We start from the raw sequence: 56,480 nt of genomic DNA, 5'->3' as shown, positions 1-56,480 counted from the left end.
CGGGCACTCCAGTATCACGTCGTACTCGGCGGGGCCGCCCGCGCGCACGGTGCGGCCGAAGAACACCTCGCGGCCGATCAGCCCGGACAGCTCCAGCGTGACGTGCTCGGTGACGTGGCCGAAGTAGGTGCCGCGCGCCATCGCCTCCAGCAGCCCGCCCGGGCGGCCCGCCGAGCAGTGGTGCCCGGCCAGGCTGGGCAGCGCGTCGACGAGCCGCCCGGCGAAGCCGGGGTGGTCGGTGGTCTCGTGGCCGGTCAGGCCCTGCAGGTCCAGCCGCGCGATCGCGACCGGCCGGGACAGGTAGACGTTCGGGCCGCCGAGGCGGCGCACATGGTCGAGCCGCACCGCTACCCCTCCTCCGGGCCGCGCATGTCGCCGATCGCCGGGAGCCTGTCGTTCATCTGGAACGCGCATCCGGCCGGCAACAGGTGCAGCGACACGTCGAGCATGGCCATCGGCTCGTCGTCGGAGGCGGCGTAGGCGACCGTCGCCTGCCCGGCGTCCACGACCGTGACGACGCCCGTCCCGACGACCTCGAACCGCCCGTCGCCCACCACGATCGCCGTGTCCTCGTCGATCCCCACGCCGAGCAGCCGGGTGTCCAGCGCTATCCCGCTCATCAGCCGCGGCAGCCGCCCCCGCTCGTTGAAGTGCATGTCGATCAGCACGTTGTCGAGCAGGCCGAGCCCCGGGCCGACCTTCACGCTGGACGCGGCGACCTCGTGGCCGCGGCCGCCGAGGATCATCCAGGGGCCCATGGCGGTGGCGCCGGCGCTCGTCCCGGCGATCACCAGGCCCTCCTGGCCGAGCCGGCGTTTGAGCAGCTCGTTGGTCTTCGAGCCGACCAGGGTGCGGATCCGCGACTGGTCGCCGCCGCTGAACAGCACCCCGGTCGCGGTCTCCAGCGCCCGCAGCGTGGCCGCGTCGTCGGCCGCCGCGCGGCCGAGCAGCCGCAGCTCGCGCACCGAGGAGACGCCGAGCCGCCCGAACACGGCGGTGTACTCGTCGGCGACCTCCTCGGGCACCTCCGTCGCCGTGGTGATGACGACGATCCGCGCGTCCTCGTCGCCCGCCAGCTCGACGAACGTCTCCAGCGGGCCGGAGCCGCAGACCCGGTTCTCCGCCCCACCGATGATCAGCAGCCGGCCCTTGCGTCCGGCGCCCCCGTGTTTGTGGTTCACACCTGCTAGCTACCCCCGATAACCGCCTGTAGTCGCGCGAACGCGACAAGTCATGGGATGGGCAGCGCGGCGGCTGTGCCATGCTGGGTCGATGAGCGGCCCCGTTCCCGCCGGCGACGCCTTCCGCCCGGCGTCCGGCGCGACCCGCTCGCCCTCGCACCAGGGCGGCCGCGCCGCCGCGCTGGCCGCCGCGTCCGCCCACTACCTGCGGGGCGAGCCGATCGACATGTCGGCGCTCGCCGCCGAGCTGGGCGTCGGGCGCGCCACCCTCTACCGGTGGGTCGGCAGCCGGGAGCAGCTCCTCGGCGCCCTGCTCGGGGAGATGACCGAGCGCACCTACCGTGTCGCCGCGCGCGGCGTCGGCGGCGCCGGCGCCGCGCGGATCCTCACCCTGCTCGACCGGTTCATGCGCGCGGTGGTGGACGCCGGGCCGCTGAAGGCGTTCACCGAGCGCGAGCCCCGGCTGTTCGTCAGGCTGGCCACCATGCCCGGCACCATCGAGGACCGCGCCACCGAGCTGCTGACCGCGGAGCTGCAGGCGGAGATCGACCGCGGCGCGCTGCGCACCCGGCTGCCGACCCGCACGCTCGCCCAGGCGATCGTCAGGGTCGCCGACTCCTTCATGTACGCGCACTACCTGGGCGGGAACCGGCCGGAGATCGAGCAGGCCCTGGAGGTCGTGGAGCTGCTGCTGCGCCCCTGCCCGGGCGGCGGGGAATCACCGGGCGCGGCGGGACGCTGAAGAGTAGTCGGGGTGTGGCCGTTTCGCGGCCTTGCTCCCCATGAGAGGCTGAAGTCATTGGACGCATCGTCGAAAGAGGGGCCGTGAGCGACATCCCCCGCCGCGCGGTGACGCGGACCGCGAAGCTGGCGACCCTCCCGCTCGGGTTCGCCGGGCGCACCGCCCTCGGCTTCGGCAAGCGGACCATCGGCCGCCCCGCCGAGGCCGTGGCGCTGGAGGTCCAGCGCCGCACCGCCGAGCAGCTGTTCGCCGTGCTCGGCGAGCTGAAGGGCGGCGCCATGAAGGTCGGGCAGCTGCTGTCGATCTTCGAGGCCGGGCTGCCCGAGGAGGTCGCCGGCCCGTTCCGCGCCAGCCTGACCCGCCTGCAGGAGGCGGCGCCGCCCATGCCCGCCGCCACGACGCACCGCGTCCTCGCCGAGGGCCTCGGGCCGGACTGGCGGGAGATGTTCGCCGAGTTCGACGACCGCCCGGCCGCCGCCGCGTCCATCGGCCAGGTCCACAAGGCCGTCTGGCGCGACGGCCGCACCGTCGCGGTCAAGGTCCAGTACCCCGGCGCCGCCCAGGCCCTGATGAGCGACTTCAACCAGATCTCCCGGCTCAGCCGCCTGGTCACGCCGCTGTTCCCCGGCGTGGAGGTCAAGCCGATCGTCGCCGACCTCAAGCGCCGCCTGGAGAAGGAGCTCGACTACGTCGACGAGGCCCGTGCCCAGACCGCCTTCCACGAGGCCTATGCCGACGACCCCGACTTCGTCGTCCCCGCCGTCGTCGCCCAGTCGGGCCACGTGCTGGTCACCGAGTGGCTGGGCGGCACCCCGCTCGCCAAGGTGATCGCCGAGGGCGACCAGGAGAGCCGCGACCGCGCCGGGCTGCTGCTGTTCCGGTTCCTGCTGTCCGGCCCGGTCCGCTGCGAGATGATCCACATCGACCCGCACCCGGGCAACTTCCGGCTGCTGGACGACGGCCGCCTCGGCGTCATGGACTTCGGCGGCGCCGCCCGCGTCCCGGCCGAGCTCCAGTGGTCGATCGGGCGCCTCACGCGCATCGGCACCCTCGGGGACCCCGACGACATCGTGGACGCGCTGTTCGAGGAGGGCTTCCTCGTCGGGGACGCCGAGGTCGACCCCGAGGAGGTCGCCGCCCTCGTCGCCCCGCACGCCGCCCCGTTCGCCGTGGAGCGCTTCCGCTACTCGCGCGGATGGCTGCGCGAGCAGACCGCCCGCGGGCTCGGCCTAGCGTCCGACCTGCGGCCCGGCGCGCTCGCCCGCGCGCTCCGCCTCCCGCCGCAGTACCTCGCCGTCAGCCGCGCCCTGTCCGGCTGCGGCGGCGTCCTCTGCCAGCTGGAGGCCGAGGGCGCCTTCCGCGCCGAGGCCGAACGCTGGCTGCCCGGGTTCGCCACCGACGCCGACACCGACACCGACCCCGATCTGGACGACCAGGCCCAGGTCACCGCCTGAGCCCGGGCGGCGGTCAGCCGAGCGCCTCGGCCTCCTCCTGCTCCACCTGCCGGTTCCAGTCGCGCTTGCCGGACTGCCAGCCGTCCTCGTCGCGGCCGCGCCGCCAGTAGCCGGAGATCGACAGCCGGTCGAGGGGGATGCCGCGCTCGACGCGCAGGTGGCGGCGGAGGGCCTTGACGAGGTCGGCCTCGCCGTGGACGAAGGCGTGCACCTCGCCGTCCGGGAAGTCGAGCTTCTGGACGGCCTCGACCAGCAGGTCGCCGACCTGGCCGCCGCCCCGGTGCAGCCAGACGATCTCCGCGTCGCCGGGCGTGCGCAGGTCCTGCCCCTCCTCAGGTCCGGCGACCTCGACGAACGCGCGGACGGGGGCGCCCTCCGGGACGCGCTCCAGCGAGGCGGCGATCGCGGGCAGGGCGCTCTCGTCGCCGGCGAGCAGGTGCCAGCCGGCGTCCGCGCGGGGCGCGTAGGCGCCGCCCGGCCCGGTGAAGTAGATCTCCTCGCCCGGCCGGGCGCTCGCCGCCCACGGGCCGGCGAGGCCCTTGTCGCCGTGGTGGACGAAGTCGATCGTCAGCTCGCGCGCCCCCGCGTCCCACGCGCGGACGGTGTAGGTGCGGGTGCTCGGCCACTGCTCGCGCGGCATCTCGGCGCGGACCCGCTCCATGTCGAAGGGCTCGGGGTAGGCGACGCCCGGCCGGGGGAACAGCAGCTTCACGTAGTGGTCGGTGAACTCGCCCGCGCCGAACTCCGAGAGCCCGTCACCGCCGAGGACCACGCGGATCATGTGCGGTGTGAGGTGCTCGGTGCGCAGCACCGTCCCCCGGTGGAGCCTGCGTCCCCTGCGTGCCGGTTCCGTCGCCATACGGTCCCCTTCGATGATCCGGATCACCCTTGGGGAACGCTAACCTCTGGCGCATCTGGAATGTTCCCCGGCGCGGGACGGCGGTCAGCCCGCCAGGGCCGGGCGGGTCCGCGCGACCTCGGCGGCGACCGCCTCGAAGGCGGCGTCGGTCTCCTCCCCGGCGAGGACGGTCCCCAGCGTCGACTTCACGATGACGACGCCGTACCGGGGCGAGACCCAGATGAGCTGGCCGCCGAGGCCGTTGGCGGAGAAGTCGCCGTCCTCGCCGAGCCACCACTGCAGGCCGTACCCCTGGTTGAACGGGGCGGACGGCCGCGTCGACTCCGTCACCCAGGAGGCGGGGACGACCTGGCGCCCGTTCGCCCTGCCGCCGTTCAGGTACAGCAGGCCGAACCTCGCGAAATCGCGGTCGGTGGCGTAGTAGCAGCAGTACCCCATGCTGTTGCCGTTGGAGTCGTTGCCCAGGTACGCCTTGGAGGCCATTCCGGCCGGGCCCCAGATCTTCCGCTGGACGTAGGAGTGGTACGGGACGCCGGTCGCCTTGGCCACCACCCAGGAGAGGACGAACGAGTTCATGCTCGTGTACTCGAACCTCGTCCCGGGCTGCCATCCGCGCTTGCGCTGCTTGGCCAGCTCGGTCAGCGGGTACCCGAGGCTCGCGGCGACGTGCACGAACGGCACGTCGTAGGTCTCCGTCCACTGGATGCCCGACGACATCCGCAGCAGGTCCCGCAGCGAGACGCCGTCGTACCCCGACCCCTTGAGCTCCGGGACGTACCGGGTGACCGGGTCGTCGATCGAGTCGATGAGGCCCTCGCCGAGCGCGATTCCGACCGCCGCCGAGGTGAACGACTTCGCCATCGACCACGACTGGAACAGGGTGCCGCGGTCGGCGGCGACGTAGCGCTCGAAGACGACGTCGTCGCGGTCCAGGACGACGAATCCCTGCGTCCCGGTGCGGGCGAGGTAGTCGTCGAGGGTGTGCTCGCGGCCTTCGTAGGTGTAGGCGACCTTGAGCGGTCGGTGGGCCTCGTGCAGGCCGACGGGGTCGGACGAGGGGAGCAGGGGGTCGAAGCCGCGCGCCGCCTCGGTGACGCGGGCGGACGGCGCGGGCGGCGGCGCGGGCGCCGGGGGAGCGGCGTGCGCCGGGGGAGCGGCGAGGGCGGCGGTGGCGGCGGCTGCGGCGAGTGCGAGCGTCCAGGGCCTGCGGCGCATCGGACCTCCGTGGGGGGCGGGTTCGGCCGGGGTTCCGCCCCGATGGTGGGCGCCCCGCGCCGCCGCGTCCATGGTGCGGTGCGACGAAATCCGGCGGCGGACATGGCGTCGCGGCACAAAGGCCCGCGGCCTGCGTCCGGTGACCCTCCGAACACGGCCGTCTGCGGTACGTTCGACGGATTCGCGCGTCCACCCAGCCCCCGCGCCGCCGGAGGAACGATGTCCGTGCTCGCCCAGCTGCTCGCCGCCGTCGCCGACGGCTCCGTCGAGATCGTCGACCTGACCGCCCCGCTGTCGGAGCGGACCCCGATCCTGCGGCTGCCGGAGCCGTTCGCCAACACCGTCCCGTTCCGGCTGAGGGAGATCAGCCGGTACGACGACCGCGGCCCCGCCTGGTACTGGAACGACATCGAGACCGGCGAGCACGTCGGCACCCATTTCGACGCCCCGGTGCACTGGGCCACCGGCCGCGACGGGGAGGACGTCTCGGAGGTCCCGCCCGCCCGGCTCGTCGCCCCCGCCGTGGTGCTGGACGCGTCCGAGCGCGCCGCCGCCGACCCCGACTTCCTGCTGGAGATCGACCACGTCCGCGACTGGGAGGGCGAGCACGGCCCGCTCCCGGACGGCGGCTGGCTCCTCTACCGGACGGGCTGGGACGCCCGCGCCGGCGACCAGGACGCCTTCCTCAACGCCGACGAGAGCGGCCCGCACACGCCGGGGATCTCGGCCGAGTGCGCCCGGTGGCTCGCCGAGGAGACGCCCCTGCTCGGGCTCGGCGTGGAGACCGTGGGCACCGACGCGGGCGCCGCCCACGGCTTCGACCCGCCGTTCCCGTGCCACTCCTACTTCCTCGGCGCGGGCAAGTACGGGCTCACCCAGCTGCGCGGCCTCGACCGGCTGCCGGCCCGCGGCGCCGTGCTGCTCGCCTCCCCGCTGCCGATCGTCGGCGGCTCGGGCAGCCCCGCCCGCGTGCTCGCGCTGATCGAGCGATGAACGTCGCCGAGGCCGTCGGGCAGGCCCTCGCGCGGTTCGGCGCCGGCACCGTCTTCGGGGTCGTCGGCAGCGGCAACTTCCACGTGACGAACGCCCTCGTGGCCAACGGCGCCCGGTTCGTCGCGGCCCGCCACGAGGCCGGCGCCGTGACGATGGCCGACGCGTACGCGCGGGTGGGCCGCGGCCTCGGGATCGCGACCGTCCACCAGGGGCCCGGCCTCACCAACGCGGTCACCGGCATGGCGGAGGCCGCCAAGAGCCGCACGCCGCTGGTGGTGGTCGCGGGCGAGGTGGCCGCCGCGGCGGTCCGCTCCAACTTCCGTGTCGACCAGGCGGCGATCGCCGCCGCGGTGGGCGCCGTCCCCGAGCGGATCCACTCGCCGCAGACCGCCCTGGCCGATGTGGCGCGCGCCTGCCGGACGGCGGTCGCCGAGCGCCGCACCGTGCTGCTCGGGCTGCCGCTGGACGTGCAGGCCGCCGACCTGCCGGAGGCGGCGGCGCGGACGCCCGCGCGGGGCCGGCCGGGCCGGGTGCCGGCGCTGCCGGTGCCGCCGCCCGCAGCGGTCGGCGGCCTCGCCGACGCGCTCCAGGCGGCGGAGCGGCCGGTGTTCGTCGCGGGCCGCGGCGCGCGCCTGTCGGGCGCCCGCGACGCCCTCGCCGGACTCGCCGAACGCTGCGGGGCGCTGCCCGCCACGTCGGCGGTGGCGCGCGGCCTGTTCGCCGGCGACCCCTTCGCCCTGGACGTCAGCGGCGGGTTCGCCACGCCCGCCGCGGCCGAGCTGATCCGCGGCGCGGACCTGGTCGTCGCCTGGGGCTGCTCGCTCACCGGGTGGACGACGCGGCACGGCGCCCTCATCGGCCGGGACGCCGTGGTCGTGCAGGTCGACGTGGAGGCGCACGCGCTCGGCGCGCACCGACCGGTCGACCTCGGCCTGATCGGCGACGCCGCGGAGACCGCGCGGGCCGTCTCCGCCGAGCTCGACGCGCGCGGGCACCGGGCCGCCGGGTACCGCACGCCCGAGGTCGCGGAGCGGCTCGCCCGCGAGGGCCGCTGGCAGGACGTCCCCTACGACGAGCAGCCCGACGACGGCGAGGGCGGCCCCCGGATCGACCCGCGCACGCTGACGATCGCCCTGGACGGGATGCTGCCCCGCGAGCGCACGGTCGCCGTCGACTCCGGCAACTTCATGGGCTACCCGGCGATGTTCCTGGACGTCCCCGATGACGACGGCCTCGTGTTCACGCAGGCCTTCCAGTCGGTGGGGCTCGGTCTGGCCACCGCCATCGGCGCCGCCGCGGCCCGTCCGGACCGGCTCGCCGTCGCCGCGCTCGGCGACGGCGGCGCGCTGATGTCGGTCGCGGAGCTGGAGACCGCCGTCCGGCTCGGGCTCGGGCTGCTCGTGCTCGTCTACGACGACGAGGCCTACGGGGCCGAGGTGCACCACTTCGGCCCGGGCGGGCATCCGCTCGGCACCGTCACGTTCCCGCCGGCCGACCTGGCCGCGATCGGGCGCGGGTTCGGCTGCGCGGCGGCGACGGTCCGGACCCGCGCCGACCTCGCGGCGGTGGCCGACTGGCTGGCGGGGCCGCGCGACCGGCCGATGGTGGTGGACGCCAAGACCACCCGCCGGTGCCCCTCGTGGTGGCTGGAGGACGCGTTCCGCGGTCATTAGATCACTCTGTGTAGGGACGCCCTCCTTGGGAACGATCACGATCACGGCCCGCTGCGGCCCGCCCACACGCCCGAGGAGGAGAAATGACGCGAGGGCCGAGACTCCCCGAGATCGTCAGGGAGATGTCGGCGGAGTTCGCCGGCACGCTGATCCTGATCCTGTTCGGCGTGGGCGTCGTCGCCCAGGTCGTCGCGGCGAGCGGGCTCGGCGAGCCGCAGAGCCTCGGCGACCACAACAGCATCGCCTGGGCCTGGGGCTTCGGCGTCACGCTCGGCGTGTACGTCGCGGCCCGGATCAGCGGTGGCCACCTCAACCCCGCCGTCACCGTCGCGCTCGCGGTGTTCCAGGGGTTCCCCTGGCGCAAGGTCCTGCCGTTCTGCTTCGCGCAGACGCTCGGCGCCTTCGTGGCCGCGCTGATCGTCCGGTGGGACTACAGCGAGATCCTCGCGAAGTTCGACCCCGGACACACCTTCAAGACCCAGTTCGTGTTCTCCACCCTGCCGGGCAACGGCTCGCTCCCGGTCGGCACCTGGGGCGCGTTCCGCGACCAGGTGATCGGCACGGCCATCCTGCTGTTCCTCGTCCTCGCCCTCACCGACCCGCGCAACGCGCCGCCGCTGTCCAACCTGGCACCGCTGATCATCGGCCTCGTGGTGGTGGCGATCGGGATGGCGTTCGGCTCCGACGCCGGCTACGCGATCAACCCGGCCCGCGACTTCGGGCCCCGGCTCGCCCAGTACCTGACCGGCTACGACACCGCCTGGCGGGACCAGTACGGCGGGCTGTACTTCTGGGTTCCCATCGCCGCGCCGCTGATCGGCGGCGTGCTCGGCGCCGGCCTGTTCCTCCTGCTCGTCGGGCGCAACCTCCCGGAGGAGGAGGGCGGCCTGCCCACCGAGCCGAAGCCGGAGTACGACGTCACCTGAGGTGCCCGTTCGCGCGGGCGGAAAGGAAGAGTCCATGGCCGACTTCGTCGGAGCGCTCGACCAGGGCACGACCAGCACCCGATTCATGATCTTCGACCACGGCGGCAACGAGATCGCCCGCCACCAGCTCGAGCACGAGCAGATCCTGCCCCAGGCCGGCTGGGTCGAGCACAACCCGACCGAGATCTGGGAGCGGACCCGCTCGGTGATCGAGAGCACGCTGAACAAGGCGAACCTCTCCCATGGCGACCTGGCGGCGTTCGGGATCACCAACCAGCGCGAGACGACCGTGGTGTGGAACCGGCGCACCGGGCGCCCCTACTACAACGCGATCGTCTGGCAGGACACCCGCACCGACCGCATCGCGTCCGCGCTCGACCGCGACGGCAGGGGAGGGATCATCCGGCACCGCGCCGGGCTGCCGCCCGCGACGTACTTCTCCGGCGGCAAGATCCAGTGGATCCTGGAGAACGTCGACGGGGTCCGCGAGGCCGCCGAGAACGGCGACGCCGTCTTCGGCAACATCGACACCTGGGTGCTGTGGAACCTCACCGGCGGGACCGACGGCGGCGTGCACGTCACCGACCCCACCAACGCCAGCCGCACCATGCTGATGGACCTGGAGACCCTCTCCTGGGACGACCAGCTCCTGTCGTTCTTCGGGATCCCGCGCTCCATGCTCCCGGAGATCAAGCCCTCCTCGGCCCCCGAGGCCTACGGCATGACCCGCGCGGGGGGCCCGCTCGGCGGCGAGGTCCCGCTCACCGGCATCCTCGGCGACCAGCAGGCGGCGACGGTGGGGCAGGTGTGCTTCTCGCCCGGCGAGGCCAAGAACACCTACGGCACCGGCAACTTCCTCCTGCTCAACACCGGCGAGGAACTCGTCCGCTCCAAGGCCGGGATGCTCACCACCGTCTGCTACCAGTTCGGCGACCACGCGCCCGTCTACGCGCTGGAGGGGTCGATCGCGGTGACGGGGTCGGCGGTGCAGTGGCTGCGCGACCAGCTCGGCATCATCTCCGGCGCCGCCCAGAGCGAGGCCCTGGCCCGGCAGGTCGACGACAACGGCGGCGTCTACTTCGTCCCGGCCTTCTCCGGCCTGTTCGCCCCCTACTGGCGATCGGACGCCCGCGGCGCCATCGTCGGCCTCTCCCGCTACAACACCAACGCCCACCTGGCCCGCGCCACCCTGGAATCCATCTGCTACCAGTCCCGCGACGTCGTCGAGGCCATGCGCGAGGACTCCGGCGTCTCCCTGGACGTCCTCAAGGTCGACGGCGGCGTCACCGCCAACGAACTGTGCATGCAACTCCAGGCCGACATCCTCGGCGTCCCGGTCTCCCGACCCGTCGTCGCCGAGACCACCGCCCTCGGCGCCGCCTACGCCGCCGGCCTCGCCGTCGGATTCTGGAACACCACCGACGAACTCCGCCAGAACTGGAACGAGGACAAACGCTGGCTGCCCACCTGGGACGAGCACCAGCGACAGGAGGGGTACGCGGGCTGGAAGAAGGCCGTGGAGCGTACATATGGCTGGGTGGAAGTTGACTAAGCACTGGCCGTCGGGAACGGTGGGGCCGCTGCGCCGGGGGTAGATGATCTAGCATCCGCCGCGCCGGCGCCGTCCCGCCCGGGGCGGCTCGCGCCGGCCCGCCCGAGAGGATCCGCATGCCCAGCCGCCTCGCCGCAGCCGCCCTCACCGCCGCCGGGACGCTCGCCCTCGCGCTCGCCGGCGCGCTCGCCTCAGGCCCCGCGCAGGCCGCGCCCGCCCTGCCGCAGGGAGCACCCGCACCGCCCCAGGCCGCACTGCCGCAGGCGCCGCGCCTCGAGCGGGCGCAGGTCGACTTCACCGGGATCGTCGCGTTGAGCAACTGCTCGGGCTCCCTCGTGCGCGGGCCCCGGTCGCGGGACACCGACCCGGCGCTGGTGCTGACCAACGGCCACTGCCTGGAGTCGGGCATGCCGGAGGCCGGCGAGGTGATCGTGAACCGGAATTCGTCCCGGACGTTCACGCTCCTCGACCGGACGGGCGGCGAGGACCTCGGCACCCTCCAGGCCACCAGGGTCGAGTACGCCACGATGACCGACACCGACGTGACGGTGTACCGGCTGAACACGACCTATGCCGCGATCCGGAAGCGCTACGGGATCCCCGCGCTGCGCCTGTCGACGGCGAAGCCGCACGCGGGCACGGGGATCCGCGTCGTGTCCGGGTACTGGCGGAAGATCTACGGCTGCAGGATCGACGCGACCGTCTACCGGCTGCGCGAGGCCGACTGGACCTGGAAGGACTCCATCCGCTACGCGCCGCAGTGCCGGACCGTTCACGGGACGTCCGGGTCGCCGGTCGTCGACGCCCGGACGCGCCAGGTCGTCGGCATCAACAACACCGGCAACGACGACGGCGAGCGCTGCACGCTCAACAACCCGTGCGAGATCGACCGCGCCGGGCACGTCACCGTCCGGCAGGGCAGCCACTACGGGCAGCAGACCTACCTGCTCGCCCGCTGCCTCGGCAGGGGCAACGCCGTCGTGCTGAGCGGGTCCTGCGCGCTGCCCAAGCCCTGACGCCGGCCCGTCCCACCACCCGGGGACGCCTCGGTCACACGGTGCCGGTAGTCTCGGGAAGGACCCGGAGACGGGGAACGGCGGTGGGGCCCGCCGTGCCTGGACGGCGAACCGCGGAACGTTCCGCCAACGGTCCCTACCGGTGAGTGCGTCGTACTGGTAGGAGTGTGCCCCGTGACCGGCCGCCCCGTTGACTCCGATGTCGACCTTCATGTTCCGAGGCAGCGCTACGAGCTGCGCGACGCGCCTTGGGCGGTGCTCGGGGCCATAGCGGCCGGCGGGGCCCTCGGGGCGCTCGCGCGGTACGGGCTCGGCAGCGCGTTCCTCCACCGCGCGGGGGAGTTCCCGTGGGCCGTCTTCTGGGTGAACGTCTCGGGGTGCCTTCTGATCGGGGTGCTGATGGTCCTCGTCACCGAGACATGGCAGGCGCACCGGCTCGTGCGGCCGTTCCTCGGCGTGGGGGTGCTGGGCGGCTTCACCACGTTCTCGACTTACATCGTCGACGTCCAGGAGATGGTGGGCCGCGGTGCGCCGCTGGTGGGGCTGGCCTACCTGGCCGGGACGCTCGCGGCAGCGCTCGCGGCGGTCTACGCGGGCGTCCGCGTGACCCGCCTCCTGGCCCGGCCGCGCCGCCGGGAGGCGGTCGCGAGGGTGCGGTACGCGGAGCGGAGCGAGGCGGGCGGGCAGTGACCATCGTGCTGATCGCGCTGGGCGCCGCGCTCGGCGCCCCGCTGCGCTACCTCGCCGACCGGGCCGTCCAGGCCCGGCACGACTCGGTGTTCCCGTGGGGGACGTTCACCGTCAACGTCGCGGGGTCCTTCGTCCTCGGCCTGCTCGCGGCGACGCCCGCGCACGGCGGCGTCGCGGCCTTCGCCGGGACGGGGTTCTGCGGCGCGCTGACCACGTACTCCACCTTCGGCTACGAGACCCTGCGCCTCGCCGAGGACGGCGTGCGCTTCTACGCCGTGGCCAATGCGGGGGCGAGCATCGTCGCGGGGCTCGGCGCGGCCTACTGCGGGATGGCGATCGCGCAGGCCCTCACCGGGTGAGAAACCTGGCGCGGCCCAGGCTCGCAGTTCGGGGCACTTGGCTCCGAGCTCGCGAGTGGGCCGCGAGGTGACTCTGCCCAAGGCGCCCTCTCCGTAAACCGGTAGGTGTCTGGACTGTCACCGCGCGGGAACCGCCACGTTCCGTCCCGGTCACAGCCGCTCCGGACATGGGAGGGACGGTGCCGGGTAGCAGGGCCGCAGGGGCGCCTCCTCCGCGTCCGGAGGGCGCCCGGCGAGGCCCGAGGCGGCGGAAGGCGGCTGGCTGATGCGCGTGCTGGTGACGGGATGGCCGAGCTTCCTGCACGGTGAGGCGACGGCGGGCGACGTCCTGGCGATGGAGGCCGTGCGGGCGGCGCTGGCCGGGGCCGGGGTCGAATGCCACCTGGCGTGGAGCCCGGTCTTCCGGCCGGGGGGCCTGGACCTCGACCGGGCCGACCCCGCCTTCTACACCCACGTGGTGTTCGCCTGCGGGCCGCTCCACGGCCCGCAGATCGAGGAGCTCCACCGCAGGTACGCGCGCTGCACGCGGGTCGCCGTGGGCGTGTCGGTCATCGATCCGGCGGACCCGGCGGTCACCGGGTTCGACGCCGTCCTCGCCCGGGACGCGCCGGTCGAGGCGCCGCGGCGGGACCTGGCGGCGCTGCCCGCGGCGCCGTCGGTGCCCGTGGCGGGGGTCGTGCTCGCGCCGGGCCAGGCCGAGTACGGCGACCGGCGGCGCCACGACCGGGTCGAGCGGGAGCTGGTGGAGTGGCTCGCCGGCCGCGAGTGCGCGCGGCTGCCGCTGGACACGCGGCTCGACCCGCGCGACTGGCGCCTGTTCACGACGGCGGCCGAGCTGGAGTCGGTGCTGCGCCGGCTCGACGTGGTGGTCACGACGCGGCTGCACGGCCTCGTCCTGGCGCTGAAGAACGGGATCCCCGCCTTGGCGGTGGACCCGGTCGGCGGCGGCGCGAAGGTCGCCGCGCAGGCGCGCGCCTGGTCCTGGCCCGCCGTCGTGACCGTGCCGGCGGCGCGGACCGGCGAGCGGATCCTCGACGCGGCCGAGCTCGACCGCTGGTGGGCGTGGTGCCTGTCGCCCGAGGGAGCCGGGCGGGCCCCCGCGCATCCGGCGGACGGCGCGCTGCTCGGCGAGCTGATGGACGTCCTCGGCGTGCGTTAGGGGCCCGCCGATACCGGGAAGTTCCTCCATTTCAGGCAGAGGAAGGAGCGTCCGCCATGCGACACGAGGAGTTCATCGGACAGGTCCAGGACCGGGCCCGCCTTCCGGGGTGGGGGGAGGCCGAGCGGGCGTCCCGCGCGACCCTGGAGACCCTCGGCGAGCGGGTTCCAGAAGGGCTCGCCGACAACCTCGCGGCACAACTGCCGCACGAGATCGGCGAGCACCTGCGGCGCACCGAGGTCTACGGCGGCGCCGGCAGCGGGGAGCGCTTCGACAAGCACGGCTTCGTCGAGCGCGTCGCGATCCGGGCCGGAACGGACGAGGCCCGGGCCGCGTTCCTCGCGCGGAGCGTCCTCGGGGTGGTGGACGACGCCACCCAGGGGTCGATCACCACGAAGGTGCGCGAGTCGCTGCCCCCCGACATCCGGGAGCTGATGCCCGCCGGGCACTCCGGCTGACCGCCGCACGGTCGGAAGAGGCGCGGGGCCGGAACACGTGCACGTGTTCCGGCCCCGCGCCTGTGCCGGGCGGTCAGGCGGGCCGCGCGACGACCAGTTCCCTGGCGAACCATTCGATCGTGGTGCGCAGGCCTTCCTCGATGGAGATCCGCGGTGCCCACCCGAGCACCTCCTCGGCCAGCGCGGTGTCGGGGCGCCGGACGCGCGGGTCGTCCTGCGGGCGGTCGACGAACCGGATGCGGGACGTCGATCCCGTCAGGTCGATGACCAGCCGCGCCAGGTCGGCCATCGAGATCTCGTAGGGGCTGCCGATGTTGACCGGCCCGGGATGGTCGGAGAGGGCGAGCGCGACGATGCCCCGGACGGTGTCGTCCACGTGGCAGATCGAGCGCGTCTGCGAGCCGTCGCCGGTGACCGTGAGGTCCTCCCCGGTCAGCGCCTGGCGCAGGAACGTCGGGATCGCGCGGCCGTCGTCGGGCCGCATCCGGGGGCCGTAGCTGTTGAAGATCCGCACGATCGCCGCGTCGAGGCCGCGGGAGTGCCGGAACGCCGACGTCAGCGCCTCGCCGAACCGCTTCGCCTCGTCGTACACGCTGCGCGGGCCGACCGGGTTGACGTTGCCCCAGTACGACTCGGGCTGCGGGTGCACCAGCGGGTCCCCGTACACCTCGGACGTGGAGGCGAGGACGAAGCGCGCGCCCTTGGCCTCGGCGAGGTCCAGCGCGTTGCGGGTGCCCTGGCTGCCGACCTCCAGGGTCTGGATCGGGTACTTCAGGTAGTCGGCGGGGGACGCCGCGGACGCCAGGTGGAAGACGTAGCCGACGTCGCCGGGGACGTTCACCGGCTCGGTCAGGTCGCGTTTCAGGAAGCGGAAGTCCCGCCGCTCGGCGAGGTGCGCGGTGTTGCGGGAGGTGCCGGTCAGCAGGTTGTCCAGGCACACCACCGAGATGCCCTCGGCGAGCAGCGCCTCGCACAGGTGGGAGCCGAGGAAGCCGGAGCCCCCGGTGACGACGGCGCGTGGATGTCTCATCTTGTCCCCCTCATCGGTTCGGGCGGGCGAGTGCCCTCCCGGCGGCCTCGACGGCCTGGTCGGCTGTGATCTCCAGCAGCCCGGGGCAGGGCTCGCGTCCGTGCGGGTCGCCGCGGCGCCCAGCCCACAGGACGCGGTGCTCGGCGCGGTCGGGAGGCCCCCACCGGTCGGGCGGCGTTGGCCCGAACAGCAGCACCGACGGTGTGCGGTAGGCGGTCGCGAGGTGCGCGACCCCGGTGTCGCCGCAGACGACGAGCCGGGCCTGCGCGACGAGCGCGGCCAGCTCGGGCAGCGGGGTGCGGCCGGACAGGTCGGCGGCGCGGCCGAGCCCGGCGAGCTCCGCGACGCGGTGCGCGAGGCCGGCCTCGCCGGGCCCGCCGGTCACGACGACGTGCTCCCCGCCGTCCCGCAGGGCCGCCGCGACGGCCGCGAACCGCTCGGGCGGCCACCGGCGCGCCGGGAACGCCGCACCGGGATGGACGACGACGGCGCCCGGCGCGGGGGAGGCCGCCGCCGGCGCCGGCAGGCCGAGGTCCGCGGGGTCGGCGTCGAACCCGTAGGCCGCGACCAGCCGGCACCAGCGGGCCACCTCGTGCTCGCCGGGGTCCCAAGCCGGGCCGCCGGAGTGCGGCGCGCCGGGGCAGGCGAACGCCAGCAGCCGCCCCGGTTCCAGGGCCGCGAGGAGCCGGTGGCTCTGCGGACCCCGTCCGTGCAGGTTGACCGCGACGTCCACGGGCCCCGCGGGCGGCAGCGGGGCCTCCAGTCCGTCCGCCGGAAGGACGTCGTCGACCGCGCCGGTCGCGCGGGCGAGCGGCGCGAGCACCGGCGGCGCGGCGAGCGTGATCCGCGCCTCGGGCATCCCGCGCCGCAGCGCCCGTAACGCCGGGACGGCGGTCAGCAGGTCGCCGAGGCCGAGCGCCCGCAGCACCAGGGCCCTGCGCGCCGCTCCGCCCGCCGGCGAGGCGGCCGTCACGGCCACGAGGGCTCTTCCGAGGGGCACACGACCAGCTCTCGGACCTCGCAGCCGGGCGGCTGGGCGAGCGCGAACGCGATGGCCGCGGCCACGTTCTCCGGCCGGTTCAGCTTCGCGTCCGGGCCGGGCTTGTACTGGTCGGCGCGGTCGTCGAAGAACGCGGTGTCCATGCCGCCCGGCACCACCATGGTGACGGCGACCTTCCCGGCCGTCTCGGCGGCGAGCGCCCGGGTGAAGCCGACGACGCCGAACTTCGACGCGCAGTACGCGGTCGCGTCGCTCACGGCGCGGAACCCCAGGGTGGAGGCGACGGTGACGACCCGCCCGTGGGGCTCGTTCTCCAGGTACGGCAGCGCGGCGCGCACGACGGCGGCGGTGCCGAGCAGGTTCACCTGGACGACCCGCTCCCAGTCCTCGGCGGGGACCTCGCACAGCGCGCCGCAGGCGTCGATGCCGGCGGCGGTGACGACGGCGTTGAGCCCGCCGGCGGCGCGCGCGAGGCCGTGCACGGCGCGCTCGGCGCAGCGGCGGTCGGCGAGGTCGGCCTGCATGTGCTCGAAGTCCTGCTTCGGAGGGTGCCGGTCCAGGATGAGGGGGCGACCGCCGTCGTCGGCGACCTTCCGCGCGACGGCCGCGCCGAGTCCGGAGGCGCCGCCGGTGATGAGGACGTTCATGACGCGTTTCCCTTCGTGGTCGACAGCAGGCGGGTGGTGGAGCGCCCTTCCAGGAGGGGCAGCAGGACCACCTCGCCGTCGTGGGCCCGGACCGTCTCGGCCTCGGGCAGGGCGGTCCCGGCGTAGTCGGCGCCCTTGACCCAGACGTCGGGGCGCAGCCGCTCCAGGAGCGGCGCCGGGGTGTCGTCGTCGAACACCAGCGCGGCGTCGACGTCGCTGAGCGCCTCCAGGACCCGGACGCGGTCGGCGGCGGGCGTCACCGGGCGGGAGGGACCCTTGCGGCGCCGGACCGACGCGTCGGAGTTGACGCAGACGATCAGGCAGTCGCCGAGTCGCCGCGCCTGCTGCAGCAGGCTGACGTGGCCGGCGTGCAGCAGGTCGAAGCAGCCGCCGGTCGCCACGACCGTGCCGCCCGCCCGCCGGGTCCGCTCGACGACGTCCCAGGCGTCCTCGCCGCGCTCGGGGACGAGCCGGGCCGAGCCGGTCTCGGCGAGCTGCGCCGCGACGGCCGCCGCGGCGCCCGCGCGGACGAACTCCGAGGCCCGGTCGACGCCCTGGGTGACGGCCGCGGGCAGGTCCGCGCCGTCGGCGAGCGCGCCGACGACCCCGGCGGCGAAGCTGTCGCCCGCGCCGCACGAGTCGCCGCGGGCGGGCCGGGCGGGGGCGAGGAACGGCGCCTCGGACCCGTCGCACAGCAGCGCGCCCTCCGCGCCGAGCGTGACCGCGACGCCCTCGATGCCCCAGGACCGGCCGAGGTGCCGGCCGCGCCGCCCGGCGGCCGACAGGCCGAACCCGGTGATGTCGGCGCCGTCGGCCGCGGCGAGCCGGGCGGCCTCCTCCTCGTTCGGGGTGAGCAGCCGGACGCCGGGCACCGGCGGCTCGCCGCGCGGGTGCGGATCCCACACGACGGGCACGCTCGGGGGCAGCCCGCCGAGCAGGGAGCGGACCGCGCTGTGCCGGGAGACGCCGCGGCCGTAGTCGGAGACGAGCACGGCGCCCGCCCCGGCGATCGCCTCGGTGACGCGGGGGCCGACGGGCCCGTCGAGGGCCTGCCCGTCCCCGGCGTCCAGGCGCGCCACCGACTGGCCGCCGGACCGGATGCGCAGCTTGCAGGGGGTCCCGCCGTGCAGGTGGAGCGCCGCAACCTCCACGTGCCGCTCCAGCATCGCGCGCAGCCGCCGGCCCGGGTCGTCGTCGGCGAGCGCGGTGACGAGCACCACCTCGCGGCCGCCCGCCGCGGCGAGCAGCGCCGCGAGGCCCGCGCCGCCGGGGCGGGGCCGCTCCTCGGCCTGCTCGACGACGGGGACGGGCGCGTCCGGGCAGAGCCGGCTGCTGCTGCCGACGACGTCGATGTCGAGCAGGACGTCGCCCACCACGACCAGTGGCGCCGTCATGGCACCTCCTTCCGGGGGGTCGGCCGCCCGCGCCGGCCGGCGCGGGCGGCGCTCCTTGCGCCGCCGCGCGGGCTCCGCTCAGGCATGCCGCACCCCCAGCGCGTCGTCGACCGCCCCGCACAGCAGGTGGATCGCGGCGAGGTGGATCTCCTGGACGGTCGAGGTCGAGGCGGCCCGCACGGTGATCGCGTCGTCGCACGCGGCGGCCAGCGGGTTCGGGCCGGGCCCGGTGACCGCCCAGGCCGCGAGCCCGAGCGTCCGGGCCCGGCGCGCGGCGGCGACCACGTTGGGGCTGCGCCCGCTGGTCGACAGGCACACCAGCACGTCCCCGGGGCGGCCGTGCGCCTGCACCTGCCGCTCGAACACGGTGGCCGGGCCGTAGTCGTTGCCGATCGCGGTGAACGAGGAGGTGTCGCCGTGCAGCGGGATCGCCGACAGCGGCCGCCGCTCGTCCTCGAACCGGCCGACGAGCTCGGCCGTCAGATGCTGCGCCTCCGCCGCGCTGCCGCCGTTGCCGCAGGCGAGCAGGCGGCCGCCGGCGCGCAGGACGCCGGCCAGGCGGCGGCCCCACGCCTCGACGGTGGGGACCTGCTCGCGGAACCGCAGCGCGGCCTCGGCGAGCTCCTCGAGCCGCTGGTCGTGGACGGTGGACGTGCGGGTCCCGAGGCCGGGTTGCGCGGTCATCAGGCGGCCACCTCGCTCAGCGCGGCGGCGTGCCGGTAGACCCCGGCGGTGTCGGCGGCGACCCGGGCCCACGAGTAGTGCTCGCGCGCCCGTTCGCCTCCCGCGCGGCCCATCGCGGCCCGTTTCGCCGGATCGTCCAGCAGCCGCCGGATCGCGTCGGCGGCCCGCTCCGGGGCGCGTGGCGGGACGACCGCGCCGGTGACGCCGTCGACGACGGTGTCGAGGTGGCCGCCGACGGCGGTCGCCACCACCGGTACGCCGCAGGCCATGGCCTCCAGCGGCACCATGCCGAACGGCTCGTACCAGGGCAGGGTGACGACGAGGCTCGCCGAGCGCAGCAGCGGCGGGACCTCCTCGCGGCCGAGCCTGCCGAGGAACTCCACCCGCCCGGCGACGCCGGCGTCCGCCGCCACCCGGCGCAGCCTGCGCACCTCCGGGTCGGTGCCGAGGCCGTCGCGCGGCGGCCCGCCCGCGACCAGCAGCTCGGCGTCCGGCAGTTGCGCCAGCGCGCGGATGGCGGTGTCGACGCCCTTGCGCTCGACGAGCCGGGACAGCACGACGAGCCGGTGCCGCCCGCCCCCGGGGCCGGCCGGGCCGTCGGGGGAGAACAGGTCGAGGTCGACCCCGCACGGCACCACGCGGACGCGGTCCCGGGGGACGCCCATCGCCGTCAGCTCGGCGGTCTCGTCCGAGCAGGTGGCGACGACGGCGTCGGCCGCGCGCCCGATCGCGCGCTCCAGCCGGACGCGGGAGGCGGGGCTGGTGTCGGCGTCGCCCTGGTGGCGCCGCTTGACGGTGCCGAGCGCGTGGTAGGTCTGCACGACCGGGACGCGCGCGGCCCCCGCCGGCCGGGCGGCCTGGACGGCCGCGAGGCCGCTCATCCAGAAGTGGGCGTGCGCGACGTCGGGCGGGTCGTCGGCCCAGCGCCGCTCCAGGTACCTCCCGAAGTCGTGCATCCACGGCAGCAGGTCGTCCTTGGCGACATGCTCGGCCGGGCCCGCCGGGACGTGCTCCACGGTCACGCCGGGCGCGAACCGGACCCGCTCGGGCAGGGCGGCCGCGTCCCGGCGCGTGTAGACGGTGACGCGGTGCCCCTGCCTGCCGAGCTCGGCGGCCAGCTCCGCGACGAACACGTTCTGCCCGCCGCCGTCCGCTCCGCCCAGCCCCTTGCCGGCGGGACCGCGCCCGGCGGCGAGGGGACTCGCGTGCTCCGAGATCATGGCTATCTTCATCGCGTTACCTCCTGGAGAGTTCGCCGCCAGTCGCGCAGGAACCGCGCCAGCCCGTACCGGTCGACGGCGTGGGCCCGCGCCTCCTTGCCCATCTGGCGAGCGCGCGGCGGGTCGGACGCCAGGGTCCGCGCGGCGTCGGCCAGGGCGGCGACGCGCGTGGACAGCACCCCGGCCTCGGGCGGCACCGCCTCGACCGCCTCGGTGGTGGCGAGCGCCACCACCGGGAGGCCGAGCATCATGGCCTCGATCAGTGCGAGGCCGAGCGAGGTCCACCGGTAGGGGTGGACGTAGACGCGGCGGCGGGCGAGCTGCTCGTGCATGCTCGCCTGCGGCAGGTCCTCGAAGGTCCACAGCGACTCGTGCGGGATGCCGAGCCGCTCCGGCGCGCCGGTCACGTTCATCCCGAACAGGTCCAGGGGGACGGCGGCGGCCAGCCCGGCCAGCAGGTCGGCGCCGGCGACGCGCCCGCGGCGCAGCGGGTCGTTGATGACGACGCCGGCGCGCGGCAGCTCGGCGGTGTACCGGTAGCCGGGGTCGACGACGCCGTGCTCGATGACCGTGGTCGGGGCGCGGCCGCAGTTCCAGAACAGCTGGTTGAAGTGGGTGACGTGCACGACGGGGATGTCGGAGCGGTCGTGCAGGAAATGGCGGCTGTCGGGGACGACCTCCTCGGGGAGCCCCACGTCGGAGGGGGTCCGGCGCGGAGTGTCGTGCTCGACGTAGACGGCGGGGACGTCGCGTCCGGGACGCCGCCCGAGCCATTCCTCCGCCAGGCGCAGTTCGTGGGGGCGCTGGAGCACGACGGCGTCGACGTCCTCGCCGCGGAGCCGCTCCGGCGGCACCTCGACCGCCCGGTCGGGCCAGTGGAAGGTGTCGGGGCGGCCCTTCCCGTCCGGGCCCCGGTCGGGGGTGACGGGGACGAGCGTGGTCTGCGGGCCGTGGACGAACGAGGTCGCCCACGATCCGTGCACGTGCCACATCAGGACTCTCACGGGGCGGGCACCTCCCTGGCCGGCGCGCCCAACTCGTCCGACGCCACGATCTCCACGGCGGCGGCGACCTCGTCGGCGCTGACCGACGACAGGCAGGGGTGGCCGTCCACCGGGCACTCGCGGGCGCGGCTGTCCTTGCAGGGCGCCCGCTGGTCGCCGAGCAGCGCCAGCGGGACGCCGAAGGGGGCCCACCGGGCGGCCGGGACGGTCGGCGCGAACAGCGACACGACCGGCGTGCCGACGGCCGCGGCCAGGTGCGCGGGGCCGGTGTTGCCGGCGACGACCGCGCAGGCGCTCCGCAGCACCGACGCCAGCTCGGGCAGGCTGGTGCGCCCGCCGAGGTCGAGGCCGTCCTCTCCGGCGACGAGGGCGGTCAGGTCCTTCTCGTCCTTGTGGCCGGTGACGACCACGCGGCGCCCCGCCCTGACGAGCAGCCGCACCGCCTCGGCGCAGTGGCCGGGCGGCCAGGCGCGCGCGGGGACGGAGGTCCCGGGGTGCACCACCACGTAGCCGGGCCCGCCGGTGAGGTGGTCGATGTCGGGCAGCGGGCCGCGCACCCGCAGCCGGGTGTCGCCGGGGGAGGGGAACCCGGCGTCCTCCACCAGCGCCAGCATGCGCAGCGGCTCGGGCACGTCGGTGTCGGGCCGGTGCCGCAGGTCGAGCAGCGACCCCGGGTAGTCCTCGCTGATGCCGCCGATCCAGGGCGTCCCGGCGAGCCGCAGCAGCAGCGCGAGCGGCAGCGGCGACTGGTGGAACGAGGTCAGGATCAGGGCCCGGTCGAACCCCTTCAGCTCGCGGACGAGGCGGTCCACCGCGGCCTGCTCGACGGGCACGTGGTCCGGGTCGATCCACGGGGCGCGCCACTCGACGACCCGGTCGACGCCGGGCAGCATGTCGGCCGCGGCGCGCCCGCGCGGCCCGCACAGCAGCACGACCTCGTCGGCGCGTTCGGCGACCGCCCGCACGGCGGGGCCGGCGAGCAGGACGTCGCCGATGTTGTCCTGGCGTGCGACGAGGACTCTCATCGGCGCCGCCTTCCGCCGAGGACGAGATCGACGGCGGCGTCCAGCGTCGGCGCGGTCTCCCGCGCCCGCGCGACCTCCGCCCGCCGGGTCCGGCCGGTGGGGACGAGGATGCCGCGCGCCCCGGCCGCCGCGGCGGCCTCGATGTCGCCGCCGATGTCGCCGATGACGGCGCAGTCGGACGGCGCCACCCCGAGCCGCTCGGCGGCGCGCTCGATCAGCCCCGGGCGCGGCTTGCGGCACGCGCAGCCGTCGCCGCCGTCGTGCGGGCAGAACTCCCACACGTCGATGCGGCCGAGCAGCTCCTCGACGCGGGCGTTGACGCGCCGCACGTCCCCGGCGGTGATGTGCCCCTTGGCGATCCCGGACTGGTTGGACACGACGCCGATGCGGACGCCGTGCCGCCGCAGCCGGTCGAGGGCGCGGCGGGCGCCCGGCATCGGCTCGACCCGGGCCGGGTCGCCGTTGTAGGGGACGTCCCTGATCAGCGTGTCGTCGCGGTCGAACAGCACGGCGCGCGGCCCGCCCCACGCCCGCGCCCCCCGGTGGACGGCCAGGCCCCGCAGGCGGTGCCATACCGCCGCGGGCGGGATGGCGGCGCTGGTGACCAGCATCCTGACCACCTCGCCCGGGGTGCGGGGCCCCGGCCGGATCCGCTCGTAGGCGAACCTCCCGGTGAGTCCCGCCCAAGCTCCCGCGCCGGTGAGCGCGACGGCGGCGCCGCCGCGGCCGCGGGGCGCCGCGGGAAGCGCGGCCAGGGCGAGCAGCCCCGCCGCGGTGGTGGCGGCGTGGCGGCGCAGCAGACCGGGGCCCTCGCCGGCGCGGCGGCGCCAGTCGGGGCCGTGCACGCGCCACATGAGGACGTCGTCGGCGTTCCCGGCCTGCGCCCGCACCGACGCCCAGAACCCGGCCGGGCGGACCGGATGCGTCAGCCGCCGCTCACCGAGGACGAGGCCGTGCCCCGCGTCCATGGCGCGCAGCGCCAGGTCGGCGTCCTCGCGGTAGGCGCGGCGGAAGCGCTCGTCGAAGCCGCCGAGCTCGGCGAGCACGCCGCGGCGGTAGGCCATGTCCGCGGTGATCCACTCGGCGTCCGCGAGCGCGGCGGTGTTGCGCTCCCAGTCCGTCGGGGCCCGGCCGTCCGGCGGCGGGACGGTGACGCGGCCCTGGGAGCCGCCGGCCTCGGGCGGCAGGCCGGCGAGGTCGGCCGCCAGCCGGGCGGGCCACTTCGGCTCGGGGACGACGTCGTCGTCCAGGAAGGCGACCCACTCGGTCGTGGCGGCGCGCCAGCCGGTGTTGCGCGCGGCGGCGGGGCCGCGGCCCCCGGAGCGCAGCACCCGGATCTCCGGCCCGGCGGACGGCGGCAGCGGCAGCGGCGCGCCGGGCGCCGGGCGGTCGTCCACGACGATGATCTCGTGCGGGGCCGGGCCCGCCCCGTCCTCCAGCGCGGTGAGCAGCGCCTCCAGCGTGACGCGCAGGCTCGGCCTGCCGATCGTCGGGATGACGACGGTGTGGCTCATCGGGCGTGCACCTCCCGGCGGCGCACCACGAACGGTCCGATGGCGAGCAGGTCGACCGGCGCCGAGCCGAAGCACTCCAGCGCGTCGCGCGGGTCGTCCACCATGGGGCGCCCGGCGGTGTTCAGGCTGGTGTTCACCATGACCGGCAGCCCGGTGCGGCGGCGGAACTCCTCCAGCAGGCGGGCCAGCAGCGGCTCGTCGGCGGCGTCGACCGTCTGGATGCGGGCGGTGCCGTCGACGTGCACGACGGCGGGGATCCGCTCGCGCCACCCGGGCCGCACCCGGTGCACGAACAGCATGTAGGGGCTCGGCAGCGGACCCTCGAAGATCTCGGAGGCGTGGTCGAGCGCGACCATCGGCGCGATGGGCCGGAACTGCTCGCGGCCCTTGACGTCGTTGAGCCGCTCGACGTTCCCGGCATGGCCGGGATGGGCGAGCAGGGAGCGGTGCCCGAGCGCGCGCGGGCCGAACTCCGAGCGGCCCTGGAACCACGCGACGACCTCGTTGCGGGCCAGGGCGTCGGCGACGGCGGCGGCCAGATCGTCCGGCCGCTCGTACGGGATCTTGGCGGTGTCGAGCCGCGCGGCGATCTCCGCCTCGTCCCACCGCCGGCCGAGGTCGGCGCCCGGCATGGCGGCCAGCGGGTCGCCGCCCGACCGCGCGACGTGCAGGGCGGCGCCGAGCGCCGTCCCGGCGTCGCCCGCCGCGGGCTGGACCCAGACGTCCTCGTAGGGCCCGGCCTCGGCCAGCCGGGAGTTCGCGACGCAGTTGAGGGCGACGCCGCCGGCGAGCATCAGGCGGCGGGCGCCGGTCCGGCCGTGCAGCCAGGCCGCCAGGTCCAGGACCACCTCCTCCAGGCGGGTCTGGACGCTCGCGGCGAGGTCGGCGTGGTCGCGGGTCCACTCGGCGCCGGGCCTGCGGGCCTTCGCCAGGGAGCCCCAGTCGATCGGGGCGACCGCGAAGCCGCCGTCCTCGGTGGCGCGGACGTGCTCGCGGAGCTCGTCCAGGAAGCGCGGCTCGCCGTAGGACGCGAGCGCCATGACCTTGTACTCGTCGCTGGAGCGCAGGAAGCCGAGGTGCTCGGTGAGGTCCTCGTACATGAGCCCGAGCGAGTGCGGGAGGCGCTGGGCGTGCAGCGGCGTCAGCTCGCCGCCCTCGTACGTCCCGGCCAGGTGCGAGTGCGACTCGCCGCGGCCGTCCAGGACCAGCACGTCGCCCTCGCCGGGCCCCGGCGCGGCGAGCGCGGCGGACGCGGCGTGCGCCACATGGTGGGGCACGTACCGGACGATCCCGGGATCGAGGCCCGGCAGCGCGGTCGCGAGGAAGTTGGGGGCGCGCTGCGCGTACAGCGTCCGCAGGCGCTCCCACTGGGCGTCGTGGCCGTCGAGCCCGGGCTCGACGAGTCCGGGATCGTAGGAGTAGGCGACGGCGTCGAGATCGCCGGGCTCCAGCCCGGCCTCGTCGAGGCACCACCGGGCGGCCCGCTCCGGCACCTCCCACCCGGAGAAGGGCACCGGCCGCTTTCCGTGCTTGCGGCGGCTGAAGCGCTCCTCCTCGGCCGCGGCGACGACGGTGCCGTCCGACACCAGCGCGGCGGCCGGGTCATGGAAGATCGCGTTGATTCCGAGCACGCGCATGTGCCCCCCGTTTCGACGCAGCGTTCGGTAATGGAGTGGGGAAGTGCCGTGGTCTCAGGCACCGCGCCCCGGGACGGACCGGCCGGAGCCGAATCCCCTATAGGTAATTCCGGACATTGCCGAGAACTGTGCCGCTAAACGCTGATGCCAGAAGAGTCGCTGGTAATAGAAGTGGCCGGTGATGCGGCATCTGCGCACATAGAGGGGATTGCGTGGGGTACTGGGCGGTTCATGCGCTTCACCGTCGTCGTCATCACGCGGGACCGGCGGCGGTCCCTGCTCGCCACCCTGGCCGCCGCCCGCGCGCTCACCGAGCGGGCCCGGGTCATCGTGGTGGACAACGCCTCGCGGGACGGGACCGCCGACGCCGTCGCGGAGGAGTTCCCGGAGGTCACGCTGATCCGCTCGCCCCGCAACCTCGGCGCGGTCGCGCGCAACCTCGCCGCCGACCATGTCCGCACGCCCTACGTCGCGTTCTGGGACGACGACATCCGGTGGGACCCGGACGCGCCGTCGCTCGCCGCCGGCCTCCTCGACGCGCACCCGCGGCTCGCCGTCGTCACCGGCCGGATCCTGGTGGAGCCCGGCGGCCGCGAGGACCCGATCGTCCCGGAGCTGCGGCACTCGCCCGTCCCCGGACCGCCGTGGCTGCCGGGCCCGGCGCTCGGCTCGTTCCTGGCGGGCGCCTCCATGGTCCGCCTGGAGGCGTTCCGCGAGGCCGGGGGGTTCTCCCCGCGGCTGTGGCTGGGCGGCGAGGAGGAACTGCTCAGCGCCGACCTGATGGCCCTGGGCTGGCAGCTGTGCTTCGCCGAGGACGTCGTCGTGCGCCACGAGCCGTCCCCCGTCCGCGAGGCGCACCTGAGGCGCCGCCACGGCATCCGCAACACCCTGTGGTTCACCTGGCTGCGCCGCCCGCTCCCGGTCGCCCTCCGCCGGACGGCCGTCCTGCTCCGCACCCTGCCGCGCGACCGCGTGACGGCCGCCGCGCTCGCCGAGGCCGCCGCGGGGCTGGCCTGGGTGGCCCGAGAGCGCAGGACGCTGCCCCGCGACGTCGAGGACCGGCTGCGCCGCCTGGAGGCGTCCCAGCGCGCGTCCAAGGCCCGCCGCTACGTGAGCTGAGGAGACCACCGCATGCCGGACGTGACGATCGTGGTCGCGACCCGCGACCGGGCCGCCGAACTGCGCCGCAGCCTCGGCCACCACACGGCCCCGGTCATCGTGGTCGACAACGCCTCCAGCGACGGCACCCCCGCCGCCGCCGAGGCGGCCGGGGCGACCGTGCTGAGGCTGCCGTCCAACCGGGGCGCGGCGGCCCGCAACGCCGGGGCCCAGCTCGCGACCACCCGCTACGTGGCCTTCGCCGACGACGACTCCTGGTGGGCCCCGGGCTCCCTGGAGCGGGCGGTCGAGCTCCTCGACGCCCATCCGCGGACCGCGCTGCTCGCCGCGAGGGTCCTGGTGGGGGAGGAGGAGCGGCTCGACCCCGTCTCCGAGGCGATGGCCCGCTCGCCCCTCGGCCGCCCCGAGGACCTCCCGGGACCGGCCGTCCTCGGCTTCCTGGCCTGCTCCGTCGTCGTCCGCAGGGACGCCTACCTCGGCGTCGGCGGCTTCTCCGACGTCCTGCACTTCGGCGGCGAGGAGGAACTGCTCGCCCTCGACCTGGCCGCCGCCGGATGGGGGCTCGCCTACGTGCCGGAACTGGTCGTCCACCACCATCCGGCGGCCGCGGGCCGCGATCCGGCGGCCCGCCGCCGCCGGCAGGCCCGCAACCGGGTGCTGACCGCGTGGCTGCGCCGCCCGCTCCCCGCGGTCGCGCGCGCCGCCGCGTCCGTGCTCGCCACCCGGGACGGCCGCGCCGGGCTCGCCGACGCGGCCCGCGCGCTGCCCGGGCTCGTCCGCGCCAGGCGGCCGGTCCCGCCCGCGGTGGAGGCGGCCCGCGCCCGCCTGTCGGGGTACTGACCGTCAGGGGCGGGCCGCCGCCCGGCCGCGGGCCAGGGACAGGGCGAACAGGGCGCCGAGCAGGACCATGCCGGCGAGCGCCCATCCGGCGCCGTACTCGGCGTGCCGGGTCGACCCGCCGGACTCGGCAAGGGTGAGGAACAGCGTCCCGACGGTGGCGATGCCGACCACCTGCGCGAGCTGCATCAGCGTGAGCAGCAGCCCGCTCGCGTCCGCCGCGTCGCCGGCCGGGACGTGCCGCAGGGCGAGCGTCATGATGATCGGCATCACCCCGAGCCCGAACCCGATGACCACGGTGAGCGCCTCGTAGGGGACGCCGCCCCCGGCGAGGGGCCCGACGCACAGGTAGCCCGCCCCCGCGACCGCGAACCCGGCCGGGACGGCGCGCCCGTGCCAGCGGGCGGGCAGCCGCTGCCAGTTCAGCCCGACCAGCCCGAACGCGGTCACGCACGGCACGAACGCCAGCCCCGACTCCAGCGGCGACATCCGCAGGTCGCCCTGCAGGTGCAGGGTGGTGGTGAACAGGAACGACCCCCAGCTGGCCGGGCCGAACATGATCGCCACGCAGGCCGGGACCAGCAGCGGGGCGCGCAGCACCCGGGGCGAGACCAGCGGCCGCCCGCCCGCGGCCGCCACCCGCCGCTCCACGGCGGCGAAGGCCGCGGCGAACGCGGCGCTGGCGGCCAGCGACGCCCAGCCCCACAGCGGCCAGCCCAGCTCGTGCCCCATGATCAGCGGGACGACGAGCAGCAGCACCGCCGGGGCCAGCGTGAGCAGGCCCGGAAGGTCCAGTTCGGCGCGCAGCGGGCGCGTCCGGGGCGCGGGCTCGTCGCGGGGCAGCACGCGCGGGCCCGCGAGCAGCAGCGCGGCGCCGATCGGCACGTTGACGAGGAAGACCGTCCGCCAGCCGGTGCCGAACAGGTCCGCGCCGACCAGCAGGCCCCCGGCCGCCTGACCGACGACGACGCCGCCCGCGATGACCGCCGAGTAGACGCCGAGCGCCCGCGCCCGGGCCGCGCCGGTGAAGTCCCGCTGGATCATCGACATCACCTGCGGGGTGAGCATCGCCGCGCCCGCGCCCTGCAGGAAGCGGAACACCACCAGCGTCCCGGTGGACGGCGCCAGCCCGCACGCCAGCGACGCCGCCGTGAAGGACGCCAGGCCGAGGTGGAACAGGCGGCGGTGGCCGGCGATGCCGCCGAGCCGCGCGCCCGTGATCAGCAGGACCGCGTAGGAGATGATGTAGCCCGCGACGATGAGCTGGAGCCCCGCGCCCGAGGCGTGCAGGTCCGCGCGCATCGTCGGGAGGGCCACGTTGACGATGTTCACGTCGAGGATGGCCATGAACTGGCCGAGCAGGATGACGGCGAGCGCGAGCCCGCCGGAGCCGTCCCGCGACCCCCGTTCGGGAATGGTCCCGCGCAGGTCGGTTGTCTGTGTCATGTGTACGAGCGTGCTCGGAGACCGGTACCGGTAACGAGAGCCTGCCGATACTGGTACTGACAGCACCTGGAAGAGCACGCCGGTCGGAGTCAGGCTGGGGGAGTGACGATGACGAGTGCGCCCGCCGCGCCCACCGCCCGCCGCAACGGCGCGGGCCCGCGCCGCCGCACGGAACTGGCGGCGTTCCTGCGCAGCCGGCGCGAGCGGATCACCCCCGAGGACGTCGGGATGCCGCCGGGCCCCCGACGCCGCACGCCCGGACTGCGCCGAGAGGAGGTCGCCCAGCTCGCAGGGGTGGGCGTCACCTGGTACACATGGCTGGAGCAGGGCCGCCCGATCAACGCCAGCACCCAGGTGCTGGACGCCGTGGCGCGCACCCTGCGGCTCGACGGCGCCGAGCGCGAGCACCTGTACCGGCTGGCCGACATCCCGGACGCCGCGGTCGAGGAGCACGCCGAGACCCTCCCCGAGGACGTCCAGGCGATCCTGGACGCGCTCGTGCCGATGCCCGCGGCGGTCGCCAACGCCCGCTCGGACATCCTGGCCTGGAACGCCGCCTACGCCGCGATCTTCCCGCACGTGGTGCGGGCCCGGCCGTGCGAGCGCAACACGCTGTGGATGGTGTTCACGCTGCCGCCGTGCTGCAACCCGGTCGCGAACCTGGAGAAGGCCGCGCCCGACCACGTCGCCGTCTTCCGGCACCGCTACAGCAGGCATTTGGACGAGCCGGGCTGGAAGGACCTCGTCCGGCGCCTGCAGGCGGCCAGCCCCATGTTCGCGCGGCTGTGGGCGTCCCACGACGTCGCGCTGCCGGGGCCGACCGTGAAGCTCTTCCGGCACCGCGCCGTCGGCGAGATCCGGACGCGCACCACGAGCATGGACATCACCGCGTCGCCGAACGCGCGCCTGGTCGTCTACACGCCGACCGACGAGGAGAGCCGGGACCGGATCGGCCGGCTGCTCGCCGACCCCGGGGTCGCGGAGCCCGACCACCGGCACTGACCCGCCGGCTCAGTGGCGGGCGCGCCGGGCGATCACCACCAGGTCGACGGCGGCGATCACGGCGACGGCCGCGCAGATGCCCGCCGCGGTCCAGGAGCCGTCGCCCGAACCGTTCACCGCGAACACGATCGCGGCTGCCACCGCGCCGACCAGCGCGACCGTGGACAGGACCGCGCGCAGGGCCAGCGGGCTGCGCGCGGTCACCGGCTCGTCGCCGCGCGGCTGCTCGTGCGGGTACGGTCCGTGCGACCCGGGTCCGTGCCACCCGGGCTCGTTGCGGCCGATGTCGTGCCGCTCGGGCTCGTCCCACCCGGGCTCGCGCCGCTCCGGCTCGCGCCCTCCGGACTCGCGCCGCTCCGGCTCGTGGCGCTCGGGTCCGTTCCGGTCGGGCCCGCCGGCCCCGGTGCCGCCCATGGCTCACCTCGCGTAGGTGCCGACGAGCGTCCCCGATGCGACGACCTTGTCCTCGACGGCGTCGCGCAGGTCCTCGGCGGTGAAGCCGTCCCGCAGCCCGGACGGCTCCGACAGCCCGTACAGCCGGAAGAAGTACCGGTGCGGGTCGTCGCCCACCGGCGGCTTCGGCCCGCCGTAGCCCTCGGCGCCGAAGTCGTTGCGCCCGAGGACGGCGCCGGTCGGCGGCTCCCCGGCGTCCAGCCCGGTGGTCACGGGGTCGATGCCGGCGACCAGCCAGTGGGCGAACGTGCCGACCGGGGCGTCCGGGTCCTCGCACACCAGGGCCAGCTCCACCACCTCCTCGGGGGCGGGCGACCACTCCAGCGGCGGCGAGAGGTCCCCGCTGTCGTGGGAGTAGTCCGACGGCATGAGCGTGTGGTCGGTGAACGCGGAGCTCCGCAGCGTCATCTCCTCCATGAGCTGCTCGTGCCCCCTGCCGCCCGGTCGATGCACGCCGCGCCCGGTCGATGCGCGCGCCCCGATCGCCGGCGGCGCTCAGCCGGCGCTGGAGGCCGCCCAGATGTTGATGCCCGCCTCGACGGCGTCCCGGTCGATCGCGGCGAGCTCGTCGGGGGTGAAGTCGAGCCGGTCGAGGGCGGCGAGGTTCTCCTCCAGCTGCGCGACGCTGCTCGCGCCGATCAGCGCCGAGGTGACCCGGCCGTCGCGCAGCGACCAGGCCAGCGCCATCTGGGCGAGCGACTGCCCGCGCGCCCCGGCGATCTCGTTCAGCGTGCGGACGTGCCGGAGGTTGTCCTCGGTGAGCAGGCCCGTGGACAGCGACGTGCCCTTGCTCGCCCGGGACCCCTCCGGGACGCCGTCGAGGTACTTGCCGGTCAGCATCCCCTGCGCCAGCGGCGAGAACGCGATGCAGCCGGCCCCCACCCGGTCGAGGGTGCCGAGCAGCCCGCCCTCGATCCAGCGGTTGAGCATCGAGTAGGACGGCTGGTGGATCAGCAGCGGGGTACCCATCTCCCGCAGGATCGCCGCCGCCTCGGCGGTGCGCTCGGGGGAGTAGGACGAGATGCCCGCGTACAGCGCCTTGCCGGACCGGACGGCGCGGTCCAGCGCCCCCATCGTCTCCTCCAGCGGCGTCTCCGGGTCGAAGCGGTGGCTGTAGAAGATGTCGACGTAGTCGACCCCCATCCGGCGCAGCGACTGGTCGAGGCTCGCGAGCAGGTACTTGCGCGACCCCCACTCGCCGTAGGGGCCGGGCCACATGTCGTAGCCCGCCTTGGTCGAGATGATCAGCTCGTCCCGGTAGGGGGCGAGGTCCTCGCGCATGATCCGGCCGAAGTTGGTCTCGGCGGACCCGTACGGCGGCCCGTAGTTGTTGGCGAGGTCGAAGTGCGTGACGCCGAGGTCGAACGCCCGCCGCAGGATGGCCCGCTGGACGTCCAGCGGCCGGTCGTCGCCGAAGTTGTGCCACAGCCCCAGCGAGATCGCCGGAAGCCGCAGCCCGCTCCGCCCGCACCGTCGGTAGGGGAGCCGCTCGTATCGCCCACTGTCTGCCACAAAGGTCATGGTCAGGAGTATTTCAGGGCAGACGGCTTGCCGTGCGCACCATCTGGAACGCGTCCTCGCGGGCCCCGACATGGCGCTGCGCCGTGCGGCTCTGCGGGCCGTCCGCACGCTGCCCGTCTCCGACGACGCCGCCGCGGCGGTGCTGGACGACGCCCCCGCCGACCTGCGCCGCGCGTTCTACCGGACGCTCCGCCACTGCGGCCGCGCGGGGCTCGCCGACCGGCTCCTGCCGGACGTCCGCGCCCGCTGGGGCGATCGCGAAGCCGCCGCGCTCCTGCCGGCCTGCACGAGCGGGACGGTCGCGCGCCTCCTGCCCGACCTGGAGCACGCGGTCACCGCGTGGCGCGCCCTGGCCGGACGGCACCCCGATGCCCTCCTCGCGCGCGGCCGTGACCGGGCGCACGAATGGTCCTGGTGGAGGCGCTGCCGGGCCGGCCTCCCGGAGCTGGCCCGCCGCGATCCGGCGGGGCTGCTGGGACTGCTGGAGGCGAACGGCTCCCGCCCGGCACTGGCGCAGCTGCCGCGCACCCTGCTCCCGGCGCTGTTCAGAGCGGACGCCGTCAGGGCCGCCCGGGCGGTGCGGCGGACGGGTCGCCGGGGCCGGCTCCCGGCCGCGTACTTCGCGCATGTGGGCCGCCTGCCCTCACCGGAGCTCCGGGAGTTCGTCCAGGCCGGCCCCTACGCGCTGCGCGACCTCCTAGCGCACGTCCCGCCGCGCCGCCGGGCCGAGGTCTACGACCTCGCGGGAGAAGGCGGGCACCCGGGACTTGCCGCGCTGCCGCTGCTCGCCCTCCTGCCCCCCGGCCGGGCGGCCGGCGAGGCGCGCCGGATGCTCGACTGGCACGGCTCGGTGTGGCACTCAGCGCGATCCCGGCTGGACGATCCGGCCCTCCCGCTGAAGCTCACGGCCCACCTCCCGTACGAGGAGGCGGCCGGGCCGCTGAGGGAGGCGGCGCTCGGCGGGGACCCGAGGCTGCGCGGGCCCGCCCGCACCCTCCTGGTCGAGGCGACCGCCCGCACCGGCGACGCCGCGGCCCTTCGCGACCTCGTCGCCGAACTGGCGCGCCGCACGCGCAACGAGCGGGACCCGCTGAGGGCGGACCTCCTCGCGGCCTTGGCGTCCGTGCCGGTCCGCCTCCTGGACGACGCGTTCGCCGCGCCGCTGGAGGAGGTAGCCGCCGCGGCCGTCGACGCGCGGGACTCCTCCCAGGCGACCCGGCTGAGGCTGCGGACTCTGGCGGACCGCCTCCTCGCCCACGCGGCGCGGCCCGCGCTCGTCCGGTGGGCGATCGGCGCCTACGCCCGCCTGGTTGCCCGGCACGGGGCGGAGGCGCTCGACGGCCACCGCCTCGACCGCGTGCTGCCCCGCGGCCGGGAGCGCGACCTGGTCGCGGCAGTGCGCCCCGGGCCAGGTGAACACGAGGTGGTCGTCGCGCTGGCACGGGCGCTCGGGCGGCGGGCGTTCGCGTCGGCGGCCCTTCAGAGCCTGCTGCGGACGGCGGTCCGCGCGGCGCCCGAGCCGCTCGCCCGCGAGGCCGCGGCACTGTGGCTCGCCGACCCGGTGGAGCGCGAGCGCCGCGCCGCGGCACTGGTGGCGGCCGACCCCTCCGCGATCGCCCTGCCCGAGGTCTGGCGCGTCGTCGCCGGCCGCCGCACCGACCTGCTCCTGCCCGCCCTGGAACGCGCCCGGACGGGCCGGTTCGGGGACCCGGGCGGGGTCCCCGCGATCCAGCCGCAGCAGCCCGGCCGGTGGACGCCGCACCAGGCCGGGCGCATGCGGGACCTGCTGGCGGCCTCGGCGGGACCTGTCGGCGCCAGGGCCGCCGCCGTCGCCTCGCTCGGCCGGCTGCCCGGTTGCCTGGACCACCTCGACGCCCGAGCGGACGGGGACGGCGAGCCCGCCCTCGCCGAGGCCGCGCTGGAGGCCATGGCGGTCTCGGACCGTCCTGCCGAGGCCCTCGCCGTGCTCCTGCGCCACGCCCGGGGCCCGCGATCGGTGGTCGCGGCGGCGGCGCTGGCACGGGCCGCCGCCGCGGTGCCGCCGTCGCGCCTCGGTCCCGTCCTGGCGGAGGCGCTGACCGGCCCGGACCGCACGGTGGCCGTCCGCAAGCAGGCGGCCCGGCTCATCGAACGGCTGCGGGTCCCCGGCGCGGCGGAGACCTTGCTGCGCGCGTGGGACGACCCCGGTCTCCACCCGGACGTCCGCATCGCGGTCGCGGCGGCGCTCCGGAGGATGCCGGAGGACCCCCCGCGCGCTCGCCGCACTGGGCGCCGCCGCGGGCCCGTACGCCTCGGAACCGCTGCTGCGCGCGCTCTTCCAGGCGAAGCCCTCGGAGTACGCGCCCGCGCACCGTCCCGCTTACGCCGCACTGGTCCGCAGGCTCGGCGCGGCGGCGGACGGCCCCGGCGTGCGGTTCCGGGCGTCCAAGGCGTTCGCCGCGTGGGTCCGCTGGTACACCGGTGACGTCGGCGCCGTCCTCGCCGCCGTCGCCGACCCCTCCGACCCCGCCGGGGACGATGAGCTGCCCGTCCTCAACGCCCTGGTGCGGGCGGGCTCGGTGGCGGAGGAGGCGCTCGGCGTGCTGTCCGCCCTGCTCGCCGCCGAGCCGGGCGAGCGCGCGCGGGCGCGGGTCGCGGCCGTGGCCCACGCGATCGCCGGCCGGCCGGACGCGCCACTCGCCCGCCGCGTGGTGGAGATGCTCGCGAGGCACCCCCTGCACGTCGCCGGCGCCGCGGACGTCGCGCTCCTGTCCGCCCGCCTGAACGGCGGCGACGCCTCACCCGAGCGCATCGCCGAGGAGCTCGGGGCCCTGGCGGGCCTGCTGCGCGACCGCCCCGTCCTGGCCGCCAGGGTCGCCGACCGGCGGCTGGACCACGCGCTCGGCGCGCGGGGGAGCGGCGGGCCCGGCCGGCTCCTGCCCGCCGCCCGCGCCCTCACCGCACGCGGCGACGCCGCCTCGCACCTGCTCGCCGTCGGCGTCGTCCGGTCGGGCGGCTCGGCCGCCGGATGGGCCGGCGAATGGGGGGACCTCCTGGACGGCCTGCGCCGGTCCCCCCACGTGGACGTCCGCCAGGACGCCTGGAACGTCGTCGCGAACAGGTGACCCGCCCCGGCGGTGCGGGAGTACACAAAGGATCGGGGCCCCGGCTGTCAGGTCTGCGAGGCGTGAAGGAAGCTTGGAAGCGGCAAGAATGGTCAGAGCTAAGGACAAGGAGGTCCCAGTGGTCGTGCTGCGCAGTTACGTGTCGGGTTCCTGGCGTTCCCCGGAGGACGAGGGGGCGCCGTTGCACGACGCCGTCACCGGGGAGGAGGTCGCCCGGATCTCCTCGGCGGGGATCGACATGGGCGCCGCCCTGGAGTACGGGCGCTCGGTCGGCGGCCCGGTGCTGAGGGAGCTCACCTTCCACCAGCGCGCGGCCCTGCTGAAGGCGCTCGCGTCCCACCTGCGGGAGCACCGCGAGGAGCTGTACGCGCTGTCGGCCAGGACGGGCGCGACGCTGGGCGACTCGAAGTTCGACGTGGACGGCGGCATCGGCGTCCTGTTCGCCTACGCGAGCAAGGGCAAGCGGGAGCTGCCGAACGACACGGTGCTGGTCGAGGGCGCCGTGGAGCCGCTCGGCAAGGGCGGGACGTTCGTCGGGCAGCACCTGTGCACGCCGTCGCACGGCGTCGCGGTGCAGATCAACGCGTTCAACTTCCCGGTGTGGGGTCCGCTGGAGAAGCTCGCGCCCGCGTTCCTCGCGGGGGTGCCGAGCCTGATCAAGCCGGCGAGCCAGACCGCCTACCTGACCGCCCGGCTGGTCGAGCTGATCGTCGAGGCCGGGATCCTGCCCGAGGGCTCGGTGCAGATGGTCTGCGGGGAGCCGCGCGACCTGCTCGACCACCTCACCGAGCAGGACATCGTCGGGTTCACCGGGTCGGCGTCGACGGCCCGGCTGCTGCGCACCCACCCCGTCATCGTGGGGAACGCGGTCCGGTTCAACGCCGAGGCCGACTCGCTGAACTGCTCGGTCCTCGGGCCGGACGCGGTGCCCGGCACGGCGGAGTTCGACCTGTACGTCAAGCAGCTCGTCGCGGAGATGACCGTGAAGGCGGGCCAGAAGTGCACGGCGATCCGCCGGGCGCTCGTCCCCGCCGCGCTGATGGACGACGTCACCGAGGCCGTCCGGGAGCGGCTGGCGAAGGTCGTCGTCGGGAACCCGTCCGACCCCGCCGTGCGGATGGGCGCGCTCGCCACGCTCGACCAGCGCGAGGAGGTGCGCCGCTCCCTGAAGGCCCTCATGGACGCCGGCCGCGTCGTGTTCGGCGACCCCGAGCGGGTCGAGGTCGTGGGCGCGGACGCCGAGCGCGGCGCGTTCATCTCCCCGGTGCTGCTGCGCGCCGACGACGCCGGCCGCGCCGAGCCGCACGAGGTCGAGGCGTTCGGGCCGGTCAGCACGCTGATGCCGTACGAGGGCGCCGAGCAGGCGGTGGAGTTGGCCGCGCGCGGGCGCGGCAGCCTCGCCGGGTCGGTCGTGACCGGCGACGCGGAGTTCGCCCGGAAGGTCGTGCTCGGCGCCGCGCCGTGGCACGGCCGCCTGCTCGTGCTGAACGCCGAGGACGCCAAGGAGTCGACCGGGCACGGCTCGCCCCTGCCCGCGCTCGTCCACGGCGGCCCCGGGCGCGCCGGCGGCGGCGAGGAGATGGGCGGGATCCGCGGGGTGGTGCACCACATGCGGCGCACCGCCGTCCAGGCCGGGCCGGCGATGCTCACCTCGATCACCGGGCGCTGGGTCCCCGGCACCGACCGCACCGTCACCGACGAGCACCCGTTCCGCAAGCACCTCGAGGACCTGCAAGTCGGCGACACCGCCGTCGGCGGCCCCCGCGTCGTCACCCTCGACGACGTGGAGCACTTCGCCGAGTTCACCGGCGACACCTTCTACGCCCACACGGACGAGGAGGCCGCCAGGGCCAACCCGTTCTTCGGCGGGCGGGTCGCGCACGGCTACCTCGTCGTGTCGTTCGCGGCCGGACTGTTCGTGGAGCCGTCCCCGGGGCCCGTCCTGGCGAACTACGGCCTGGAGAACCTCCGGTTCCTCACGCCCGTCAAGCCGGGCGACGAGCTGACCGTCACCCTGACGGCCAAGCAGATCACGCCGCGCGAGGGGGCCGACTACGGCGAGGTCCGCTGGGACACCGACGTCACGAACCAGGAGGGGGCCTCGGTCGCCAAGTACGACGTGCTGACGCTGGTGGCCAAGCGCCCGCGGCACGACTGATCTTGGGACTGGGGCCCCGGCCCGCGGGATGATACGCATGGAGGGAGGCGTCTGCGGGGGAGACGGTCACGTTCAGCGCTGAACGGGGTGCGCCCATGATCAGTCCCCTGCACATCCAGACGGTGCGCGAGGTCGTCCGCACCGGCTCGTTCGCGGACGCGGCCCGCAACCTCGGGTACACCGCGTCCGCCGTCTCCCAGCAGATCGCCGCCCTGGAGCGCGCCTGCGGCCTGGTGCTGTTCGAGCGCCGGGCCCGCAGCGTGCGCCCGACGAGCGCCGCGTTCCTGATGGTCAGCAAGGGCAACGACGTGCTGTCGGCGCTCGACACGCTGGAGCGGGAGCTGCGCACGGTCGCCAGCGGCGAGCGCGGCGCCCTGCAGCTCGGCAGCTTCCCGACCGCCAGCGCCCGCATCCTTCCGCGGGTGCTGGCGGAGCTGTCGCGCGTGCGGCCCGGCATCGACATCACGCTGGCGGAGGGCGAGCCAGACGAGCTGCTGCCCGAGCTGCTCGACGGCGACCTCGACCTCCAGCTCGTCTACCGGTACGACCTGTTCCCGCGCACCTGGCCCGACCAGATCGTGGAGACGCCGGTGATGGACGAGAACCTGGTGCTGTGCGTCCCGCGGGACCACCCCCTCGCCGGGGGCCGCACCGTCCGGCTGCGGGACCTGCGGTCGGAGACGTGGATCGCGAGCCGCCCCGAGAGCTCGGGCGCGCAGGCCCTGCTGCGGCTGTGCGGCACGGCCGGGTTCACGCCCAACATCGCGTTCCGCAGCAACGACTACGCAGTGGTGTGCGGGCTGGTCGCGTGCGGCCTCGGCATCGCGCTCGTGCCGGCGCTCGGCTGCGTCCCGGCGCCGGGGCTGCGGACGCTGCGGCTCAGCCGCCGCTCCCCGCGGCGGCACGTCACCGTGCTGCGCCGCACCACCAACACCAACCCGCTCGTCAAGGACGCCATGCGCGGCCTCATCGAGGTCGCCCGCGGCGTCGAGAACGAGGTCAGCGGCGCCACCGGCCCTTGAGCTCCATCGCGGCGCGGACGCGCTCCTGCGCGAGCGCCACGGCGGCCTCGTGCGTCGTCGTGCCCTGCGCGCGGGCGGCGTCGAGGACCCGGCCGGTGTTGTCGCGCATCTTCGCCGAGACCGCCGCGAACACCGCTTCCGGGTCGGGGCGGAACGCCGAGTGGCGGGCGTCCATCGCGAACCCCGCCGCGACCACGCCGCCCGCGTTGGCGACGAAGTCCGGCACGACCGTCACGCCGCGCTCGGCGAGGACGCGCTGCGCCGCCCGCCCGGTGGGCAGGTTCGCGCCCTCCACCACGATCGCCGCCTGGACGTCCGCGGCCGCGTCCTCGTCGATGACGTCCTGCAGCGCGGCGGGGACGAGGATGTCGGCCGGGACGGACAGCTCCGTGCCGGCCCGGAGGAGACGCCCGCCGTACTCCCGCACCGCCGCGTCGCCCGCCTCGGCGCGCAGGGCGAGCAGCCGCCCGACGTCCAGGCCGTCCGGGTCGTGCAGGGCGCCGTGCACGGTCGAGACCGCCACGACGGTCGCGCCCAACTCGTGCAGGCGCCTGGCCGCCGCATGCCCGACCGCGCCGAACCCCTGGATCGCGACCCGTGCGCCGCGCAGGGACGTCCCCGCGTGCTGGGCGGCGGCGTCGGCGGCCTCCGCGACCCCGAAGCCGGTCACGCCCAGCTCGTCGTAGGGCATGCCGCCGAGGACGTGCGGGGTGCCGACGGCCGCGCCCCGGTCGTCCAGCTCGTCCTGGACGATCGCCGCGTCCCGCTCCGACAGCCCCATGTCGAGGCCCGCCACGTACCGCCGGGGGATCTCCTGCGACAGGGCCCGCACGAACGCGCGCAGGACCGCCTCCCGGTCCGGCGACCCGGGGTCGGCCGCGATGCCGGCCTTCGCGCCGCCGAAGAACAGGTCGACGCCCGCCCACTTGTAGGTCATGACCCGGGCGAGCCGCGCCACCTCCGCGACCGTCACCGACGGGCTCATCCGCATGCCGCCCTTGCCCATGCCGCGGGCGGTGTTGTCGATGACGAGGACGCCCCGCATCCCGGTCCGGGTGTCGGACACGCACACGACCCTCTCGGGGCCCCACTCGTCCATGAGTTCGAGCACGTCAGACACGGTTGATCTCCGGGCGGAGGGCGTCGCCGGCGAACCGGGCCGCGTGCAGGGGGGCGACGTCGGTGAACGGCTCGCGGCCGAGGTACAGGTCGCGGACGACCTCGCCGACCGCCGGGCCTTGCAGGAAGCCGTGGCCGGAGAAGCCCGTCGCGTACAGGAACCGGGACACCGACGGGTCCTCGCCGATGAGCGCGTTGTGGTCGGGCGTCACCTCGTACAGGCCCGCCCAGCCGCCCGTCAGCCCCACGTCCAGGAGGCGGGGGGCGCGGGTCCCGATCGCCTCGGTGAGCCGGGGGAGCCACGCGTCGGAGCGGTCCAGCCGGAAGCCGGGCCGCTCGTCCGGGTCGGACATGCCGAGCATCAGGCCCTCGCCCTCGGCGTGGAAGTAGAACGACGTCGCGAAGTCGATCGTCATCGGCACCGGGCGGGGCAGGTCCGGGATCGGCTCGGTGAAGACGATCTGGCGGCGCAGCGGCTCCACCGGCAGGTCGACGCCCGCCATCCGCCCGACCGCCGCCGACCAGGCTCCGGCCGCGCAGACGACGGCGGAGGTCCGGATGCGCCCGCGCGAGGTCCGGACGGCCGTGATCTCGCCGCCGCGGGCCTCGATGCCGACGACCTCGCAGCGGGTGCGGATCTCCGCGCCGTGCCGGCGCGCGCCCGTCGCGTACCCGAGCACGACCGACTCGGGCGTGCAGTGCCCGTCGTCGGGGGAGAACGCGGCGGCCAGCAGCCCGTCGGGGGAGACCAGCGGCGACAGCCGGCACGCCTCCGCCACCGAGACCATCCGGCTCGGCACGCCCAGCTCGTTCTGCAGGGCGACGCCCGCCTCGAACGCCGCGACGTCCTCGGGCCGCGACAGCAGGAACAGGTACCCGACCCGGTGCAGGTCGATCTCCTGGCCAGGGCGCTCGGGGAAGCGGGTGAACGCCTCCAGGCTGCGGGCGCCGAGCCGGATGTTGACCTCGTCGGAGAACTGGGCGCGCACGCCGCCCGCCGCCCTGCTCGTCGAGCCCGAGCCGAGCTCGTCCCGCTCGACCAGCACCACCCGCCGGACGCCCGCCTCGGCGAGGTGGAACGCGACGCTCGTCCCCATCACGCCGCCGCCGATGACGACGACGTCGGCCTCGGCATCCGCCGCGGTCTCCGTCCCCGGTCCGGTCCCCACGCCCGCCCCTACAGCCGGAAGCCGAGGTCGGGGGTGATCTCCAGGACGTCCATCTGCGCCTTCTGGAGCCGTCCGGAGGTGTCCCAGTTCATCGACTGCCAGCGGGTGAACTGGTCCAGCACCCACATGCCCGACTGGCGGCTGCCGTTGCCGGAGCGCCCGTTCCCGCCGAACGGCAGGTGCGCCTCCGCGCCGGACGTGGAGTTGTTCACGCTCACCATCCCGGCCGAGATCCGCCGCCGGTACGCGAAGACCTTCGCCGGGTCGGCGGTGTAGATGGAGGCGGACAGGCCGTAGCCGGGGGCGTTGGCGAGGGCGATCGCCTCGTCCAGCGTCCGGTACGCGGTGACGCCGATGACCGGCCCGAAGGCCTCGTTCATGAACAGCTCCTCGCCGGGCCGCACCCCGTCGACGATCACCGGGTGGTAGAACAGCCCCGCCTCGGGGTCGCCGGCGAAGCCCGCCCGCGGCGCCGCCGCCGTGATCCGCCCGGTGGCGGACGACCCGTGCACGGTGTGGCCGGGGCCGATCCAGCCGAGGACCTTCTCGAAGCCGTCCGCGAACCGCTCGCTGATCAGCGGCCCGAACAGGACGTCGCCCGCCGGGTCGCCCACGGGCGCGGCCCGCGTCGCCTCGTCCAGCAGCCGGAGGAACTCGCCGTGCACCGACTCGTGCACGATCGCGGTCCCGAGGGAGGTGCAGCGCTGCCCGGCCGTCCCGAACCCCGAGAACAGGGCGCCTTCGACGGCGAGCGGCAGGTCGGCGTCCTCGGCGACGACCATCGGGTTCTTGCCGCCGAGCTCCAGGCAGGGCGTCTGGAGGTGGCGGCCGCACAGCTCCCCGATCCGCGACCCGACCTCGGTGGAGCCGGTGAAGCCGACCTTGTCGACGAGGCCCTCGCCGAGGGCCCGCTCGAGGCCGCGGAACGTCTCCGGGCCGTCCGCGTACACGACGTTGAGGACGCCGTCCGGCAGCCCCGCGTGCGCGAACAGCTCGTAGAACGCGTCGGCGCAGGCCGCCGCGTACTCGGCGGGCTTCCACACGACCGCGTTCCCGCACAGCAGCGCGGGGACGATGTACCAGGACGGCACCGCGACCGGGAAGTTCCCCGCCGTGACGACGGCGACGACGCCGACCGGGTCCCGGAAGGTGAACAGCTGCTTGTCGGGCATCTCGGACGGGACGGTCTGCCCGTACAGCCGCCGCCCCTCGCCGAGGAAGAACGCGCAGGTGTCGGCGATCTCCTGGACCTCGCCGAGGGCCTCGGCGTACGGCTTGCCGACCTCCCGGGTGACGGTCCGGGCGAGCGCCGCCTTGTTGGCCTCGACGAGCCGGCCGATCGCGGCGACCACCTGCCCGCGGACGGGCGCCGGCACGTCGCGCCAGGCGTCCTGCGCCGCGCGGGCGGCCCGGCAGGCGCCGACGAGGCCGCCGGCGTCCGCGAGGGACACCTCGGCGACCGTCTCGGACGTGCGGGACGGGTCGGTGGAGCGGTACGAGCGCGGCCCCGCCGGGATTCGGGCGCCGCCGATGACGGAGGAGAGCACGGTCCCAGCCTGAACGGGCCGCGTGCCCGAGCCAAGATCGGGCAGAGCACGGCTTCCTTACCGCGAGGCCAAGCCGGGCTGAGGCTCTCCGGAAAGCGTCGGTAAGCGATCCTTGGGCAATTCCCAACCGGTTCGCGGCCTTGCGCGGCTTGGCCGGGCCGTGGCGGCGTCCGATGCTCGACACGCGTCCCGATCAGCCCACAGGAGCACGCATGCCCGAGCCCGCCGACGTCCACTTCCTCGAGACGGCCGCGACCCTCGCCCCGTCCGGCGCGCCCGCGCCGCCGGGCGGGCTCACCGGCGAGCGCTGCCTGGAGCTGTTCGACGCGCAGCTCGGCAGCCGGCACCTGGACCTCGCGGCCCGCCGGCTCCAGGCGGAGGGCCGCGGTTTCTACACGATCGGCTCCGCCGGCCACGAGGGGAACGCGGCCGTCGCCGCCGCGCTCCGCCCGGACGACCCGGCGCTCCTGCACTACCGGTCGGGCGCGTTCTTCCTGGAGCGCGCACGCCAGGTCCCCGGCCAGGACCCGCTCCGCGACGTCCTGCTCGGGCTCGTCGCCGCCGCCGAGGAGCCGATCGCGGGCGGGCGCCACAAGGTGTTCGGCAGCCGCCCCCTGAACGTCATCCCGCAGACCTCCACCATCGCCTCGCACCTCCCGCGCGCGCTCGGCGTGGCCTTCGCGATCGAACGCGCCGCCCGGCTCGGCCTGGACTCGCCATGGCCGCGCGACGCGGTCGCCGTGTGCGGCTTCGGGGACGCCTCGGCCAACCACTCCACGGCCGCCGGCGCGATCAACGCGGCCGCCAACTGCGCCTACCAGGGGCTTCCCCTGCCGCTCCTGCTCGTCTGCGAGGACAACGGGATCGGCATCAGCGTCCGCACGGCGCCCGGCTGGATCCGCGCCGCCTACGGTGCGCGGCCCGGCCTCGCCTACTTCCACGCGGACGGCTGCGACCTCGCCGACGCCCACGCGGTGTCGGTGCGGGCGGCCGACTGGGTCCGCGAGCACCGCCGCCCCGCCTTCCTGCACCTGCGGACCGTCCGGCTCATGGGGCACGCGGGGTCCGACGTCGAGTCGGCCTACCGGACCCCGGCCGAAGTCGCGTCCGACATGGCGCGCGATCCGCTCCTGGGGACCGCGCGCCTCCTCGTCGACAGCGGCGCCGCGACCTCGAAGGACGTCATCGAGCTCTACGAGGCCAAGCGGGCCGAGGTCATGGCGCTGGCGGACGAGGTCGCGGGCGCGCGCCGCCTGTCGTCCGCCGCGGAGGTCATGGCGCCGCTCCGGTCCACCGGGCCCGCGGGGCGCGCGGAGCCCGCGGCGGGGGAGCCGGTGACGGTGGCGCAGGCGATCAACCGTACGCTCGGCGAGCTGCTGGACGAGCGGCCGGGGGCGGTCGTGTTCGGCGAGGACGTGGCGCGCAAGGGCGGCGTCTACGGCGTCACGCGCGGGCTGATGAAGCGGGCCGGGGCGGCGCGGGTGTTCGACACGATCCTGGACGAGCAGTCGGTCCTCGGCCTCGCGCTCGGGTTCGGGACCGCCGGGATGCTGCCGGTCCCGGAGATCCAGTACCTCGCCTACCTGCACAACGCCCTCGACCAGATCCGGGGCGAGGCGGCGACGCTGCCGTTCTTCTCGTCCGGGCGGTACCGCAACCCGATGGTCGTGCGGGTCGCCGGATACGCCTACCAGAAGGGCTTCGGCGGCCACTTCCACAACGACAACGCCGTGGCCGCCCTGCGCGACATCCCCGGGCTCGTCATCGCCTCACCCGCCCGCCCCGACGACGCCGCGGGGATGCTGCGCTCGTGCATGGACGCCGCCGAGCACGGGGGCCGCGTGTGCGTGGTGCTGGAGCCGATCGCGCTCTACCACGCCCGCGACCTGTACGAGGAGGGCGACGGGGGCTGGCTGGCCCCCGCGGGCGGGACGGTCCCGATCGGGCGCGCCCGCACCTACGGGGACGGGGGCGACCTCACCATCGCCACCTTCGCCAACGGCCTGCGCATGAGCCTGCGGGCGGCCCGGCGCCTGGAGGCCGCCGGCGTCCGGTGCCGGGTGGTCGACCTGCGCTGGCTGGCGCCGCTCCCGGTCGAGGACCTGCTCCGCGAGGCCCGCGCCACCGGCGCCGTCCTCGTCGCGGACGAGACGCGCCGGACCGGCGGCGTGTCCGAGGGCGTCCTGGCGGCGCTCGCCGACGCCGGCTTCCGGGGGCGGGCGGCCCGGGTGGCGAGCGAGGACAGCTTTATCCCGCTGGGGGACGCCGCCTACCACGTCCTGCTGTCGGAGGACGCCATCGAGGAGGCGGCGCGGAGCATGCTCACGTCCCCTCGATGACCGGGTCGCCGCCCAGGTAGGCGGCCTTCACACGGTCGTCCCGGGCGAGCGCGGACGCCGGTCCCTCCAGCACGATCCGGCCCGTCTCCAGGACGTAGGCGCGGTCGGCGAGGCGGAGCGTCTGGTGGGCGTTCTGCTCGACGATCAGGACCGTGGCGCCCTGGTCGCGGATCTCCCGGACGACCCGCAGGACCTGCTGCGCCGTCTGCGGCGCCAGCCCCATCGTCGGCTCGTCCAGGGCGAGCAGGCGGGGCCGCAGCATCAGCGCCCGCCCGATGGCGAGCATCTGCTGCTCGCCGCCCGACAGCAGCCCGGCGGGCTGCCCGCGCCGCTCGCCGAGCCGCGGGAACATCGCGTAGACCTCCTCGCGGCGGGCCGCGACGGCGGCCCGGTCCCGGCGCCGCAGGTAGCCGCCGAGCAGCAGGTTCTCGGCGACGGTCAGGGCCGGGAACACGCGCCGCCCCTCCGGGACGTGCCCCAGCCCGGCCGCGACGACCCTGTGCGCGGCGAGCCGGGTGATGTCGCGGCCGTCGAACTCGACCCGGCCCGACCGGGCGCGGTGCAGGCCGGTGACCGTCCGGAGCGCGGTGGTCTTGCCCGCGCCGTTGCTGCCGAGCAGCGCCACGATCTCGCCCTCGCCGACCTCGAACGAGACCCCCGACAGCGCCTCGACCTGACCGTACCGGCTGCGCAGGTCGCTCACCCGCAGGAGCGTCACCGCAGCACCTCCGTGACGAGGTCGGTCTCCGGGTCGTCCGGCACGCCGAGGTAGGCGGCGATGACCCGCTGGTCCTCCTGGATCTCGGCCGGCGGTCCCACCGCGATCGTCCTCCCGTGCTCCAGCACCGTCACCCGGTCGGAGATCGACATGACCAGCGCGACGTCGTGCTCGATCAGCACCACGGCGGCGCCGAGCGCGCTGATGCGGCCGATCAGCTCCATCAGCGCCCGCTTCTCGGTCGGGTTCGCGCCCGCCGCGGGCTCGTCCAGCAGCAGGACGCTCGGATCGCCCGCGAGCGCCCGTGCGATCTCCAGCCGGCGCCGGTCGCCGTAGGCGAGCCCGCCCGCGGGGCGGTCGGCCGCGTCCAGCAGCCCGACGAAGTCCAGGCAGCGGCGCACCGCGTCGAGGTCGGCCCGCGACAGCGGCCGCAGCAGGGCGCGGTCGCGGGCGAACCGGCCGATCAGCACGTTCTCGGCGACGGTCATCTCCTCGAACAGCCGGATGCTCTGGAAGGTGCGCGCGAGCCCGGCGGCGGCGACCCGGTGCGGGGCGAGGCCGCGGACGTCCCGCCCGGCGAGCACGACCGTCCCGGCCGACGGCGCGATCATCCCGGTCACGCAGTTGAACGCGGTGGTCTTGCCCGCGCCGTTCGGGCCGATCACGCTGACGACCTGCCCGGCGTCCGCGCGCAGGGCGAGCCCGTCCACGGCCGTGACGCCGCCGAAGCGGCGGGACAGGCCGTCGACCTCCAGCAGCGTCCCCCGCGCGGTCGGCGGCTCCGGCGGGGGCCCGGCCCGCTCGGGCAGGCGCAGGCGGCGCGGCCGGTACGGCCACACCCCCTGCGGCCGCAGGAGCACGATCAGGATGAGCAGCAGCGCGAAGAACAGCCCCCGGTACTCCTGGACGGTGCGCAGCACCTCCGGCAGCGCGACGATCACGACGGCGCCGACCATCACCCCGGGCCGGCTGCCCATCCCGCCGATGATCACCACGAGCAGGATCATCAGCGAGGTCAGGAACGTGAAGCTGGACGGGTCCACGGTGCCGAGCTGCGCGGCGTTCAGCGGCCCCGCGACCGCCCCGGTCATCGCGCCGAGGACGTACGCCAGCAGCTTCACCCGCCGCGCGGGCACGCCGACCGCCTCGGCGGCGGTGTCGTCGGCCCGGATGGCGCGCCAGGCGTAGGCGAGCCGCGACCGGGCCAGCAGCGCGGTCGCGGCCAGCACGACGGTGAAGAACGCGAGCGCCAGGTAGAAGAAGTCCTTCGGCGTGACGATCTCCCGCCCGCCGACGGTCACCGGCGGGATCCCGGTCAGCCCGTTCGGGCCCCCGGTCACCTGCAGGTTGATCACGGTGATCCGGATGATCTCCCCGAAGCCGAGCGTGACGATCGCGAGGTAGTCGCTGCGCAGCCGCAGCGTCGGGTACCCGATGACCGCCCCCGCGACCGCGGCGGCGGCGACCGCGACCGGCAGCGTCGGCCAGAAGCCCCACTCCAGCTTGAGCATCAGCAGCCCGGAGGCGTAGGCGCCGATCGCGAAGAACGCGGCGAACCCGAGGTCGAGCAGCCCCGCGTACCCGACGACGATGTTGATCCCGAGCCCGAGGATCGCGTAGACCAGGATCGTCCCGGCGACGGTCAGCGCGTAGTCGTCGAGGGTCTGCCCGGCGACCAGCGCCAGCGCGACCAGCAGCGGCCAGCCGCCGTACCGGGCCGCGGCCTCCCCGCCCGCGAGGCGCGGCGCCCGGGCCCTCATGCCCGCTCCACGACGCGCTCGCCGAACAGGCCGGTCGGTCTCAGCGCCAGCACCGCGATCAGCAGCCCGAAGATGATGACGTCCGTCCAGCGGGACGAGACGTACCCGGCGGAGAACGACTGGACGAGGCCGATGCACACGCCCGCGACCATCGTCCCCGGCAGGTTCCCGATGCCGCCGAGCACCGCCGCGGTGAACGCGCGCAGGCCGATGAGGAAGCCCATGCCGAAGCTGATCTGCACGTAGTACACCCCGTACATGACGCCGGCCGCGCCCGCGAGCAGCGACCCGATGAAGAACGTCGTCAGGATCAGCCGCTCCACGTTGATGCCCTGCAGCCGGGCCGCGTCACGGTCCATCGCCAGCGCGCGCATCGCGGTGCCCGTCACGGTGCGGGTCACGAACAGCCACAGCGCCGCCATCAGCGCCACCGACAGCACCACCAGCGCGAGCTGCCCCCAGGTCACGTGGACGGCGCCGCTGAAGATCCGGCCGCCGTCCAGCGTGGTGGGATACGACTTGAACCGGGCGCTGGTGAGGACCTTGACGCCCTCCTCCAGCGCCAGCGACACCCCGATCGCGGCGATCAGCAGGGCGAGGCGCGGCGAGGCCAGCAGCGGGACGTAGGCGGCCCTGGCGATCCCGGTGCCGACGACGCCGGTGGCGAGGGCGCCGACCACGACGGCGGCGAGGACGGCGGGCAGCGCCATCCCGCCGGTCGCGCCGAGCGCGGTCAGCGTCCCGAACCCGGCGAACGCGCCGATCATGAACACGTCGCCGTGCGCGAAGTTGATCAGCCGGACCACCCCGTAGATCATCGAGTAGCCCAGCGCGATCAGCGCGAGGAAGGCCCCGATCGTCAGGCCGTTCACGAGGTACTGGACGAATTCGCTCATCGGGCCCCTGATCAGGAGGTCTTGGCGTCCACCCAGGTGGCGCCGTTCTCGTCGAGCTTCTTGTAGGCGGTGAACGCGCCGTTCTGGACCTGGACGGTGATGTAGAGCGGGTCGGTCCGGTCGCCCTTGGCGTCGAAGGTGATGGGCCCGGTGATGCCCGGGAAGTCCTTGATCTTGTGGAGTGCCTCGGTGATCGCGGCGCCCCGGGTGGATCCGGCGTCGTCGATCGCCTTGGCGACGATCTTGACGGCGTCGTACTCGTACACCGAGAACGGACCGGGGTCGGCGTTGTTCGCGGCCTTGTACGCCGAGACGAACTTCGCGGCGGCGGGCAGGTCCTTGGCGAGCGGCGCGGTCGTGGCGATGTAGCCGCCGGCCGCCGAGCCCGCGGTCTTCAGCACGGTGGAGTCGGTCGTCGCGTCCCCGCCCATGAGCGTGAACTTCAGCCCGAGCTGCTTGCGCTGCTTCATCAGCAGGCCCGCCTCGGCGAAGTAGCCGGTGAAGTACAGCACGTCCGGCCGGGTCGAGGCGATCTTGGTGAGCACCGGGCCGTAGTCGGACTGGCCGGGCTGCAGCGCGTTCTCGTAGACGACCTGGCCGCCCGCCTGCTTCGTCGAGTTCGCCGCCGCGTCCGCGAGGCCCTTGGCGTAGGTGGTGTTGTCGTGCAGCAGCGCGATGCGCCTGGCGCCCAGCGGCCCCGTCATGAACTTGGCCGCGACCAGGCCCTGGTTGTCGTCGCGCCCGCAGGTGCGGAACACCTTGCCCTTGCCGCTGTCGGTCAGGGACGGGTTGGTGGAGGCGTCCATCACGAACGGGACGCCGCGCCTGCCGTAGATCGGGATCGCGGGCACCGCCGCGCCCGAGCAGTAGCCGCCGGCGACCGCCACGACCCCGCTGTTGAGCAGCTTCTGCGCGGCCTGGGCGCCCTGCTGGGCGCTGCACTGGTCGTCGGCCTCCACGATCTGGATCTTCCGGCCGTCCACCCCGCCGGCCTTGTTGATCTCGTCGGCGGCGACCTTGGCCGCGGCGAGGATGTCCTGCCCGGCCGAGGCCGAGTCGCCGCTGAGCGGCGCCGGGACACCGATCTTGATGGCGCCCGAGCCGCCGGAGCCGCCCGATCCGCAGGCGGCGGCGAGCGGGACGAGCAGCAGGCCGGCGCCCGCCGCGGTGAAGATCCGGAACCGGCGTCCGCGGTCCCGCGGGGTCAGTGGGGTCATCGGCGGCTCTCCGTCGCTCGTGGCCGGCAGGTCCCTCGTGGTCCGGGATGGTGAAAGCGTGAAACGTCGGGGCACGGGCGTCGAGACGGGCAAGCATGCGATCTCATGCACTGATCGGTAAGCACCGCTTGCCCTTTCGCCACTCGACAGCGCGGCGGGGGCCTCGCAATGATCTTCCCCATGGCCGGTGTCCTGCTGCTCTCCGCCGCCGACGTGCGCGCGGTGTTCGACCTGCCCGCCGCGATCGCCTCGCAGCGGGAGGCGTTCGGCGCGCTCGGCCGCGGGGAGGCGCGGCTCGCGCCGCGGGTGCTGCTGGACGGGCCGGGCGGCGAGGTCGCCTTCAGCTACGTCTCGCGCCTGCCCGGCGCCGGCGCCGTCGCCAAGTTCGGCAGCGTCACCCCGGGCAACGCCGCGCGCGGCCTGCCGACCGTGGCCGCGCTGGTGACCGTCCAGGACCCGGTGGACGGCCGGCCCGTCGCGATCATCGAGGGGGACTCGGTGACGACGCTGCGCACCTCGGCGGCGAGCGCGGTGGCGGCCGACCACCTCGCGGTGCGCGGGGCGTCCCGCCTCGCGGTCGTCGGCTGCGGGGTGCAGGGCCGCGCGCACGTGCGGGCGATGGCGGCGGTCCGCCCCATCCGCGAGGTGGCGATTGCCTGCCGCCACCCGGCGACCTGCACCGCCGCGTCCGAGCTCGCGCGGGAGCTGGAGCTGCCGGTCGAGCCGGCGGCGTCCGCCCGTGCGGCCGTCCGGGGCGCGCAGATCGTCGTCACCGCCACCACCAGCGCCGAGCCGGTCGTCCTCGGCGCGTGGCTCGAACCCGGGTGCACGGTCGTGAGCGTCGGATCCTTCGCCCCCGACCGGGAGGAAGTGGACGGCGAGGTCCTCGCCCGCGCCGCTTCGGCCGTCGTGGACGACGTGACGACCGCCCTGGAGCACGCCGGTCCCGTCGTGGCCGCCGTGCGGGCCGGGTCCCTGGACCCCGCCCGGCTGCGCCCGCTGGGCCCGGTCGTCGCCGGCCTCGCCGCCGGACGCGGCTCCGACGACGAGATCGTCTTCTACAACAGCGTCGGCCTCGGCGTGCAGGACGCGGCGGCGGCCGCCGTCATCGTCGAGCGCGCCCGCGCGGCCGGCGCCGGGACGCCCGTGGAACTGTGACCGGCCCGGACCTCGCGCGCCCGCCGAGTACACTGGCCGTTCGGTAGAGCGAACGCGAGGCGAGCGAGCGGACGAGGGGCGGGAGCGTGGGCGCGTCAGGGGAATCGGTGCGGGACGTGCTGGCCGGCAACCTGCGCCGCGCGCGGCTGGAGCTCGGGCTGTCGCTGTCGGAGCTGTCCCGCCGCTCGAAGATCGGCAAGGCGACGCTGTCCCAGCTGGAGGCGGGCGCCGGGAACCCCACGATCGAGACCGTGTTCAGCCTGTCGCGCGCGCTGGAGGTCCCCATCTCCGACCTGCTCGACCGCCAGGAGCCGTCCGGGCTCACGGTGGTGCGGGCGGCGGAGGTGGAGGTGCTGCGCGGGGAGGGCGTCGACCTGCGGCCGCTGCGCGGCATCGAGTCCGGCGGGGCCATGTTCGAGGTGTACGACCAGCAGGTCAGGGCCGGCCGCCGGCAGGACTCGCTCGGCCACGTCGGGATGGAGCACACGATCGTCCAGTCCGGGCGGCTCGCCGTTCGGGTGGACGACCGGGACGTCGAGCTCGGCCCGGGCGACTACGTCGGCTTCGACGCGCGCCTGCCGCACAGCTACACCGCCGTCGAGGGGCCCGTCCGCTCCGTCCTGCTGCTGCAGTACACCGCTGACCAGCGGCTCCACGCCTCGGCCGGGACGCCGTCCCATCTGGTGGAAACCCCGTGAAGTCCGACCCGTCCGCGCGTTGACATCGCGCGCGCGACGCGCCTACTCTCGGAATCGTTCGGTTTAACGAACGGTAAACGGGAGGGTCGATGACGCGGGTCGTGGTGCTGGGCGCCGGGATTATCGGCGCGGCCTGCGCCCGCGAGCTGGCCCTGGCCGGATGCGCGGTCACCGTGGCCGACCGGGGCGGCCCCGCGGCCGGGACCACCGCCCACGGCGAGGGCAACATCCTGCTCTCCGACAAGGGGCCGGGCCCCGAACTGGAACTGGCGCGGCTGTCCCGCGAGCTGTGGCCCGCCATCCTGGACGGCGACCCGAACGCCGCCGGCGTCGAATGGGACGCCAAGGGCGGCATCGTCGTCGCCACCACCCCCGCGGGCGCCGAGGCGCTGACGGAGTTCGCCGGCGCCCAGCGCAAGGCCGGGATCCGCGCCGAGGACCTGGACGCCTCCGCCCTCGCCGCCGCCGAGCCCCACCTGACGCGCGACTTCACCAAGGCCGTCCACTACCCGGAGGACGCGCAGGTCCAGCCCGCCGGCGCCGCCACCGCCCTGCTGGCCGCCGCCGTGCGCGCCGGCGCCGCCGTGCGCACCGGATGCGAGGTGCTCGGCGCGGTCCGGCGCGGCGGCCGCGTCACCGGCGTCCGCACCTCCGGCGGCACGCTCGGGGCCGACGCCGTCGTCAACGCGGCCGGCCCCTGGGCGGGGGAGGTCGCCGCGCGGCTCGGCGTCCGGCTCGGCGTCCGGCCCCGCCGCGGCGAGGTCCTGGTGACCGCGCCGATGCCGCCGACCGTCTTCCACAAGGTGTACGACGCCGACTACGTGGGCGCGGTCGGCAGCGGCGCCGGGGACCTGCAGGCGTCCGCCGTCGTCGAGTCGACCCGGGCCGGGACGATCCTGCTCGGCTCCTCGCGCCGCCGCGTCGGGTTCGACGACCGGCTCCGGCCCGAGGTGCTGTCGGTCATCGCGGCCAAGGCGCTGCGGCTGTTCCCGTCCCTGGCCGGGGCGCCGGTGATGCGCGCCTACGGCGGGTTCCGCCCGTACGTCGACGACCACCTGCCCGTCATCGGCGCCGACCCGCACCTGGAGGGCCTGTGGCACGCCGCCGGGCACGAGGGCGCCGGGATCGGCCTGTCCGCCGGGACCGCCGCCGTCCTGCGCGACCTCATGCTCGGCCGCGCGCCCGCGATCGACGCGGCGCCGTTCCGCGCGGACCGGCCCGCCGTCCAGTGCGAAGGAGAGACCCGATGAGCGCACGACTCGTGCCCGCCGACGGCGACCGGACCGGGCGCCGCCCGGACGCGCCGCTGCGGATCACCGTGGACGGCGAGCCCGTGGACGGCGTCGCGGGCCAGACCCTCGCCGGCGTGCTGCTGGCGGCGGGCCGCCGCACCTGGCGGCGGGCCCCGTCCGGCGCGCCGCGCGGCGTGTTCTGCGGGATCGGCGCCTGCTTCGACTGCCTCCTCACCGTCAACGGCGTCCGCGACGTGCGGGCCTGCCGCCGCCGCGCCCGGGACGGCGACGCCGTCGAGACCCAGACCCGGGACGCCCGGTGAGCCGGCACGTCGTGGTCGTCGGCGCCGGACCGGCGGGGCTCGGTGCGGCGGCGGGCGCGCTGCGCGCCGGGGCGCGCGTCACGCTGGTCGACGCGGCGGAGGAGCCCGGCGGCCAGTACCACCGGATGCCGCCCGCCGCCTTCGGGGCCGCCCGCCCCGGCCGCCTGCACCACGGATGGCGCGGCTTCGAGCGGCTGCGCGACCGCGTGCTCGGCCACCCGCGCTGCGACTGGTGGCCCGAGAGCGCCGTCTGGACCGTCGAACGCGCCGAACAGGGGCCGCCGCACGTCCACGTGCTGCGAGGTGAGGCCGACGGCGCCGGACGGGAGCGGCGCGTGCTGCGCCCGGACGCGCTGGTGCTCGCGCCGGGCGCGCACGACCGCGTCCTGCCGTTCCCGGGCTGGGAGCTGCCCGGCGTCTACACCGCCGGGGCGGCGCAGGCGCTCGCGAAGGGGGAGCGCCTGGTCATCGGCGACCCCGTCCTGATCGCCGGTTCTGGACCGTTCCTGCTCCCGGTCGCCGCGTCGCTGCTCGAGGCCGGCGCCACCGTCCTGGAGGTGCTGGAGGCCAACCCCGCCGCCACCGTGGCGCGCGGCTGGGCCCGGCGTCCGTGGGAGCTGGCGCACCAGGCGGGCAAGGCGGGGGAGCTGGCCGGGTACGCGGGGCTGCTGGCCCGGCACCGCGTCCCCTACCGGACGGGCCGCGCCGTGATCGAGGCCCGGGGCGACGGGCGCGTCGAAGAGGCGGTCACGGCGCGGCTCCACCACGACTGGTCGGTCGTCCCCGGCACCGAGCGCACCGTCGCGGTGGACGCCCTGTGCGTCACCCACGGCTTCAGCCCGCAGCTGGAGCTGGCCGTCGCCGCGGGCTGCCTGCTGCGCGGCGGAGCCGCCGACGCCGCCTTCGCCGACGTCGACGCCGACCAGCGCACCAGCGTCCCGGGCGTCTACGCGGCCGGGGAGATCACCGGCATCGCCGGGGCGCCCGCCGCCCGCACCGAGGGGCTGCTCGCCGGCTGGGCCGCCGGGGGAGGGGACCCCGGCGACCGCGCGGCGGCCGCCCTGCGCCGCCGCCGCGACCGGGCCCGCGCGTTCGCCGGCCGGCTCGCCGCCGCGCACCCCGTCGGCGCGGCGTGGCCCGGCTGGCTGCGCCCCGACACGGTCGTCTGCCGCTGCGAGGAGACCACCTACGGGGCCCTCCTGCGCGCGGCGGACGGCGAGGCCGCCGGCTCGGCCCGCGCCGTCAAGCTCGGCACCCGCGCCGGCCTCGGCCCCTGCCAGGCCCGCGTCTGCGGCCCCACGGTCGCCGGACTGCTCCGCGGCCGGGCGGACGGGGGAGACCCCCACCACCGGCCCGTCGCCCAGCCCATCCGGCTGGGCGAGTTGGCGAACCCTCCAGTCGAGGACCCCGAAGAGAAAGAGAGCGCCCGATGAGCGACAGCAAGCTCCAGAGCCTCGGCGGCGTCATCGTGGCGACGGCCCTGCCCTACCGCGAGGACGCCGCCGCCCCCGCCGGGCTCGCCGTCGACTACGACCGGTACGCCGAGCACTGCCGCTGGCTGGTCGGCAGCGGCTGCCGCGGCGTCGGCCCGAACGGCTCCCTCGGCGAGTACTCCTCGCTGACCGACGACGAGCGCCGCCGCGTCGCCCGCACCGCCGTCGAGGCGGTCGGCGGGGACGGCGTCGTGGTGGTCGGTGTGCACGGCCCCGGATCCCACCAGGCCCGGCACTGGGCGGAGGTCGCGGCCGAGGACGGCGCCGACGGCGTGCTGTGCCTGCCGCCGACGATGTACCGGGCCAACCGCGGCGAGATCATCGCGCACTTCGAGGCCGTCGCGTCGGTAGGCCTGCCGGTCATGGTCTACAACAACCCGATCGACACCAAGGTCGACCTCACCCCGGACCTGCTCGCCGAGATCGCCCAGATCGACGGCATCGTCGCGGTCAAGGAGTTCTCGGGCGACGTGCGCCGCGTCCTGGAGATCCGGGAGAGGGCACCCGGCCTGGAGGTCGTCGCGGGCGCCGACGACGTCACCCTCGAAGCGCTGCTGATGGGGGCGACCGGGTGGTTCGCGGGCTTCCCCAACGTCTTCCCCGCCGAGTCGGCGCTGCTGTACGAACTGGCCACCGCCGGGAAGCTGGAGGAGGCCCGCGCCCTGTACGAGCCGCTCGTCGCCGCGTTCCGCTGGGACTCGCGCACCGAGTTCGTCCAGGCGATCAAACTCGGCATGGAGCAGGTCGGCCGGTACGGCGGCCCCTGCCGCCCGCCGCGCGGCCCGCTCGTGCCCGCGCACCGCGCCGCCGTCACCGCCGACATGGACCGCGCGATCGAGGCGCTCGCGCGGCGGCGGGCGGCCTGATGCGCTCGGCCCGGTCGATCAGCGCGGTCGACTCGCACACCGAGGGGATGCCGACGCGCGTCGTCACCGGCGGCGTCGCGCCCATCCCCGGCGCCACGATGGCCGAGCGGCGCCGCCACGCCGTGCGGCACCTCGACGGGCTGCGCCGCTTCCTCGTGGACGAGCCGCGCGGCCACCCCGCGATGAGCGGCGCCCTGCTCCAGCCGCCCACCCGGCCGGACGCCGACTGGGGCGTGGTCTACATCGAGGTCAGCGGGTTCCTGCCCATGTGCGGGCACGGCACCATCGGCGTCGCGACCGTCCTGGTCGAGACCGGCATGGTGGAGGTGACCGAGCCGGAGACGATCGTGCGGCTGGACACCCCCGCCGGACTCGTCGAGGCCCGCGTCGCGGTCCGCGACGGCATCGCCGAGCACGTCACGCTCCGCAACGTCGCCTCGTTCGCGCTCCGCCAGGACGCCGTGGTGAGCGTGCCCGGGCTCGGGGACGTCCGCTACGACATGGCCTACGGCGGCAACTTCTACGCCATCACCGAGCTGGAACCGCTCGGCCTGCCGTTCGACCGGGCCCGCAAGGACGACATCCTCCGCGCCGGACTCGCGATCATGGAGGCGATCAACGAGGCCGACCGGCCCGTCCACCCGGGCGACCCGCTGATCGGAGGGTGCAAGCACGTCCAGTTCCTCGCGCCCGGGTCGGACGCCGGGCGCTCCCGCAACGCGATGGCGATCCACCCGGGCTGGTTCGACCGGTCGCCGTGCGGCACCGGCACGTCCGCCCGCATGGCGCAGCTGCACGCCCGCGGCGAGCTGCCGCTGCACAGCGAGTTCGTCAACGAGTCGTTCATCGGCACCCGCTTCACCGGGCGCCTGGTCGGCACCGCCGAGGCAGGCGGCCTGCCCGCGGTGATCCCCGAGTTCACCGGGCGGGCCTGGATCACCGGCACCGCCACCTACCTGCTCGACCCCGCCGATCCCTTCCCCGAGGGCTTCGTCCTCTAGGAGGGACCCGGCCGGCTCGCTCCCGAGCCCTTCACGGCGGCCCCTGACCGCCGCTCCACTTGAGACCACGGAGGAACCTTCATGACACCGGACCAGGCCGTGTCCGCGGCGGCCGCCGCCGCGCCAGGCTGGGCCGCGTCGCCGCCGGCCGAACGCGCCGCCCGCCTGACCGCGGTGGCGGACGCGCTGGAGGCCGCCCGCGAGGAGCTGGTCGCCCTCGCCGACGAGGAGAGCCGCCTCGGCGAGGCGCGCCTGAACGGCGAGCTGGCCCGCACCACGTTCCAGCTCAGGCTGTTCGCCGAGCAGGTCCTGGAGGGCGCCTTCCACGACGCCCGCATCGACCGGCCGGACCCGGACTGGCCCACCGGCCCGCGCCCCGACCTGCGCCGCTGCCGGACGGCCGTCGGCCCGGTCCTGGTGTTCGCGGCGAGCAACTTCCCGTTCGCCTTCAGCGTCGCCGGCGGCGACACCGCCTCGGCCTGGGCGGCGGGCTGCCCCGTCGTCGTCAAGGCGCACCCCGGCCACCCCCGGCTGTCGCGCCGGACGGCGGAGGCGATCGGCGGCGCCGGGCTCCCGGACGGCGTGTTCGCCCTGATCGAGGGCGAGGACGCCGGAGTCGAGGCGCTGCGGCACCCCGGCACCGCCGCCGCCGCGTTCACCGGCTCCCAGCGGGGCGGCCTCGCGCTGGCGAGGATCGCGGCGGAGCGGCCCGTGCCGATCCCGTTCTACGGCGAGATGGGCAGCGTGAACCCGGCCGTGGTGACGCCCCGCGCGGCCGAGGCGCGCGCCGGGGAGATCGCCGAGGGGTACGCGGCGTCCCTGACGCTGGGGGCGGGCCAGTTCTGCACCA

52 protein-coding genes (1 of these 52 cut by a window edge) are annotated in these 56,480 nt (G+C 75.7%); 27 read left to right on the top strand and 25 right to left on the bottom strand.

Annotation, left to right across the window (positions count from 1 at the left end; genetic code table 11):
- Positions 1–345, bottom strand: partial view of a cyanophycin synthetase gene (cphA, locus tag K4S16_RS10300; RefSeq protein WP_149258612.1) — the 5' end (the start) only. The gene continues 2,295 nt to the left of window position 1, outside the view; the window shows 345 of its 2,640 coding nt (coding positions 1–345); the start codon lies at positions 343–345; its stop codon lies beyond the left edge, outside the window.
- 2 nt (positions 346–347) lie between these two features.
- A complete protein-coding gene (locus tag K4S16_RS10295) occupies positions 348–1,181 on the bottom strand; it encodes a cyanophycinase (RefSeq protein ID WP_149258611.1) in 834 nt (277 codons plus the stop codon).
- Positions 1,182–1,272: 91 nt separating this feature from the next.
- Between K4S16_RS10295 and K4S16_RS10290 the strand changes: the two genes are divergently transcribed.
- A complete protein-coding gene (locus K4S16_RS10290; protein WP_160160875.1) occupies positions 1,273–1,923 on the top strand; it encodes a QsdR family transcriptional regulator in 651 nt (216 codons plus the stop codon).
- An 83-nt stretch (positions 1,924–2,006) separates the two neighbouring features.
- Positions 2,007–3,377: an AarF/ABC1/UbiB kinase family protein gene (locus K4S16_RS10285; RefSeq protein ID WP_200841784.1), complete on the top strand. Its 1,371-nt coding sequence runs from the start codon at positions 2,007–2,009 to the stop codon at positions 3,375–3,377.
- A 13-nt stretch (positions 3,378–3,390) separates the two neighbouring features.
- Here K4S16_RS10285 and K4S16_RS10280 read toward each other — a convergent pair whose 3' ends face one another.
- Both K4S16_RS10280 and K4S16_RS10275 read right to left on the bottom strand, forming a co-directional pair.
- On the bottom strand, positions 3,391–4,236 hold the full coding sequence (locus K4S16_RS10280; RefSeq protein WP_149258610.1) for a siderophore-interacting protein: 846 nt from the start codon (positions 4,234–4,236) through the stop codon (positions 3,391–3,393).
- A gap of 84 nt (positions 4,237–4,320) precedes the next feature.
- Complete coding sequence (locus K4S16_RS10275; protein WP_149258609.1) at positions 4,321–5,451, bottom strand: serine hydrolase; 1,131 nt, start codon at positions 5,449–5,451, stop codon at positions 4,321–4,323.
- A gap of 219 nt (positions 5,452–5,670) precedes the next feature.
- On the opposite strand from K4S16_RS10275, the gene K4S16_RS10270 reads away from it, so the two are divergent.
- From K4S16_RS10270 to K4S16_RS10230, 9 genes are all read left to right on the top strand, one after another.
- Positions 5,671–6,444 (top strand): cyclase family protein, encoded by a 774-nt coding sequence (locus tag K4S16_RS10270; protein ID WP_149258608.1) that lies wholly within the window; start codon positions 5,671–5,673, stop codon positions 6,442–6,444.
- Positions 6,441–8,117, top strand: a complete 1,677-nt coding sequence (locus tag K4S16_RS10265) for a thiamine pyrophosphate-binding protein (RefSeq protein WP_149258607.1) — start codon at positions 6,441–6,443, stop codon at positions 8,115–8,117. The genes K4S16_RS10270 and K4S16_RS10265 overlap by 4 nt, the downstream gene beginning before the upstream one ends.
- 83 nt (positions 8,118–8,200) lie before the next feature.
- Positions 8,201–9,043, top strand: coding sequence for an MIP/aquaporin family protein (locus K4S16_RS10260; protein ID WP_235036689.1), 843 nt, complete (start codon positions 8,201–8,203; stop codon positions 9,041–9,043).
- A 34-nt stretch (positions 9,044–9,077) separates the two neighbouring features.
- Positions 9,078–10,595: a glycerol kinase GlpK gene (gene glpK / locus K4S16_RS10255; RefSeq protein ID WP_149258606.1), complete on the top strand. Its 1,518-nt coding sequence runs from the start codon at positions 9,078–9,080 to the stop codon at positions 10,593–10,595.
- Between the two features lie 116 nt (positions 10,596–10,711).
- The gene (locus K4S16_RS10250) at positions 10,712–11,611 is read left to right on the top strand and encodes a serine protease (protein WP_149258605.1); all 900 of its coding nucleotides are present in this window, start codon (positions 10,712–10,714) and stop codon (positions 11,609–11,611) included.
- 174 nt (positions 11,612–11,785) lie between these two features.
- A complete protein-coding gene (locus K4S16_RS10245; protein WP_149258604.1) occupies positions 11,786–12,301 on the top strand; it encodes a CrcB family protein in 516 nt (171 codons plus the stop codon).
- Complete coding sequence (gene crcB / locus K4S16_RS10240; protein WP_149258603.1) at positions 12,298–12,660, top strand: fluoride efflux transporter CrcB; 363 nt, start codon at positions 12,298–12,300, stop codon at positions 12,658–12,660. Before K4S16_RS10245 ends, crcB begins: the two co-directional genes overlap by 4 nt.
- Positions 12,661–12,925: 265 nt before the next feature.
- A complete protein-coding gene (locus K4S16_RS10235; protein WP_149258602.1) occupies positions 12,926–13,819 on the top strand; it encodes a polysaccharide pyruvyl transferase family protein in 894 nt (297 codons plus the stop codon).
- Between the two features lie 56 nt (positions 13,820–13,875).
- Complete coding sequence (locus K4S16_RS10230) at positions 13,876–14,277, top strand: DUF2267 domain-containing protein (protein WP_149258601.1); 402 nt, start codon at positions 13,876–13,878, stop codon at positions 14,275–14,277.
- Between the two features lie 73 nt (positions 14,278–14,350).
- Here K4S16_RS10230 and K4S16_RS10225 read toward each other — a convergent pair whose 3' ends face one another.
- The 10 genes from K4S16_RS10225 to K4S16_RS10180 all read right to left on the bottom strand — a co-directional run bounded on the left by K4S16_RS10225 (position 14,351) and on the right by K4S16_RS10180 (position 25,432).
- Entirely contained in the window at positions 14,351–15,307 is a 957-nt protein-coding gene (locus K4S16_RS10225; protein WP_149258600.1) for a UDP-glucuronic acid decarboxylase family protein, read from the bottom strand.
- A 10-nt stretch (positions 15,308–15,317) separates the two neighbouring features.
- Positions 15,318–16,286 (bottom strand): glycosyltransferase family 9 protein, encoded by a 969-nt coding sequence (locus K4S16_RS10220; protein ID WP_235036688.1) that lies wholly within the window; start codon positions 16,284–16,286, stop codon positions 15,318–15,320.
- Entirely contained in the window at positions 16,277–16,954 is a 678-nt protein-coding gene (locus K4S16_RS10215; protein WP_149258599.1) for an SDR family oxidoreductase, read from the bottom strand. The genes K4S16_RS10220 and K4S16_RS10215 overlap by 10 nt, the downstream gene beginning before the upstream one ends.
- Positions 16,951–18,348, bottom strand: a complete 1,398-nt coding sequence (locus K4S16_RS10210) for a PfkB family carbohydrate kinase (RefSeq protein ID WP_149258598.1) — start codon at positions 18,346–18,348, stop codon at positions 16,951–16,953. The genes K4S16_RS10215 and K4S16_RS10210 overlap by 4 nt, the downstream gene beginning before the upstream one ends.
- Before the next feature lie 78 nt (positions 18,349–18,426).
- A complete protein-coding gene (locus tag K4S16_RS10205; RefSeq protein ID WP_149258597.1) occupies positions 18,427–19,032 on the bottom strand; it encodes an SIS domain-containing protein in 606 nt (201 codons plus the stop codon).
- Positions 19,032–20,264: a glycosyltransferase gene (locus K4S16_RS10200; protein ID WP_149258596.1), complete on the bottom strand. Its 1,233-nt coding sequence runs from the start codon at positions 20,262–20,264 to the stop codon at positions 19,032–19,034. Before K4S16_RS10200 ends, K4S16_RS10205 begins: the two co-directional genes overlap by 1 nt.
- Positions 20,261–21,256 (bottom strand): glycosyltransferase, encoded by a 996-nt coding sequence (locus K4S16_RS10195; RefSeq protein ID WP_235036687.1) that lies wholly within the window; start codon positions 21,254–21,256, stop codon positions 20,261–20,263. Before K4S16_RS10195 ends, K4S16_RS10200 begins: the two co-directional genes overlap by 4 nt.
- Positions 21,253–22,281, bottom strand: coding sequence for a glycosyltransferase family 9 protein (locus K4S16_RS10190; protein ID WP_149258595.1), 1,029 nt, complete (start codon positions 22,279–22,281; stop codon positions 21,253–21,255). Before K4S16_RS10190 ends, K4S16_RS10195 begins: the two co-directional genes overlap by 4 nt.
- Positions 22,278–23,795 (bottom strand): HAD-IIIA family hydrolase, encoded by a 1,518-nt coding sequence (locus tag K4S16_RS10185; RefSeq protein WP_149258594.1) that lies wholly within the window; start codon positions 23,793–23,795, stop codon positions 22,278–22,280. The genes K4S16_RS10190 and K4S16_RS10185 overlap by 4 nt, the downstream gene beginning before the upstream one ends.
- Positions 23,792–25,432, bottom strand: coding sequence for a carbamoyltransferase C-terminal domain-containing protein (locus tag K4S16_RS10180; protein WP_149258593.1), 1,641 nt, complete (start codon positions 25,430–25,432; stop codon positions 23,792–23,794). The genes K4S16_RS10185 and K4S16_RS10180 overlap by 4 nt, the downstream gene beginning before the upstream one ends.
- A gap of 231 nt (positions 25,433–25,663) precedes the next feature.
- Between K4S16_RS10180 and K4S16_RS10175 the strand changes: the two genes are divergently transcribed.
- Positions 25,664–26,551, top strand: a complete 888-nt coding sequence (locus K4S16_RS10175; RefSeq protein ID WP_149258592.1) for a glycosyltransferase family 2 protein — start codon at positions 25,664–25,666, stop codon at positions 26,549–26,551.
- Positions 26,552–26,563: 12 nt separating this feature from the next.
- A complete protein-coding gene (locus tag K4S16_RS10170; protein WP_149258591.1) occupies positions 26,564–27,391 on the top strand; it encodes a glycosyltransferase family 2 protein in 828 nt (275 codons plus the stop codon).
- Between the two features lie 3 nt (positions 27,392–27,394).
- On the opposite strand, the gene K4S16_RS10165 is transcribed toward K4S16_RS10170, so the two are convergent.
- Positions 27,395–28,834, bottom strand: coding sequence for an MFS transporter (locus tag K4S16_RS10165; RefSeq protein WP_149258590.1), 1,440 nt, complete (start codon positions 28,832–28,834; stop codon positions 27,395–27,397).
- 108 nt (positions 28,835–28,942) lie between these two features.
- Between K4S16_RS10165 and K4S16_RS10160 the strand changes: the two genes are divergently transcribed.
- The gene (locus tag K4S16_RS10160; protein WP_149258589.1) at positions 28,943–29,836 is read left to right on the top strand and encodes a helix-turn-helix transcriptional regulator; all 894 of its coding nucleotides are present in this window, start codon (positions 28,943–28,945) and stop codon (positions 29,834–29,836) included.
- Positions 29,837–29,845: 9 nt separating this feature from the next.
- Here K4S16_RS10160 and K4S16_RS10155 read toward each other — a convergent pair whose 3' ends face one another.
- The 3 genes from K4S16_RS10155 to mgrA form a co-directional block, all read right to left on the bottom strand.
- Positions 29,846–30,250: a DUF6343 family protein gene (locus K4S16_RS10155; protein ID WP_200841783.1), complete on the bottom strand. Its 405-nt coding sequence runs from the start codon at positions 30,248–30,250 to the stop codon at positions 29,846–29,848.
- A gap of 3 nt (positions 30,251–30,253) precedes the next feature.
- Positions 30,254–30,706, bottom strand: coding sequence for a YbhB/YbcL family Raf kinase inhibitor-like protein (locus K4S16_RS10150; RefSeq protein ID WP_149258588.1), 453 nt, complete (start codon positions 30,704–30,706; stop codon positions 30,254–30,256).
- A gap of 78 nt (positions 30,707–30,784) precedes the next feature.
- Positions 30,785–31,810: an L-glyceraldehyde 3-phosphate reductase gene (gene mgrA / locus K4S16_RS10145; protein WP_149258587.1), complete on the bottom strand. Its 1,026-nt coding sequence runs from the start codon at positions 31,808–31,810 to the stop codon at positions 30,785–30,787.
- Positions 31,811–31,880: 70 nt separating this feature from the next.
- On the opposite strand from mgrA, the gene K4S16_RS10140 reads away from it, so the two are divergent.
- The 4 genes from K4S16_RS10140 (at position 31,881) to K4S16_RS10125 (ending at position 38,094) form a co-directional block, all read left to right on the top strand.
- Positions 31,881–34,274, top strand: coding sequence for a hypothetical protein (locus K4S16_RS10140; RefSeq protein WP_149258586.1), 2,394 nt, complete (start codon positions 31,881–31,883; stop codon positions 34,272–34,274).
- Entirely contained in the window at positions 34,219–34,914 is a 696-nt protein-coding gene (locus tag K4S16_RS10135; RefSeq protein ID WP_149258585.1) for a hypothetical protein, read from the top strand. Before K4S16_RS10140 ends, K4S16_RS10135 begins: the two co-directional genes overlap by 56 nt.
- Before the next feature lie 88 nt (positions 34,915–35,002).
- A complete protein-coding gene (gene paaZ / locus K4S16_RS10130; protein WP_200841782.1) occupies positions 35,003–37,072 on the top strand; it encodes a phenylacetic acid degradation bifunctional protein PaaZ in 2,070 nt (689 codons plus the stop codon).
- A 95-nt stretch (positions 37,073–37,167) separates the two neighbouring features.
- Complete coding sequence (locus K4S16_RS10125) at positions 37,168–38,094, top strand: LysR family transcriptional regulator (RefSeq protein ID WP_149258584.1); 927 nt, start codon at positions 37,168–37,170, stop codon at positions 38,092–38,094.
- On the opposite strand, the gene K4S16_RS10120 is transcribed toward K4S16_RS10125, so the two are convergent.
- Genes K4S16_RS10120 through K4S16_RS10110 form a run of 3 tightly spaced genes read right to left on the bottom strand, consistent with a single transcriptional unit; the run spans position 38,072 to position 41,929 of the window.
- Positions 38,072–39,214 carry a Glu/Leu/Phe/Val dehydrogenase gene (locus tag K4S16_RS10120; protein ID WP_149258583.1) on the bottom strand — a complete coding sequence of 381 codons (1,143 nt, stop codon included), beginning with the start codon at positions 39,212–39,214 and terminating at the stop codon, positions 38,072–38,074. The two genes, K4S16_RS10125 and K4S16_RS10120, sit on opposite strands and share 23 nt — an antisense overlap.
- Positions 39,207–40,382, bottom strand: a complete 1,176-nt coding sequence (locus K4S16_RS10115; RefSeq protein ID WP_235036686.1) for an FAD-binding oxidoreductase — start codon at positions 40,380–40,382, stop codon at positions 39,207–39,209. Before K4S16_RS10115 ends, K4S16_RS10120 begins: the two co-directional genes overlap by 8 nt.
- Positions 40,383–40,390: 8 nt before the next feature.
- Positions 40,391–41,929: an aldehyde dehydrogenase family protein gene (locus K4S16_RS10110; RefSeq protein WP_149258582.1), complete on the bottom strand. Its 1,539-nt coding sequence runs from the start codon at positions 41,927–41,929 to the stop codon at positions 40,391–40,393.
- A gap of 212 nt (positions 41,930–42,141) precedes the next feature.
- Between K4S16_RS10110 and K4S16_RS10105 the strand changes: the two genes are divergently transcribed.
- A complete protein-coding gene (locus tag K4S16_RS10105; protein ID WP_149258581.1) occupies positions 42,142–44,268 on the top strand; it encodes a thiamine pyrophosphate-dependent enzyme in 2,127 nt (708 codons plus the stop codon).
- Here the strand turns inward: K4S16_RS10105 and K4S16_RS10100 are convergent.
- Genes K4S16_RS10100 through K4S16_RS10085 form a run of 4 tightly spaced genes read right to left on the bottom strand, consistent with a single transcriptional unit; the run spans position 44,252 to position 48,859 of the window.
- Positions 44,252–44,986: an ABC transporter ATP-binding protein gene (locus K4S16_RS10100; RefSeq protein ID WP_149258580.1), complete on the bottom strand. Its 735-nt coding sequence runs from the start codon at positions 44,984–44,986 to the stop codon at positions 44,252–44,254. The genes K4S16_RS10105 and K4S16_RS10100 overlap by 17 nt on opposite strands.
- Entirely contained in the window at positions 44,983–46,746 is a 1,764-nt protein-coding gene (locus K4S16_RS45655) for an ATP-binding cassette domain-containing protein (protein WP_149258579.1), read from the bottom strand. Before K4S16_RS45655 ends, K4S16_RS10100 begins: the two co-directional genes overlap by 4 nt.
- On the bottom strand, positions 46,743–47,642 hold the full coding sequence (locus K4S16_RS10090; protein WP_149258578.1) for a branched-chain amino acid ABC transporter permease: 900 nt from the start codon (positions 47,640–47,642) through the stop codon (positions 46,743–46,745). Before K4S16_RS10090 ends, K4S16_RS45655 begins: the two co-directional genes overlap by 4 nt.
- Before the next feature lie 11 nt (positions 47,643–47,653).
- On the bottom strand, positions 47,654–48,859 hold the full coding sequence (locus tag K4S16_RS10085) for a branched-chain amino acid ABC transporter substrate-binding protein (RefSeq protein WP_149258577.1): 1,206 nt from the start codon (positions 48,857–48,859) through the stop codon (positions 47,654–47,656).
- A gap of 180 nt (positions 48,860–49,039) precedes the next feature.
- On the opposite strand from K4S16_RS10085, the gene K4S16_RS10080 reads away from it, so the two are divergent.
- The 8 genes from K4S16_RS10080 to K4S16_RS45650 all read left to right on the top strand — a co-directional run.
- Positions 49,040–50,017, top strand: coding sequence for an ornithine cyclodeaminase family protein (locus tag K4S16_RS10080; protein ID WP_149258576.1), 978 nt, complete (start codon positions 49,040–49,042; stop codon positions 50,015–50,017).
- 86 nt (positions 50,018–50,103) lie between these two features.
- Complete coding sequence (locus tag K4S16_RS10075; protein WP_149258575.1) at positions 50,104–50,715, top strand: helix-turn-helix domain-containing protein; 612 nt, start codon at positions 50,104–50,106, stop codon at positions 50,713–50,715.
- 89 nt (positions 50,716–50,804) lie between these two features.
- Positions 50,805–51,965 carry an FAD-binding oxidoreductase gene (locus K4S16_RS10070; RefSeq protein ID WP_149258574.1) on the top strand — a complete coding sequence of 387 codons (1,161 nt, stop codon included), beginning with the start codon at positions 50,805–50,807 and terminating at the stop codon, positions 51,963–51,965.
- On the top strand, positions 51,962–52,270 hold the full coding sequence (locus tag K4S16_RS10065; protein ID WP_149258573.1) for a (2Fe-2S)-binding protein: 309 nt from the start codon (positions 51,962–51,964) through the stop codon (positions 52,268–52,270). Before K4S16_RS10070 ends, K4S16_RS10065 begins: the two co-directional genes overlap by 4 nt.
- Entirely contained in the window at positions 52,267–53,703 is a 1,437-nt protein-coding gene (locus tag K4S16_RS10060; protein ID WP_149258572.1) for an NAD(P)/FAD-dependent oxidoreductase, read from the top strand. The genes K4S16_RS10065 and K4S16_RS10060 overlap by 4 nt, the downstream gene beginning before the upstream one ends.
- Positions 53,700–54,629: a dihydrodipicolinate synthase family protein gene (locus tag K4S16_RS10055; RefSeq protein ID WP_149258571.1), complete on the top strand. Its 930-nt coding sequence runs from the start codon at positions 53,700–53,702 to the stop codon at positions 54,627–54,629. The genes K4S16_RS10060 and K4S16_RS10055 overlap by 4 nt, the downstream gene beginning before the upstream one ends.
- The gene (locus tag K4S16_RS10050; protein ID WP_149258570.1) at positions 54,629–55,630 is read left to right on the top strand and encodes a proline racemase family protein; all 1,002 of its coding nucleotides are present in this window, start codon (positions 54,629–54,631) and stop codon (positions 55,628–55,630) included. Before K4S16_RS10055 ends, K4S16_RS10050 begins: the two co-directional genes overlap by 1 nt.
- Positions 55,631–55,711: 81 nt before the next feature.
- A partial coding sequence (locus K4S16_RS45650; RefSeq protein ID WP_235036685.1) for an aldehyde dehydrogenase family protein occupies positions 55,712–56,480 on the top strand: 769 nt, incomplete at its 3' end.

The organism is Actinomadura sp. K4S16 (assembly GCF_008327685.1).
Taxonomy (GTDB): Bacteria; Actinomycetota; Actinomycetes; order Streptosporangiales; family Streptosporangiaceae; genus Spirillospora.
This window is presented reverse-complemented; position numbering and strand designations above follow the sequence as displayed.

Coding starts and splice junctions, on each gene's coding strand:
- K4S16_RS10290 (WP_160160875.1), top strand. CDS start 1,273: ATGAGCGGCCCCGTTCCCGCCGGCGACGCCTTCCGCCCGGCGTCCGGC.
- K4S16_RS10280 (WP_149258610.1), bottom strand. CDS start 4,236: ATGGCGACGGAACCGGCACGCAGGGGACGCAGGCTCCACCGGGGGACG.
- K4S16_RS10275 (WP_149258609.1), bottom strand. CDS start 5,451: ATGCGCCGCAGGCCCTGGACGCTCGCACTCGCCGCAGCCGCCGCCACC.
- K4S16_RS10270 (WP_149258608.1), top strand. CDS start 5,671: ATGTCCGTGCTCGCCCAGCTGCTCGCCGCCGTCGCCGACGGCTCCGTC.
- K4S16_RS10265 (WP_149258607.1), top strand. CDS start 6,441: ATGAACGTCGCCGAGGCCGTCGGGCAGGCCCTCGCGCGGTTCGGCGCC.
- K4S16_RS10260 (WP_235036689.1), top strand. CDS start 8,201: ATGACGCGAGGGCCGAGACTCCCCGAGATCGTCAGGGAGATGTCGGCG.
- glpK (WP_149258606.1), top strand. CDS start 9,078: ATGGCCGACTTCGTCGGAGCGCTCGACCAGGGCACGACCAGCACCCGA.
- K4S16_RS10250 (WP_149258605.1), top strand. CDS start 10,712: ATGCCCAGCCGCCTCGCCGCAGCCGCCCTCACCGCCGCCGGGACGCTC.
- K4S16_RS10235 (WP_149258602.1), top strand. CDS start 12,926: ATGCGCGTGCTGGTGACGGGATGGCCGAGCTTCCTGCACGGTGAGGCG.
- K4S16_RS10230 (WP_149258601.1), top strand. CDS start 13,876: ATGCGACACGAGGAGTTCATCGGACAGGTCCAGGACCGGGCCCGCCTT.
- K4S16_RS10225 (WP_149258600.1), bottom strand. CDS start 15,307: ATGAGACATCCACGCGCCGTCGTCACCGGGGGCTCCGGCTTCCTCGGC.
- K4S16_RS10215 (WP_149258599.1), bottom strand. CDS start 16,954: ATGAACGTCCTCATCACCGGCGGCGCCTCCGGACTCGGCGCGGCCGTC.
- K4S16_RS10210 (WP_149258598.1), bottom strand. CDS start 18,348: ATGACGGCGCCACTGGTCGTGGTGGGCGACGTCCTGCTCGACATCGAC.
- K4S16_RS10205 (WP_149258597.1), bottom strand. CDS start 19,032: ATGACCGCGCAACCCGGCCTCGGGACCCGCACGTCCACCGTCCACGAC.
- K4S16_RS10200 (WP_149258596.1), bottom strand. CDS start 20,264: ATGAAGATAGCCATGATCTCGGAGCACGCGAGTCCCCTCGCCGCCGGG.
- K4S16_RS10190 (WP_149258595.1), bottom strand. CDS start 22,281: ATGAGAGTCCTCGTCGCACGCCAGGACAACATCGGCGACGTCCTGCTC.
- K4S16_RS10185 (WP_149258594.1), bottom strand. CDS start 23,795: ATGAGCCACACCGTCGTCATCCCGACGATCGGCAGGCCGAGCCTGCGC.
- K4S16_RS10180 (WP_149258593.1), bottom strand. CDS start 25,432: ATGCGCGTGCTCGGAATCAACGCGATCTTCCATGACCCGGCCGCCGCG.
- K4S16_RS10175 (WP_149258592.1), top strand. CDS start 25,664: ATGCGCTTCACCGTCGTCGTCATCACGCGGGACCGGCGGCGGTCCCTG.
- K4S16_RS10170 (WP_149258591.1), top strand. CDS start 26,564: ATGCCGGACGTGACGATCGTGGTCGCGACCCGCGACCGGGCCGCCGAA.
- K4S16_RS10165 (WP_149258590.1), bottom strand. CDS start 28,834: ATGACACAGACAACCGACCTGCGCGGGACCATTCCCGAACGGGGGTCG.
- K4S16_RS10160 (WP_149258589.1), top strand. CDS start 28,943: ATGACGAGTGCGCCCGCCGCGCCCACCGCCCGCCGCAACGGCGCGGGC.
- K4S16_RS10155 (WP_200841783.1), bottom strand. CDS start 30,250: ATGGGCGGCACCGGGGCCGGCGGGCCCGACCGGAACGGACCCGAGCGC.
- K4S16_RS10150 (WP_149258588.1), bottom strand. CDS start 30,706: ATGGAGGAGATGACGCTGCGGAGCTCCGCGTTCACCGACCACACGCTC.
- mgrA (WP_149258587.1), bottom strand. CDS start 31,810: ATGACCTTTGTGGCAGACAGTGGGCGATACGAGCGGCTCCCCTACCGA.
- K4S16_RS10140 (WP_149258586.1), top strand. CDS start 31,881: ATGGCGCTGCGCCGTGCGGCTCTGCGGGCCGTCCGCACGCTGCCCGTC.
- paaZ (WP_200841782.1), top strand. CDS start 35,003: ATGGTCAGAGCTAAGGACAAGGAGGTCCCAGTGGTCGTGCTGCGCAGT.
- K4S16_RS10125 (WP_149258584.1), top strand. CDS start 37,168: ATGATCAGTCCCCTGCACATCCAGACGGTGCGCGAGGTCGTCCGCACC.
- K4S16_RS10105 (WP_149258581.1), top strand. CDS start 42,142: ATGCCCGAGCCCGCCGACGTCCACTTCCTCGAGACGGCCGCGACCCTC.
- K4S16_RS45655 (WP_149258579.1), bottom strand. CDS start 46,746: ATGAGGGCCCGGGCGCCGCGCCTCGCGGGCGGGGAGGCCGCGGCCCGG.
- K4S16_RS10090 (WP_149258578.1), bottom strand. CDS start 47,642: ATGAGCGAATTCGTCCAGTACCTCGTGAACGGCCTGACGATCGGGGCC.
- K4S16_RS10085 (WP_149258577.1), bottom strand. CDS start 48,859: ATGACCCCACTGACCCCGCGGGACCGCGGACGCCGGTTCCGGATCTTC.
- K4S16_RS10080 (WP_149258576.1), top strand. CDS start 49,040: ATGGCCGGTGTCCTGCTGCTCTCCGCCGCCGACGTGCGCGCGGTGTTC.
- K4S16_RS10070 (WP_149258574.1), top strand. CDS start 50,805: ATGACGCGGGTCGTGGTGCTGGGCGCCGGGATTATCGGCGCGGCCTGC.
- K4S16_RS10065 (WP_149258573.1), top strand. CDS start 51,962: ATGAGCGCACGACTCGTGCCCGCCGACGGCGACCGGACCGGGCGCCGC.
- K4S16_RS10055 (WP_149258571.1), top strand. CDS start 53,700: ATGAGCGACAGCAAGCTCCAGAGCCTCGGCGGCGTCATCGTGGCGACG.
- K4S16_RS10050 (WP_149258570.1), top strand. CDS start 54,629: ATGCGCTCGGCCCGGTCGATCAGCGCGGTCGACTCGCACACCGAGGGG.